Annotated in this window: 52 protein-coding genes (1 of these 52 cut by a window edge); 27 read left to right on the forward strand and 25 right to left on the reverse strand. The window is 65.9% G+C overall.

Annotation, left to right across the window (positions count from 1 at the left end; all coding sequences use genetic code 11):
* Positions 1 to 194: 194 nt before the first annotated feature.
* The gene (locus tag ACFODV_RS09905; protein ID WP_379758386.1) at positions 195 to 1,064 is read right to left on the reverse strand and encodes a LysR family transcriptional regulator ArgP; all 870 of its coding nucleotides are present in this window, start codon (positions 1,062 to 1,064) and stop codon (positions 195 to 197) included.
* Between the two features lie 130 nt (positions 1,065 to 1,194).
* Between ACFODV_RS09905 and ACFODV_RS09910 the strand changes: the two genes are divergently transcribed.
* From ACFODV_RS09910 to ACFODV_RS09950, 9 genes are all read left to right on the forward strand, one after another.
* Positions 1,195 to 1,812 carry a LysE/ArgO family amino acid transporter gene (locus tag ACFODV_RS09910; protein WP_379758389.1) on the forward strand — a complete coding sequence of 206 codons (618 nt, stop codon included), beginning with the start codon at positions 1,195 to 1,197 and terminating at the stop codon, positions 1,810 to 1,812.
* 63 nt (positions 1,813 to 1,875) lie between these two features.
* A complete protein-coding gene (locus tag ACFODV_RS09915; protein WP_379758391.1) occupies positions 1,876 to 2,040 on the forward strand; it encodes a hypothetical protein in 165 nt (54 codons plus the stop codon).
* Between the two features lie 127 nt (positions 2,041 to 2,167).
* Complete coding sequence (gene rnk, locus ACFODV_RS09920) at positions 2,168 to 2,581, forward strand: nucleoside diphosphate kinase regulator (RefSeq protein ID WP_379758394.1); 414 nt, start codon at positions 2,168 to 2,170, stop codon at positions 2,579 to 2,581.
* Positions 2,582 to 2,597: 16 nt separating this feature from the next.
* Complete coding sequence (locus tag ACFODV_RS09925) at positions 2,598 to 3,215, forward strand: LysE family translocator (protein WP_379758397.1); 618 nt, start codon at positions 2,598 to 2,600, stop codon at positions 3,213 to 3,215.
* A gap of 96 nt (positions 3,216 to 3,311) precedes the next feature.
* Complete coding sequence (locus ACFODV_RS09930; protein ID WP_379758400.1) at positions 3,312 to 3,857, forward strand: NUDIX hydrolase; 546 nt, start codon at positions 3,312 to 3,314, stop codon at positions 3,855 to 3,857.
* Positions 3,854 to 4,780, forward strand: a complete 927-nt coding sequence (locus ACFODV_RS09935) for an AAA family ATPase (RefSeq protein ID WP_379758403.1) — start codon at positions 3,854 to 3,856, stop codon at positions 4,778 to 4,780. The genes ACFODV_RS09930 and ACFODV_RS09935 overlap by 4 nt, the downstream gene beginning before the upstream one ends.
* A gap of 14 nt (positions 4,781 to 4,794) precedes the next feature.
* Positions 4,795 to 5,709: a DUF58 domain-containing protein gene (locus ACFODV_RS09940; RefSeq protein WP_379758406.1), complete on the forward strand. Its 915-nt coding sequence runs from the start codon at positions 4,795 to 4,797 to the stop codon at positions 5,707 to 5,709.
* Positions 5,706 to 7,862: a transglutaminase TgpA family protein gene (locus ACFODV_RS09945; protein ID WP_379758409.1), complete on the forward strand. Its 2,157-nt coding sequence runs from the start codon at positions 5,706 to 5,708 to the stop codon at positions 7,860 to 7,862. The genes ACFODV_RS09940 and ACFODV_RS09945 overlap by 4 nt, the downstream gene beginning before the upstream one ends.
* A 26-nt stretch (positions 7,863 to 7,888) precedes the next feature.
* Positions 7,889 to 8,374, forward strand: coding sequence for a glutathione peroxidase (locus ACFODV_RS09950; protein ID WP_379758412.1), 486 nt, complete (start codon positions 7,889 to 7,891; stop codon positions 8,372 to 8,374).
* Positions 8,375 to 8,411: 37 nt separating this feature from the next.
* Here ACFODV_RS09950 and ACFODV_RS09955 read toward each other — a convergent pair whose 3' ends face one another.
* Positions 8,412 to 8,804, reverse strand: a complete 393-nt coding sequence (locus ACFODV_RS09955; RefSeq protein WP_379758415.1) for a DUF7079 family protein — start codon at positions 8,802 to 8,804, stop codon at positions 8,412 to 8,414.
* Between the two features lie 170 nt (positions 8,805 to 8,974).
* Here ACFODV_RS09955 and fabV point away from each other — a divergent pair, with 170 nt between their 5' ends.
* The 4 genes from fabV (at position 8,975) to ACFODV_RS09975 (ending at position 12,454) form a co-directional block, all read left to right on the forward strand.
* Positions 8,975 to 10,186: an enoyl-ACP reductase FabV gene (gene fabV, locus ACFODV_RS09960; protein ID WP_379758418.1), complete on the forward strand. Its 1,212-nt coding sequence runs from the start codon at positions 8,975 to 8,977 to the stop codon at positions 10,184 to 10,186.
* Positions 10,187 to 10,287: 101 nt separating this feature from the next.
* On the forward strand, positions 10,288 to 10,500 hold the full coding sequence (locus ACFODV_RS09965) for a hypothetical protein (RefSeq protein WP_379758421.1): 213 nt from the start codon (positions 10,288 to 10,290) through the stop codon (positions 10,498 to 10,500).
* Positions 10,501 to 10,595: 95 nt separating this feature from the next.
* Positions 10,596 to 11,558, forward strand: a complete 963-nt coding sequence (locus ACFODV_RS09970; protein WP_379758424.1) for a GlxA family transcriptional regulator — start codon at positions 10,596 to 10,598, stop codon at positions 11,556 to 11,558.
* Positions 11,558 to 12,454, forward strand: a complete 897-nt coding sequence (locus tag ACFODV_RS09975; protein ID WP_379758427.1) for a DMT family transporter — start codon at positions 11,558 to 11,560, stop codon at positions 12,452 to 12,454. The genes ACFODV_RS09970 and ACFODV_RS09975 overlap by 1 nt, the downstream gene beginning before the upstream one ends.
* 21 nt (positions 12,455 to 12,475) lie before the next feature.
* Here ACFODV_RS09975 and ACFODV_RS09980 read toward each other — a convergent pair whose 3' ends face one another.
* Complete coding sequence (locus ACFODV_RS09980; protein WP_379758430.1) at positions 12,476 to 13,093, reverse strand: class I SAM-dependent methyltransferase; 618 nt, start codon at positions 13,091 to 13,093, stop codon at positions 12,476 to 12,478.
* A gap of 155 nt (positions 13,094 to 13,248) precedes the next feature.
* Between ACFODV_RS09980 and ACFODV_RS09985 the strand changes: the two genes are divergently transcribed.
* From ACFODV_RS09985 to astB, 5 genes are read left to right on the forward strand one after another with little or no spacing between them, the layout of a single operon-like run.
* Positions 13,249 to 14,463 carry an aspartate aminotransferase family protein gene (locus tag ACFODV_RS09985; RefSeq protein WP_379758433.1) on the forward strand — a complete coding sequence of 405 codons (1,215 nt, stop codon included), beginning with the start codon at positions 13,249 to 13,251 and terminating at the stop codon, positions 14,461 to 14,463.
* A gap of 41 nt (positions 14,464 to 14,504) precedes the next feature.
* Complete coding sequence (locus ACFODV_RS09990) at positions 14,505 to 15,593, forward strand: arginine N-succinyltransferase (protein ID WP_379758435.1); 1,089 nt, start codon at positions 14,505 to 14,507, stop codon at positions 15,591 to 15,593.
* A complete protein-coding gene (gene astA / locus ACFODV_RS09995) occupies positions 15,593 to 16,642 on the forward strand; it encodes an arginine N-succinyltransferase (RefSeq protein ID WP_379758438.1) in 1,050 nt (349 codons plus the stop codon). Before ACFODV_RS09990 ends, astA begins: the two co-directional genes overlap by 1 nt.
* A complete protein-coding gene (gene astD, locus ACFODV_RS10000) occupies positions 16,642 to 18,111 on the forward strand; it encodes a succinylglutamate-semialdehyde dehydrogenase (RefSeq protein WP_379758441.1) in 1,470 nt (489 codons plus the stop codon). Before astA ends, astD begins: the two co-directional genes overlap by 1 nt.
* Before the next feature lie 8 nt (positions 18,112 to 18,119).
* A complete protein-coding gene (astB, locus tag ACFODV_RS10005) occupies positions 18,120 to 19,490 on the forward strand; it encodes an N-succinylarginine dihydrolase (protein WP_379758712.1) in 1,371 nt (456 codons plus the stop codon).
* A gap of 104 nt (positions 19,491 to 19,594) precedes the next feature.
* On the opposite strand, the gene ACFODV_RS10010 is transcribed toward astB, so the two are convergent.
* Positions 19,595 to 20,644 carry an SPFH domain-containing protein gene (locus ACFODV_RS10010; protein ID WP_379758444.1) on the reverse strand — a complete coding sequence of 350 codons (1,050 nt, stop codon included), beginning with the start codon at positions 20,642 to 20,644 and terminating at the stop codon, positions 19,595 to 19,597.
* Between the two features lie 6 nt (positions 20,645 to 20,650).
* Entirely contained in the window at positions 20,651 to 21,145 is a 495-nt protein-coding gene (locus tag ACFODV_RS10015) for a nodulation efficiency, NfeD-like protein (protein WP_379758447.1), read from the reverse strand.
* 218 nt (positions 21,146 to 21,363) lie between these two features.
* Here ACFODV_RS10015 and ACFODV_RS10020 point away from each other — a divergent pair, with 218 nt between their 5' ends.
* Positions 21,364 to 22,101 (forward strand): trimeric intracellular cation channel family protein, encoded by a 738-nt coding sequence (locus ACFODV_RS10020; RefSeq protein WP_379758450.1) that lies wholly within the window; start codon positions 21,364 to 21,366, stop codon positions 22,099 to 22,101.
* 269 nt (positions 22,102 to 22,370) lie between these two features.
* Here the strand turns inward: ACFODV_RS10020 and ACFODV_RS10025 are convergent, their stop codons facing one another.
* The 6 genes from ACFODV_RS10025 to ACFODV_RS10050 form a co-directional block, all read right to left on the reverse strand.
* Positions 22,371 to 23,174, reverse strand: coding sequence for a PEP-CTERM/exosortase system-associated acyltransferase (locus ACFODV_RS10025; RefSeq protein ID WP_379758453.1), 804 nt, complete (start codon positions 23,172 to 23,174; stop codon positions 22,371 to 22,373).
* 70 nt (positions 23,175 to 23,244) lie between these two features.
* Positions 23,245 to 26,082, reverse strand: a complete 2,838-nt coding sequence (locus ACFODV_RS10030) for a bifunctional diguanylate cyclase/phosphodiesterase (protein ID WP_379758457.1) — start codon at positions 26,080 to 26,082, stop codon at positions 23,245 to 23,247.
* A gap of 17 nt (positions 26,083 to 26,099) precedes the next feature.
* Positions 26,100 to 27,320 (reverse strand): hypothetical protein, encoded by a 1,221-nt coding sequence (locus tag ACFODV_RS10035; protein WP_379758460.1) that lies wholly within the window; start codon positions 27,318 to 27,320, stop codon positions 26,100 to 26,102.
* On the reverse strand, positions 27,289 to 27,723 hold the full coding sequence (locus tag ACFODV_RS10040; RefSeq protein ID WP_379758463.1) for a hypothetical protein: 435 nt from the start codon (positions 27,721 to 27,723) through the stop codon (positions 27,289 to 27,291). The genes ACFODV_RS10035 and ACFODV_RS10040 overlap by 32 nt, the downstream gene beginning before the upstream one ends.
* Positions 27,724 to 28,060: 337 nt before the next feature.
* Positions 28,061 to 29,545 (reverse strand): sodium:proton antiporter NhaD, encoded by a 1,485-nt coding sequence (gene nhaD / locus ACFODV_RS10045; RefSeq protein WP_379758466.1) that lies wholly within the window; start codon positions 29,543 to 29,545, stop codon positions 28,061 to 28,063.
* Between the two features lie 191 nt (positions 29,546 to 29,736).
* Positions 29,737 to 33,168, reverse strand: a complete 3,432-nt coding sequence (locus tag ACFODV_RS10050; RefSeq protein WP_379758469.1) for a hypothetical protein — start codon at positions 33,166 to 33,168, stop codon at positions 29,737 to 29,739.
* 141 nt (positions 33,169 to 33,309) lie between these two features.
* Between ACFODV_RS10050 and ACFODV_RS10055 the strand changes: the two genes are divergently transcribed.
* Both ACFODV_RS10055 and ACFODV_RS10060 read left to right on the forward strand, forming a co-directional pair.
* Complete coding sequence (locus ACFODV_RS10055; RefSeq protein WP_379758472.1) at positions 33,310 to 34,017, forward strand: DUF3581 family protein; 708 nt, start codon at positions 33,310 to 33,312, stop codon at positions 34,015 to 34,017.
* A 45-nt stretch (positions 34,018 to 34,062) separates the two neighbouring features.
* A complete protein-coding gene (locus tag ACFODV_RS10060) occupies positions 34,063 to 35,751 on the forward strand; it encodes a formate--tetrahydrofolate ligase (RefSeq protein ID WP_379758475.1) in 1,689 nt (562 codons plus the stop codon).
* A gap of 38 nt (positions 35,752 to 35,789) precedes the next feature.
* Here the strand turns inward: ACFODV_RS10060 and ACFODV_RS10065 are convergent, their stop codons facing one another.
* The gene (locus ACFODV_RS10065; protein WP_379758478.1) at positions 35,790 to 36,686 is read right to left on the reverse strand and encodes a universal stress protein; all 897 of its coding nucleotides are present in this window, start codon (positions 36,684 to 36,686) and stop codon (positions 35,790 to 35,792) included.
* A gap of 100 nt (positions 36,687 to 36,786) precedes the next feature.
* The gene (gene chrA, locus ACFODV_RS10070) at positions 36,787 to 38,064 is read right to left on the reverse strand and encodes a chromate efflux transporter (RefSeq protein ID WP_379758481.1); all 1,278 of its coding nucleotides are present in this window, start codon (positions 38,062 to 38,064) and stop codon (positions 36,787 to 36,789) included.
* Positions 38,065 to 38,127: 63 nt separating this feature from the next.
* Between chrA and ACFODV_RS10075 the strand changes: the two genes are divergently transcribed.
* A complete protein-coding gene (locus tag ACFODV_RS10075) occupies positions 38,128 to 39,096 on the forward strand; it encodes a magnesium transporter CorA family protein (protein ID WP_379758484.1) in 969 nt (322 codons plus the stop codon).
* Between the two features lie 90 nt (positions 39,097 to 39,186).
* Positions 39,187 to 40,419 (forward strand): DUF3422 domain-containing protein, encoded by a 1,233-nt coding sequence (locus tag ACFODV_RS10080; RefSeq protein ID WP_379758487.1) that lies wholly within the window; start codon positions 39,187 to 39,189, stop codon positions 40,417 to 40,419.
* A gap of 6 nt (positions 40,420 to 40,425) precedes the next feature.
* Here ACFODV_RS10080 and ACFODV_RS10085 read toward each other — a convergent pair whose 3' ends face one another.
* The 5 genes from ACFODV_RS10085 to ACFODV_RS10105 are packed head-to-tail and all read right to left on the reverse strand — an operon-like array spanning position 40,426 to position 46,850.
* The gene (locus ACFODV_RS10085; protein WP_379758490.1) at positions 40,426 to 42,045 is read right to left on the reverse strand and encodes a GH3 family domain-containing protein; all 1,620 of its coding nucleotides are present in this window, start codon (positions 42,043 to 42,045) and stop codon (positions 40,426 to 40,428) included.
* The gene (locus tag ACFODV_RS10090; RefSeq protein WP_379758493.1) at positions 42,042 to 42,908 is read right to left on the reverse strand and encodes a hypothetical protein; all 867 of its coding nucleotides are present in this window, start codon (positions 42,906 to 42,908) and stop codon (positions 42,042 to 42,044) included. The genes ACFODV_RS10085 and ACFODV_RS10090 overlap by 4 nt, the downstream gene beginning before the upstream one ends.
* Positions 42,905 to 44,032, reverse strand: a complete 1,128-nt coding sequence (locus ACFODV_RS10095) for a hypothetical protein (protein ID WP_379758496.1) — start codon at positions 44,030 to 44,032, stop codon at positions 42,905 to 42,907. Before ACFODV_RS10095 ends, ACFODV_RS10090 begins: the two co-directional genes overlap by 4 nt.
* The gene (locus ACFODV_RS10100; protein ID WP_379758498.1) at positions 44,029 to 45,402 is read right to left on the reverse strand and encodes a B12-binding domain-containing radical SAM protein; all 1,374 of its coding nucleotides are present in this window, start codon (positions 45,400 to 45,402) and stop codon (positions 44,029 to 44,031) included. The genes ACFODV_RS10095 and ACFODV_RS10100 overlap by 4 nt, the downstream gene beginning before the upstream one ends.
* Complete coding sequence (locus tag ACFODV_RS10105; RefSeq protein ID WP_379758502.1) at positions 45,399 to 46,850, reverse strand: B12-binding domain-containing radical SAM protein; 1,452 nt, start codon at positions 46,848 to 46,850, stop codon at positions 45,399 to 45,401. Before ACFODV_RS10105 ends, ACFODV_RS10100 begins: the two co-directional genes overlap by 4 nt.
* Positions 46,851 to 47,073: 223 nt before the next feature.
* Between ACFODV_RS10105 and ACFODV_RS10110 the strand changes: the two genes are divergently transcribed.
* On the forward strand, positions 47,074 to 48,387 hold the full coding sequence (locus ACFODV_RS10110; RefSeq protein ID WP_379758505.1) for an acyltransferase family protein: 1,314 nt from the start codon (positions 47,074 to 47,076) through the stop codon (positions 48,385 to 48,387).
* Here ACFODV_RS10110 and ACFODV_RS10115 read toward each other — a convergent pair.
* The 3 genes from ACFODV_RS10115 to ACFODV_RS10125 form a co-directional block, all read right to left on the reverse strand.
* Positions 48,375 to 48,593: a DUF1289 domain-containing protein gene (locus ACFODV_RS10115; RefSeq protein WP_379758508.1), complete on the reverse strand. Its 219-nt coding sequence runs from the start codon at positions 48,591 to 48,593 to the stop codon at positions 48,375 to 48,377. The genes ACFODV_RS10110 and ACFODV_RS10115 overlap by 13 nt on opposite strands.
* On the reverse strand, positions 48,590 to 49,003 hold the full coding sequence (gene arfB, locus ACFODV_RS10120; protein ID WP_379758511.1) for an alternative ribosome rescue aminoacyl-tRNA hydrolase ArfB: 414 nt from the start codon (positions 49,001 to 49,003) through the stop codon (positions 48,590 to 48,592). The genes ACFODV_RS10115 and arfB overlap by 4 nt, the downstream gene beginning before the upstream one ends.
* Before the next feature lie 165 nt (positions 49,004 to 49,168).
* A complete protein-coding gene (locus ACFODV_RS10125; RefSeq protein ID WP_290783945.1) occupies positions 49,169 to 49,375 on the reverse strand; it encodes a cold-shock protein in 207 nt (68 codons plus the stop codon).
* 264 nt (positions 49,376 to 49,639) lie between these two features.
* Between ACFODV_RS10125 and ACFODV_RS10130 the strand changes: the two genes are divergently transcribed.
* Both ACFODV_RS10130 and nfsA read left to right on the forward strand, forming a co-directional pair.
* Positions 49,640 to 50,662, forward strand: coding sequence for a C45 family autoproteolytic acyltransferase/hydolase (locus tag ACFODV_RS10130; RefSeq protein WP_379758514.1), 1,023 nt, complete (start codon positions 49,640 to 49,642; stop codon positions 50,660 to 50,662).
* Between the two features lie 85 nt (positions 50,663 to 50,747).
* Positions 50,748 to 51,479, forward strand: coding sequence for an oxygen-insensitive NADPH nitroreductase (nfsA, locus tag ACFODV_RS10135; protein ID WP_379758517.1), 732 nt, complete (start codon positions 50,748 to 50,750; stop codon positions 51,477 to 51,479).
* Between the two features lie 28 nt (positions 51,480 to 51,507).
* On the opposite strand, the gene ACFODV_RS10140 is transcribed toward nfsA, so the two are convergent.
* On the reverse strand, positions 51,508 to 52,275 hold the full coding sequence (locus ACFODV_RS10140; RefSeq protein ID WP_379758520.1) for a DUF1499 domain-containing protein: 768 nt from the start codon (positions 52,273 to 52,275) through the stop codon (positions 51,508 to 51,510).
* Positions 52,276 to 52,451: 176 nt separating this feature from the next.
* Between ACFODV_RS10140 and ACFODV_RS10145 the strand changes: the two genes are divergently transcribed.
* The gene (locus ACFODV_RS10145; protein WP_379758523.1) at positions 52,452 to 53,015 is read left to right on the forward strand and encodes a nucleoside deaminase; all 564 of its coding nucleotides are present in this window, start codon (positions 52,452 to 52,454) and stop codon (positions 53,013 to 53,015) included.
* Between the two features lie 13 nt (positions 53,016 to 53,028).
* On the opposite strand, the gene ACFODV_RS10150 is transcribed toward ACFODV_RS10145, so the two are convergent.
* The 3 genes in view from ACFODV_RS10150 to ACFODV_RS10160 are tightly spaced (at most 56 nt apart) and all read right to left on the reverse strand, a layout consistent with a single transcriptional unit that may run on beyond the window.
* Entirely contained in the window at positions 53,029 to 53,880 is an 852-nt protein-coding gene (locus ACFODV_RS10150) for a sirohydrochlorin chelatase (protein ID WP_379758526.1), read from the reverse strand.
* 56 nt (positions 53,881 to 53,936) lie between these two features.
* Complete coding sequence (locus ACFODV_RS10155) at positions 53,937 to 55,241, reverse strand: MFS transporter (RefSeq protein WP_379758529.1); 1,305 nt, start codon at positions 55,239 to 55,241, stop codon at positions 53,937 to 53,939.
* On the reverse strand, positions 55,238 to 55,255 hold the 3' portion of the coding sequence (locus ACFODV_RS10160) for a TetR/AcrR family transcriptional regulator (RefSeq protein WP_379758532.1). 549 nt of this gene lie beyond the right edge of the window; 18 of the gene's 567 nt are visible here — the last part of the coding sequence; its start codon lies beyond the right edge, outside the window; its stop codon occupies positions 55,238 to 55,240. Before ACFODV_RS10160 ends, ACFODV_RS10155 begins: the two co-directional genes overlap by 4 nt.

Below are 55,255 nucleotides of genomic sequence, written 5' to 3' on the forward strand. Positions count from 1 at the left end.
TGGAATAAGTCCTCCTGATTGGGACACCTACTACCATAGGCCCTTTTTTGTTGCATTGCAGCAAAGAATAGTTTATGCAGCTATGCTCATGTGGCCGGGCGCATCGATCTGAGGGTAAGGTGGTTCAGAGATGTCGGGATATCAGTGGCTTGCCAGCGTGGTCGCCAGGACTGCGTAGCAAACCGTACGCAAAATCACTGCAGCTGCACCTTTTGCAGCGCCGCCGTCAGGTGTTCGACCAACTCGCCGCTGTGCCGCCAGAAATGCCAGTAGAGCGGTACCTCCAGCACCTGGCCAGGGACGATACTGACCAGTTCGCCCCCGTTCACCCACTCTTCGACCTGCATGAGCGGCATCATGCCGTAGCCCATGCCGGCGCGTGCCAGTCTCACGAAGCCCTCCGAAGAGGGGCAGAGATGATATGGGAAGGCGCCGCGATAGCCGCGCTGGGCCAGGAAACGGTGCTGCAGCTGGTCGTGGGGGCCGTAAACGATGGCAGGCGCGTGGCGGAACGCCTCGGGTGTTGGCCCCGCTGGCAGATGGTGCTTGCGGTAGGCCGGTGTGGCCAGCGGATGGTAGGTCATGGTGCCCAGCGCCACACAGCGGGCTCCGGCGATGGGCTGGGGGCTGGCGCACAGGCAGGCGGCCACGTCTCCATTGCGCATGCGCTTAAGGCCCACATCCTGATCCTCCACCACCAGGTCGATCAGCAGGCCCTCTTCCTGGCAAAGCTGGCCTACCGCTTCGGCCCACCAGGTGGCCAGGCTGTCGGCATTCACTGCGATGCGCAGCCGCGGCGAGGTGCTGTCCAGGGTGGGCAGCGCCCGGCGCAGGTCGCGCTCCAGCAGTTGCACTTGCTGGAAATGATTGAGTAGTGGCCTGCCCGCGAGGGTTGGCTCAAGCGCCGGCGCGCGCACGAGTACCGGTTGGCCCAGGCGTACTTCCAGCGCCTTGATGCGCTGGGATATCGCCGACTGGGAGAGCCCCAGACTGACGCCGGCGCGTTCGAAGCCGCCGCACTCGACCACCGTGGCCAGCGCCTCGAGAAGCTTGTAGTCCAGCATGTTGCCTCGCGTGCTGAATGGTTATGCCCTGATCATAAGAAAAACTGATAGGGCATTAACAGGATGATTTTTGCAAATGCTCGGGGCCGGGTAATCTGGCGGCCATACGACACCGATGTGGGGGGGCAAGATGCTGGAGAGCTACCTGACGGGGCTGCTGGTGTGCGGAGGAATCATCGTCGCCATCGGAGCGCAGAATGCCTATGTGCTGGGGCTGGCGACGCGGCGCCAGTACCACTGGTGGTCGGCGGGACTGTGCATGAGCGCCGACCTCGCGCTGCTGACGCTGGGAATGTTCGGGGTCAGTGCCCTGCTGCTGGCGATGCCGGCGACGCTGGAGGCGATGCGCTGGGCGGGGGTGGCCTTCCTGAGCTGGCTGGCTTTCCACGCGCTGCGCCGGGCACTGACCGGGCAGAGGGGGCTGGGCCTGGCCGGCGGCGAGGTGCGGGGGCTGCGCCAGGTAGTGCTGGCTACCCTGGCGGTAACCCTCCTCAACCCGCAGGTCTACCTGGATACGCTGTTGCTGATCCCCGCGGTGGGGGCGCAGCAGTCCAGCGAGGCAATCTTCCTGGCCGGGGCAGGCACGGCATCGGTGCTGTGGTTCAGCCTGCTGGCATGGGGGGGAGCGGCACTGTCGCCCTGGCTGTCCCGGCCGCTGGCATGGCGGCTGATTGACGGGACCATCGGGATCATGATGGCCGCCATCGCCTTGAAGCTCGCCATGGGACAGGGGCTGCCAGGCGCCTGAGCGGTTGCAGGCCCCGACCGTTGGACCCATGCTGGAGCCATTGTCGATTGCCAGGAGGGTGCTATGGGTGTGAAGAGCTTTGCCGGGGGAGTCATCGGCCTGGGAGTGGTGCTTGGGGTCACTGGCTGGCGAGCGTGGAACCCGGTGGCCTTCGTGGGGTTAGCCCTGGTGGTCGTGGGAGTGGTGGTGCTGGCCACTCGGCATCGCGGCCCGAGCACGGGGGACTGACAAGCCCCGTCATTGGGCTTATGATGAATTTATTCGACAGTCCTTCCTCCTTCGGGGGTGGAGGGCTGTTTTTATTGGATGGCCGCCAAGGCTTTCTCTCTGCGTTGACGGGCTATCAGGAGGTCGCATGACATATCGCCCCCCCATTATCATCAATCGCCTCGATGCCGAGCGCCTGCAGCGTCTGATCGACACGGCTGGCGACAAGGATCGTTTCGTGTCCGACGCTCTCGAGGAGGAACTCGAGCGCGGTGAGGTCATCGATCCCGAAGAGATTCCAGAGGACGTGGTCAGCATGAACAGCCGGGTCCAGTTCACCGACTTGACCCGCAGCCGCCAGATGATCCGCACCCTGGTCTATCCCCATGCCCTGGCCACCACCGAGGATGGCATCTCGGTCATGGCGCCGGTGGGGGCGGGGCTGATCGGCCTGCGCATCGGCGACACCATCGACTGGCCACTGCCGGACGGCCACGAGGTCAAGCTGCGCGTCGATGCCATCTTCTGGCAGCCGGAACGCGAGAAGCAGTTCCACCGCTGAGAGGGTGTTTTTCATTATGCCGTTTTCACTCTGGCTATCCCTGGTGGCAGTCTGCGCCATGGGCGCGATGTCGCCGGGGCCCAGCCTGGCCCTGGTGCTGCGCCATACGCTGGGAGGGGGGCGCGCTCCCGGGGTGGTGGCCGGGCTCTCCCATGCGCTCGGCGTGGGCCTTTATGCGTTGCTGACCGTGTGGGGGCTCGGCGCACTGATCGTGCGTCTGCCGGTGCTGTTCCAGATGATCACCTGGGCCGGCGCAGCCTATCTGGCCTGGCTCGGCATCAAGGCCCTGCTTGCCGGTCGGGCCGGTCCACTGGTGGCGGGGGCGGTAGTGACCACCCGGCGCCAGGCGGCCCGGGAGGGCATGCTGGTGGCGCTGGGCAACCCCAAACTGATCCTGTTCTTCATCGCTCTGCTCAGCCAATTCGTCACTCCTGACATGAGCCTGGCCGCCAAGGCGGTGATTGTGCTCACGGCGATGATCATCGACGGCGGCTGGTACGTGCTGGTGGCGTTGGGGCTCTCCCACTCTCGTGTGCTCCCCTGGCTGCAAGCGCGTTCCCACTGGATCAATCGTATTACCGGGGTGCTGCTGCTGGCCCTGGCGCTGCGAGTGGCGGCCGGGCCGCTGGCATAGGCAGCGTTGGAGGCTAGCCGGCAAGCGGTGGGGCGGTCGACGTGACGCCGCGGCGCCGACTGGGTAGGCTTGGGGCATTTCCCCGGGGAGATGCCCATGACCGACGCCCTTCGCGACGAGCCGCTGCCGACGCCGCACGTCGCCCGCGAGCGTATCCAACTGGTGGATGCCCGCAACCGTCCCTGCGGCAGCGCCTGGCGCGCCGCCATGCGGCGTTTTCGCTTCTGGCATCGAGCCACCTACATTGTGGTGCACAACGCCCGCGGCGAGATCTGCGTGCAGCGCCGCACCCAGACCAAGGAGGTCTTCCCCGGCGGGCTCGATCTGGCCGCCGGCGGCGTGGTGGGAGCCGGTGAGGCGGAACACCTGGCGGCGCGACGCGAGCTGGCTGAGGAACTCGGCATCCGCGGCGTGCCACTGCGCCCCGCCGGGGAGTTCGTCCACGCCGAGGGGGGAAATCACATCTTCGGGAGCCTGTTTCTGGTCGAATACAGCGGCCCGCTGGCGCTGCAGGCGGAGGAGGTGGCTGAGGTGTTCTGGTGCACGCCCGCAGACGCCCTCGAGCTTCCCGGGGTCACCCCGGACACCCGCCAGGCGCTGCAGGCGTTGCTCGATGCAGGCCTGCTGGAGGCCACATCATGAACAGACCGGCACGGCTCAACGAGCTTGAGGCGGTGGTGGCGGCCCTGGAGGGGGTGGTGCTGGGCAAGACCCGAGAGGTGCGCCTGGCGCTCTGCTGCCTGCTTTGCCGCGGCCACCTGCTGATCGAGGACCTCCCGGGGCTGGGCAAGACCACCCTGGCCCAGTCGCTGGCACGTGTCACCGGACTCGACATGCAGCGTCTGCAGTTCACCAGCGACCTGTTGCCCGCTGACGTGCTCGGGGTTTCGGTGTTCGACCCTCGTGAGGCGCGCTTCACCTTCCACCCAGGCCCCATCTTTCACGGCCTGGTCTTGGCCGATGAGATCAATCGTGCTACCCCCAAGACCCAAAGTGCCTTGCTCGAGGCCATGGAGGAAGGGCGGGTGACCGTGGAAGGGGAGACCCGCCCGCTGCCGGATCCCTTTTTCGTGATCGCCACCCAGAACCCCCAGGAGCAGGCCGGCACCTTCCCTCTGCCGGAATCCCAGCTCGATCGCTTCCTGATGCGCCTCTCGCTGGGCTATCCGGACCGTGGCGCTGAGCGAGAGATTTTGCGTGGCCGCGCCGGACGGGTGCGCCTCCAGGCTCTGCCGGTGCTGCTGGATGCCGAGCGGCTGCTCGCCTGGCAGGCACGCCTGGACAACATCCACGTGGCCGATGCGCTGCTCGATTATGTCCAGGCGCTGGTGGCCGCCAGCCGCGACCACCCCGAGCTGGCCTGGGGGCTCTCGACTCGTGGCGCGCTTGCGCTGCTGCAGGCCGCTCGCGGCTGGGCGCTGCTCGAGGGGCGCGACCATGTGCTGCCCGAGGACGTCCAGGCCGTATGGGGGCCGGTGGCGGGCCACCGTTTGAGCAACGGTCGGCGCGAGGAGGGCGACGCCCTGGCGCGCCACCTGCTGGCCCGTGTGCCGGTGGCAGCCTGAAAATGAGACACGCCGTGCTGAGCGAGCGCTGGTGGCGGCGCGTGGCGATCCGCCCCGGCGCCGCGCTGCCCCAGCGGCGGCTATTCCTGCTGCCGACCCGCTTCGGGATGGGCTGGGCGCTGCTTTTCCTCTTGCTGTTGATGTTCGGCATCAACTATCAGAACACCCTTGCCTATGTGATGGCGTTCTGGCTGTTCGGCCTGGGCGTGGTGGCCCTGCTGCGTGCCTGGCGCAACTTGCTCGGGGTTACCCTCACCCTGCGTTTGCCCCACGAGGTGTTCGCGGGCGGCGAGGCGCGCCTGGGCGTGGCGCTGTCTGGGGGGCGGCCGCGCACGGCGCTTGAACTCCACGCCGGGGACGCTTTGGCGCGTATCGACCTGCCTGAGGGACTAGGCGAGGCCATCCTGGCCTTGCCGGCCCCGGTGCGTGGCGAGCAGCCCCTGCCGCTGCTTCGCCTGGAGACCCGCTGGCCGCTGGGGCTGGTGCGTGCTCTGGCCTGGCTCGAGAGCGATGAGCGGTTCCTGGTCTATCCACAGCCCCTGGACGATGTAGAGCCCGAGCATCGCCGCGTCGGCGAAGGCCTGGAGGCCACCGACTTCGCCGGACTTCGCCGCGCCCAGCCCGGCGATAGCCCAGCCCGGCTGGCTTGGAAACAATGGAGCCGTACCGGGGTGTTGGCCGCCAAGGCTTTCAGTCTGCCGCCCCGGCAGCAGCTGTGGCTCGACTACGACGCCTGCCGGGGCGACCCCGAACGGCGGCTCTCTCTTCTCTGTGCCCGGGTGCTGGCCCATCACCTGGCCGGCGACCGTTATGGCCTGCGCCTGCCCGGCGTGACGCTGTCCCAGGGCGAGGGCCCCCACCAACGCCGCCAGGCTCTGGAGGCACTGGCACGCTTTTCCCCCTCGGGCGAAAAGGGAGCGGGACGATGAGGCGCAAGACAATCGGCCGCGTCGGCGGCGAGGCGGTGCTGGCCGACGTCAGGACCCTCAGCGGCGCCATGCTGCGCCAGCTGTTTCTAGGCCAGTGTCTAGTGCTGGCCCTGCATCTAGCCTGGATGCCGACCTGGCTCGCGGCCATCGCCCTGCTGGTGGCCGGCTATCGCTATTTGCAGCTACGCCGGCGTCAGAGGCGTGCCGGGGTGCTGCTGCGCCTGGCCGGAGTAGGGGCGTTAACCGGCGGCCTGTGGCTCCACTACGGCACCCTGGGGCAGATGGAATCGATGATCGGCCTGCTGCTCGGCGTTTACCTGCTCAAGCTGCTCGAGACCCATACCCGCCGCGACGGTCGGGTGGTGGTGGCGATCGGGTTAGTCGCCACCACCGTGGCCTTCCTGCATGACCAGGGCATCCCGATGGCCGCTGGAGGGCTGGTGGTGCTGGCCTGGCTGGTCCACTCGCTGGTGTGGCTCTCCGGTGGCGATGCGCGCCGGGCCTGGCGGGAAAGTGCCTGGCTGCTGATCTTCTCGGCGCCGCTGATGCTAATGCTGTTCGCGGTCTTTCCGCGTCTGGGGCCGTTGTGGAACCTGCCCCAGGCCGATCGCGCCTCCACCGGGCTCACCGACGAGATCGCCCCGGGCGACATCGCCCAGCTTTCTCGCAGCGATGCTCGCGCCTTTCGGGCGAGCTTCGATGGCCTCGAACCGGCCCCGGCGGAGCGCTACTGGCGGGTATACACCCTCTCCGACTTCGACGGCGAGCGCTGGCGGCGGACGAACCCCGAGCGCCTGGCCGCCACCCTGGATCGTCCACTGGGCGAGTTTGTTGTTGAAGGCCGCCGCTCGCCCTGGCTCGATGAGGCGCCGCGCTTCGAGGCGGAGCTGCTGCTCGAGCCGGACAGCCGACCATGGCGCCCCTCGCTGGGCGCGGCGCTGGCCACCGATGAGCCCCAGCGTTTCCTGGCCGACGGCACCCTGGAGGGCACTTCGCCGCTGGCCTCGCGCAGCCTGCTGCGCACCAGCAGCACCGGCCGGGCGCCGGCGAATCCGGACCCGGCCGGCTCCGCCTGGCACGCCATGCTGCCCGCGGAGGGCAATCCCCGCACCCGCGAATTGGCCGAGCGACTGTGGCGCGAGAGCGGCGGTGAGCCGCGGGCCTTTCTGGGGGCCGTCCTGGCGCGCTTCGGCGAGGCGCCGTTCCGCTACACCCTGTCGCCGCCGCGACTGACCTCCGCCGATCGGGTCGACGAGTTTCTCTTCGAGAGCCGAGCCGGCTACTGCACCCACTTCGCTTCGTCGCTGGCGGTGTTGTCCCGAGCGGTGGGCTTGCCGTCTCGCGTGGTGGCGGGCTTTCTGGGTGGAGAACGCCATCCCGATGGCCATTTCACCATCCGCGACTACGATGCCCACGCCTGGGTCGAGGTGTGGCTCGACGGCGCCTGGCAGCGCATCGACCCCACCGCGGCGATCGCGCCGGAGCGCATCGAGGAGGGCCCCCAGGCCGTCAGCGATGGCCGTGAGGCTTTCCTGGCCGATGCCCCCTTCTCGGCGCTGCGCATGCGCGAGGTGGGCTGGGTCAACCGCCTGCGGCTGGACTGGGAACGTATGGAGTACCGTTGGCAGCGCGGCGTGATCGGCTACCAGCGCGAGGCACGCAACGACTTGATGGCCAGAGTGACCGCTCGGCTCTATGCCCTGTGGGACTGGCTGGTGGAGCTGGCCCCCGGACGCGGCGTGCTGGGCGGCGTGCTGGGGCTGCTGATGGCGGCGGGCACCGCTGCAGGAGTTGCCGCGCTGGTGCGTCTAGCCTGGCGGCGGCATTGTGAAGCGCGCGATGAGGCGCTGCGCATTCGACGCCTCCAGCATTGGCTCGCCCGCCGGGGCCTGGGGCAGTTGCCCGGGGAATCCCCCTCGGCCCACCTGCGGCGGGCGGCTGATGAGGCGGGCGATGCTGGACCGGCACTGCGCGCTTGCGCCCACCACCTGGAGCGGCTGCGCTATGCCGCCATGGAGCAGAAGGAACGGCGTGAGCGAAGCCGCCAGCTGGCGCGGCGGGTGGCCGAGGTGCGAAGCCGTCTGCGGCGCCGACTGCGGCGGCTTCCCCGGCGCAAGGGGGGTGGCGCAGGCGCAGGCGGCGTGGCATCGTAAAGGTTATCGACCATGAAGGGGCGCGCATGTCTATCCACGACCACCAGTGCCGTACCGCCCAGGGCGAGCCCTTCAACTTCGGCGCGCTGCGTGGCCAGGTGCTGCTCATCGTCAACGTCGCCAGTCGCTGTGGCTTCACGCCGCAGCTGAAGGATCTCGAGCGGCTCTACCGCCGCTATCGCGACCGGGGTTTCGCGGTGATCGGTTTTCCCTGTAACCAGTTTGCCCATCAGTCGCCGGAATCCGCCCTGGATTTCTGCACCCTCAGCGCTCGGGAGTATCAGGTCAGCTATCCGCTGATGGAGAAGGTGAAGGTCAACGGCACCGGCGCCCACCCGTTATTTGTGGAACTCCGCAAGGAGGCTCCCGGCGTGCTGGGCACCACGGTGATCAAGTGGAATTTTACCAAGTTTCTGGTAGGCAGGGACGGCCGGGTGATCCGTCGATTTTCCCCACGCGACGGCGAGGATGTGCTGCGCGAGGCGCTGGAGCTAGCCCTGGACGAGAAGTAGAGCGTGCGGGTGTCAGCCTGACGTCCGGGGAGTCGGGTCATCCATGCGGTACTTCCCCTCTTTCTACCATCAGCCGGGCCATGAGCTCATTCCAGCGATGCCGTGTCATCATGGTGGTCAGGCCAGAGAACAGCATCCAGCTATTGCGGCGCCACCCCTTGAGCCGGAGGTTGTGGGCCACCAGCTGCTTCATCAGCTTGTAGTCGTCGAAGTGGCGCCATTCGCCGACCATCGACATCTGCTGGCGCCCCAGCACCGGTGCCAGCTCGAGGCGGAAGATCCACTCCAGTTCCTTCAGCGTCAGGTCATGACGCTCGATCACCTCGATCATGTGCGCGTAGTCGCGCTCGCCGGGTTCACGCTCCAGCCACAGCGGTGCCAGCGCCAGCCACAGTTCGCCGCGTTCATCGACCAGGGCCTGTGCATTCATCGGGGTTCTCCTCTTGGCGTCGCGCTCGAGGTGCATCCTGCCCCAGTCACGCAGCGGGCTCAAGAGCGGACAGCGCAGGGTGCGGCCGCTAGAATAAGTCGACTGCCATTCCATCACAGCGAGCCGGCGGCATGATGCCGGCTCTACAATGACCAACAGCGAGGTCCCACGTGATTATCAAGCCCAAGGTACGCGGTTTCATCTGCACCACCACCCACCCCGTCGGCTGCGAGAAGAATGTGCTCGAGCAGATCGAGGCGACCCGCGCTCGCGGCCTGGACAAGCGCCAGGGGCCGAAGAAGGTGCTGGTGATCGGCGCCTCCAGCGGCTACGGCCTGGCGGCGCGCGTCACCGCGGCCTTCGGCTACGGTGCCGATACCCTGGGCGTGTTCTTCGAAAAGCCAGGCAGCGAGAAGAAGCCCGGCACTGCTGGCTGGTACAACAGCGCCGCCTTCGACAGGTTCGCCAAGCAGGAAGGGCTCTACAGCAAGTCGATCAACGGCGACGCCTTCTCCCACGAGGCGCGCGAGACGGCCATCGAGCTGATCCAGCAGGACCTGGGCCAGATCGACCTGGTGGTCTATTCGCTGGCCTCGCCGGTTCGCAAGCTGCCCGACAGCGGTGAACTCAAGCGTTCCAGCCTCAAGCCGATTGGGGAGACCTACCGTGCCACCGCCATCGACACCAACAAGGACGCCATCATCGAGGCCGAGGTCGAGCCTGCCACCGAGCAGGAGATCGAGGACACTCGTGCGGTGATGGGCGGTGAGGACTGGGAACTGTGGATCGACGCTCTGGATCGCGCCGGCGTGCTGGCCCCAGGTGCGCGCAGCGTGGCCTTCAGCTATATCGGCACCGAGATCACCTGGCCGATCTACTGGCACGGTGCCCTGGGCAAGGCCAAGGAGGACCTGGACCGCGCCGCAGGCGAGATCGATAAGCGTCTCTCGGCTTCCGGTGGCGGCGCCAATGTGGCGGTGCTCAAGTCGGTGGTCACCCAGGCCAGCGCGGCCATCCCGGTGATGCCGCTCTACATCGCCATGGTCTACAAGGTGATGAAGGAAAAGGGGCTTCACGAGGGCACCATCGACCAGCTTAATCGCCTGTTCGGCGAGATTCTTTACTCGGCCGAGGGACGGGGGGACGAGATGGCGACCGACGAGGCCGGCCGTCTGCGCCTGGACGATTGGGAGCTGCGCGACGATGTACAGCAGGCCTGCAAGGAGCTGTGGCCGCGCGTGACCACCGAGAACCTTTTCGAGATCACCGACTATGCTGGTTACAAGCACGAGTTCCTGAAGCTGTTCGGTTTCGAGCGGGATGACGTCGACTACGAGGCCGATGTGAACCCGGACGTGGAATTCGATGTCGTGACACTGTGAATGGCGTCATGACGCCATGAACGACAGATCACCAGGAGCGCGCGAGTTCGGGCACCAGAACGGGTTCGTGGCGCGGTGACTTTCCCGAATCTGGAGAACCCATGGACACTAAAGAGAGCAAGACGCCGGAAGAAGAGCTCGAGCATCTCAAGGAAGTGAGCCAGCCGGAAGACTTTGACCAGCCGGAGCCGGACGCCGAACAGCCTGAAGCGAAGCGTTCTCCCGGTGGACTGCAACGTGTGTTGCCCATCGTGATCGTAGTGATTGGCTTGATAGTGGCCGCGATGCTGATCTACAGCGGTAGCGCTCAGTAGGAGCCAGCTTGATCTCGATCCCTTCCCGGCCGGGCCTTAGCGCCCGGCCCCCGGCTTGGGTAAGATGAGGGCCCTGTCCCGAGTCGGCCCCATCAATGCCTCAACCTCCGTCATCCCTGCCACCGTTGTCGCCTTTTCGGCGTGTCGGCGTGCTGGTGCTGCCCGGTTTCTCGCTGCTGGCCGAGGCATGTGCCACTGAACCTCTGACGGTAGCCGGTCAACTCGTTGCAGCTCCCCTCTACCACCTCATTATTCTGAGTCAGTCGGCCCGGCCGGTCGCCAGCACTTCCGGGCAGGGGTTGGTGACCGAGTGCGCCTTGGCCCAGGCCCCCGACGACCTGGACATGCTGCTGGTGTTTGCCACCGGTGCTCAGGCGGCCGACGAGGACCTGCAGTGGCGTCTGGCCGAGTTGGCGACCCCCGGCCGGCTGATCGTAGGGGTCGGCGGTGGGGCAGAACTGCTGGCTCGCGCGGGCCTGTTGGACGGCTTTCGGGCCACGGTGCCCTGGTCTTGCCTCGAGGAGGTGCGCCGGGCTCATCCTCGCATTCGGCTCTCTTACCAGCCGTTCGAGATCGACCGCGAGCGCCTGACCTGCGGCGGTGGCACCGCGGCCCTGGACATGATGATGACACTCATCGGCCGCCAGCACGGCAGCGTCCTGGCCGAGAGAGTCTCTGCCCACTTCGTGCTGGAACGGGTGCATATGGGTAAGGAGCCACCTCGGGCAGGCTTGCCGGGGGGGGCTCCCGAGAGCCTGTCGGAGGCGCTGGCGCTGATGGAGGCCAATATCGAGGAGCCGTTGACCACCGCCGAACTGGCCGAGCATCTGGGCATCTCGCGGCGTCAGCTGGAGCGGCTGTTCAAGAAGCACCTACGGGCGGTGCCCAGCCGCTTCTACCTTGACCTGCGCCTGCAGCGGGCCCGGCGCCTGCTGCGGGAAAGCGAGCGGCCGGCGGGGGAGGTGGCGCTGATGACCGGCTTCTCCTCGGCGGCGCACTTCTCCACGGCCTACCGTAACCACTTTGGCCTGACCCCGAGAGAGGAGCGACTGAGTTGATGTCCCTGCGCGCCCTGAGGCCCCATCTCTTCCTGCTGCTGGTGGTGGCGATCTTTTCCGGCAACATTCTGGTGGGCAAGGCGCTGGCCGAGCTGCCTCCCTTCACCGTGTCGCTGGGGCGAGTGGCCATCGCGCTGGCGATCATGCTGCCGCTGGGATGGTACCAGGCGCGCCAGGGTTGGCCGCTGTTCCGCCGCCACTGGCGGCCGCTGCTGGGGCTGGCGCTCACCGGCGTGGCCTTCTTCAACGCCCTGATCTACGCCTCGTTGAGCTATACCTCGGCCACCAACGTGGCCATTCTCGAGAGCCTGATCCCGGTCGTGACGCTGCTGCTCAGCGTGCTCTTCCTCGGGGAGCGCTTCCGCCTCCTGCAGTGGGCCGGCGTGGCGCTCTCCCTGGCCGGCGCCGTGGCGGTGATTCTGGCCGGCCAGGCGTCGGAGGTGCTGGCCGGGGGCATCAATCCCGGCGATCTGATCATGCTGGTGGCGGTGCTGGTGTGGGTGGGGTATTCGTTCCTGGTCAGGGAGCACATGGCGCGCTTTCCCCGCTATGGCAGCCTGCTAGTAATGTTGGCCATCGCTAACCTGGCGCTGGCCCCCATCGCCCTGCTGGAGGGTGCCTGGCAGGTGGTGCCCGGGCTGACGGCGCGACAGTGGACCGGGCTCGCCTACCTGGGCATCTTCCCCTCGGTGGTGGCGCTGCTGCTCTACAATAGCGCTCTGGCCGAGATCGGGCCTACCCGAGCGGCGGTCTATCTAAACCTGCTTCCGGTGTTCACCATGCTGGGTGCCTGGTGGCTGCTGGGGGATCACATCCTGACGGTACAGGTGGTCGCCAGCCTGGTAGTGATCGTCGGTGTCTGGTTCACCATCGCGCCGGCCCGACGTACCCGCTGACTGACCCGGGGTTTCCGAGGGTTAAATCGGCCGGGCCATCAGGGCACGAAACAGCCTGCCCATCATCACCGGGGTGTCCTGTTCGATGGTGAAGCCGGCACCCTCCAGCAGTGGACGGGCCTGGCGGGTGATGTCGGTGGCGATGGCGCTCGTCAGGGCGTTCAGGGTGCGGCGGGTGACGCTCGCGGGGTAGTCGTCAGCCTGGAACTTGTCCATCACGCAGAGCTGACCGTCGTCACCCAGGACCCGACGGGCCTCGGCGATGCCTCGCGCAGGGTCTGGCATCACGGCCAGGATCAGGTGCATCACCACCACATCGAAGTGGTCGTCGGGGTAGGCCAGCGCTTCGGCGTCCATCTCCGCCACCTGTACGTCCATGCCCAGCGCCTCAGCGCGGCGTTGGGCGCGGCGCACCATGGCCGGGCTGAGGTCGGTGGCGTGGATCTCCACGTCGCGTGGCAGCCAGGGCAGGTCCAGGCCGGTGCCGGCGCCCACCAGCAGCACGCGCATCCCGGGGTGCCAGGTCACCTGGTCAAGGGCGATGCGCCGCGGTCGGCGGAAGGCGCGTTCGGCCACCGCGTCATAGAGCGGCGCATAGAGGCTGTAGCGCAGGCGGTTCCAGGCGGTGGTGTTGAACATGGGCGACTCCATGGAAGCATCGACGTCAGCCTAGCCTTTTTGACAACTCCCTGTCCCATCGATGAAAGCGGTCGCCGGGGGGAATCCCTATACTTGGTAGCATATCTGTTACGGATCTCCCCTTTCCGCAAAGCACTTCGTAAAGGACAAGCGACATGAGCCAGACCCCGACCCGCGCCGACTTCGACCGCTACATGGTGCCCAATTACGCTCCCCAGCAGGCGATTCCGGTGCGCGGCGAAGGTAGCCGCCTGTGGGACCAGGGCGGTCGGGAATACATCGATTTTGCCGGTGGCATCGCGGTCAACGGCCTGGGCCACTGTCATCCGGTGCTGGTGGAGGCGCTTACCGAGCAGGCAGGCAGACTCTGGCACGTCTCCAACGTCTTCACCAACGAACCGGCCCTGGCGCTGGCCCGCAGCCTGGTGGAGCGCACCTTCGCCGACAAGGTATTCCTTTGCTCCTCGGGCGCCGAGGCCAACGAGGCGGCGTTGAAGCTCGCCCGCCGCTGGGCCCATGACAGCGCCGGCGAGCACAAGAGCCGTATCGTTTCCTTCACCCAGTCGTTTCACGGCCGCACCTTCTTTACCGTCAGCGTGGGCGGTCAGCCCAAGTACGCCCAGGGTTTTGGTCCGGTGCCGGGGGGCATCGTCCACGGCGAATACAACAACCTCGACAGCGTCCGCAACCTGATCGACGACGACACCTGTGCGGTAGTGGTGGAGCCGATGCAGGGCGAGGGCGGCGTGCTGCCGGGGGACCCCGAGTTCCTGGCCGGGCTGCGCGCGCTGTGCGACGCCCACGACGCCCTGCTGATCTTCGACGAGGTGCAGACCGGCGTCGGCCGCACCGGGACCCTCTACGCCTATCAGCAGCTCGGCGTGACCCCTGACATCCTGACCAGCGCCAAGTCGCTGGGCGGCGGCTTCCCGGTAGGTGCCATGCTCACCACCGACCGCGTCGCCCCGGCCATGGCCACCGGCACCCACGGCTCCACCTACGGCGGCAATCCGCTGGGTGCGGCGGTGGCGCTGGCGGCGGTGGAGTTCATCGATACCCCGGAGGTGCTTGACGGCGTCAAGCACCGACATGCGCTGTTCCGCAAGCATCTGGAAGCGATCAACGAGAAGCACGGGGTCTTCTCGGAGATCCGTGGCATGGGTCTGCTGATCGGCGCGGTGATGGCCCCGGCCTATGAAGGAAGAGCCGCCGAGATCCTGCCGCTGGCCATCGAGGAGGGTCTGATGGCGCTGGTGGCCGGGCCCAACGTGTTACGCATGGCGCCCTCGCTGGTGATACCCGAGGCGGATATCGCCGAGGGCATGGCACGTCTGGAGAGGGCGGTGGCGCGGCTGGTGGGTGGTCAGTGAGCCGGCCAACCGGCGCCCTGCTACCTGACGGAGATCCCGCTATGCTGCTCGTTCGCCCCGCGCTGCCCACTGACCTGCCCGCGCTGGAGCGCCTTGCCTCTGATGCTGTGCCGCGGCTGACCAATCTGCCGGCCCACCGCGATCGCCTGGAAGAGCGCATTGCCCGCTCCCGCCAGGCCTTCACCGCCGAGGTGGCCTTCCCCGGCGACGAGCACTATACCTTCGTGCTGGAGGATCTGGAGCGCGGCGAGGCGGTGGGTACCGCCACCATTCGCGCCCAGGCCGGCGCCCAGGACGCCTACTACACCTATCGGCAGGAGACTCTGATCCACGCCTCCCAGCAGCTCAACGTGCGCCGGGAGGTGCAGACGCTGGCGCTCTCCCACGAGGTCTCGGAGGCGAGCCTGCTGTGTGCCTACTCGCTGGAGCCCCGCTATCGGGGCACCAGCGCCGAGAGCCTGCTGCGCCGTGCGCGGCTGATGTTCATCGCCCAGTACCCGGAGCGCTTCGCCGGCATCCTGGCCATGGCCTTTCCGGGCTTCCTGGACGGGGCCGGCGAGTCGCCGTTCTGGAACAGCGTGGGGCGCCACTTCTTCATGCGCGACTACCAGGAGATCAACGCCCTGGCCGGCATCCGTTCGAAGAGCTTCATCGCCGAGGTGATGCCGCAGTTTCCGCTCTACCTGCCGCTGCTCACCCCCCAGGCCCGCGCCGCCATCGGTCGCGAGCATCCCGACCACGAGGTGGCGCTGGCCGAGATGCTGGCCGAAGGCTTTCTGCGCTCGCGCCACGTGGACATCTTCGATGCCGGCCCGGTGATCAAGGCCGAGCGTGAGCGGCTGCAGAGCTTCCGCCGAGCCGCCTGGCACCCGGTGCGCATCCGCCCGGCCCACGCTCTGCCGGACGCCGAGCCGGCCATGGTGGCCAATCAGCGCCTCGAGGACTTCTGCTGCGTGGTGGCGCGCTATGCCCTGTCGCCCACCGGCCAGCTGATGCTTTCGCCGGAGCACGCCGAGCGGCTGGGCGTGGGGGAGGGGCGCGCGGTGCTGGCCGCGCCGCTCGCGCTTCCCGGCATGGCCGAGGGCAGCGTCGAGGAGCGCGACCCGGGCTATGACGAGGGAGAGCTGTGATGCGCATTCGACCGATCGCCGAGAGTGACCTGGACGAGCTGCAGGCGCTCTCCCGGGAGACCGGCGTAGGCTTTACCTCGCTGCCCGACAATCGAGAGTTCCTGGCCGGCAAGATCGCCGCCGCGGTGAGTGCCTTCGAGGAGCGCGTGCCGGCAGACCGGCGCAACTACTTCTTCGTGCTCGAGGATGAGACCAGCGGCCACTTGGCTGGCTGCTGCGCCATCGAGGGAGAGGTGGGGCGCGAGGTGCCCTTCTACCACTATCGGGTGGGCACCCTGGCCCACTCCTCGGTACAGCTCGACCTGCATCGCACCATCGACAGCCTGTTCCTGTGTTCCGATCACACCGGCGATGCCGAGGTGGCTTCGCTGTTCCTGCGTCCGGAATACCGCGGTGGCGACCGGCATCATGAGCGAAACGGGGCGCTGCTCTCCATGATGCGCTGGCTGTTCATGGCGGAGTTCCGCGACCGTTTCCCCGACAAGGTGCTGGCGGAGATGCGCGGCGTCTTCGATGAACACGGCAGGAGCCCCTTCTGGTACTGCCTGGGCAGCCACTTCTTTCCGCTGGACTTCAGCGACGCTGATCGGCTCACGGGGTTGGGACAGAAAAGTTTTATTGGCGAGCTGATGCCCAAGTATCCGATCTACACGCCTTTCCTCTCTGAGGAAGCGCGGGAATGCATCGGTCAAGTTCATGAGCAGACCCGACCGGCGCTGGCCATGCTAAAGAAGGAGGGGCTGCGCTGGGAGGGATATATCGACATCTTCGACGGCGGCCCTACCGTGGAGGCCTACATCGACGACGTTCGTAGCGTTCGCCTCTCCCGGCGCTGTCGGGCCGAGGTCGACCCAACAGCGTCGGGAGAGGCGGGCTCGCGACCGCGCTGGCTCGCCGCCACCACCGGAATGGCCGAGTTCCGCGCCGCCTGGGTGAAGAGCCCGCCCGATGAGTCGGGTGTGATCAGGCTCTCCCCTGACGAGGCGGCGCGGCTCGAGGTGGAAACCGGCGCCGACCTGCGCATTCTGGATACCGAGGAGGAAGGCTGATGAAGGCGACACGACAGCTGCTGCTGGGCGGCATCTGGCAGATTGGTGAGGGAAAGATCTTCGCCAAGCACGACCCGGTCTCCCGCGATCACCTCTGGGAGGGCCATGCCGCCAGCCCGGGTCAGGTGGGTGCCGCCGTGGTGGCCGCCCGCGAAGCCTTTCCCGGCTGGGCCCGCACCCCGTTCGCCGAGCGCCAGGCGCTGTTGGAGCGCTTTCGCGAGGTGCTGGAGCACCACCGCGAAGACCTGGCGGCGGCGATCGCCCATGAGACCGGCAAGCCGCTATGGGAATCGCGCACGGAGGTGGGGTCGATGATCGGGAAGGTGGCGCTCTCCATCCGCGCCTACCAGGAGCGCACCGGCCAGCGGGAGCGAGACCTGGGCGACGCCCGGGCTGTGCTTCGCCACCGTCCCCACGGCGTGATGGCGGTCTTTGGCCCTTACAACTTCCCCGGCCACCTGCCCAACGGCCATATGGTGCCGGCGCTGCTGGCCGGCAACTGCGTGGTCTTCAAGCCGAGCGAGCAGACGCCGCTGACCGCCGATCTCATCCTGCAGTGCTGGATGGAGGCGGGGCTGCCCGCCGGGGTGATCAACATGGTGCAGGGGGCGGCAAACGTCGGCCAGGCGCTCGCCGCCGATCCGGGCATCGATGGCCTGCTGTTCACCGGTAGCGCCAGGGTGGGCGGGCTGCTGCATCAACAGTTCGCCGGCCAGTTCGACAAGATCCTGGCCCTCGAGCTGGGCGGCAACAACCCGCTGGTGGTGAAGGACGTGCCCGACCAGGACGCCGCGGTGCTGACCATCCTGCAGTCGGCCTTCCTTTCCGGCGGCCAGCGCTGTACCTGCGCCCGGCGCCTGATCGTACCCGAGGGGCCGGTGGGGGATCATCTTCTCGACGCGCTCTCCGATGCCATCTCGCGGCTGCACGTGGCCGGCCCTTTCAGCGAACCCGCGCCCTTCTACGGCGGTCTGGTTAGCGTGGCGGTCGCCGATGGACTGCTCGAGGTCCAGGCGGCGCTTGAAGAGCTCGGCGGGACGGTGCTTGCTCGAATGGAGCGCCTGAAGGAGGGCACCAGTCTGCTCTCGCCGGGGCTGATCGATGTGACGGGCCTGGCCCTGCCCGACGAGGAGCACTTCGGTCCCCTGCTCAAGGTGCAGCGCTACCGCGACTGGGACGAGGCGATCCGGCTGGCCAATGACACCCGCTATGGCCTCGCCGCCGGGCTGATCGGCGGCGAGCGCACCGACTGGGATGACTTTCTGCTGCGTATCCGTGCGGGCATCGTCAATTGGAACCGCCAGACCACCGGCGCCTCCGGCGACGCACCCTTCGGTGGCGTCGGGCAGAGCGGCAATCACCGCCCCAGCGCTTTCTACGCGGCGGACTACTGCGCCTATCCGGTGGCTTCCATGGAGAGTGAGGATCTGCACCTGCCCGACCAGCTGCCGCCCGGGGTAAGCCTGTGAGCCGACATATGGGCGAGGCGACCCCCCTTGCGGACTACCGCGAGGTGAATTTCGACGGCCTGGTGGGACCGACCCACAACTACGCCGGACTGGCGATGGGCAACGTGGCGTCGATGCGCCATGGCGGCCTGGTGGCCAATCCTCGGGAAGGCGCCCTGCAGGGGCTGGCCAAGATGAAGGCGCTGATGGACGCCGGCTACCTCCAGGGGGTGCTGCCCCCCCAGCAGCGCCCGGACCTCGGCGCACTGCGCGCGCTGGGCTTCGCCGGCAGCGACGAGCGAGTGCTGGCGCGGGCCGCCGGCGAGGCGCCGCAGATCCTGCGGGCGGTCTGCTCCGCCTCGAGCATGTGGACCGCCAACGCCGCCACGGTGACGCCGAGCCCGGACGCCCCGGATGGCCGGTTGCACGTGACCCCGGCCAACCTGCAATCGAGTTTCCATCGCTTCCTGGAGCCGGCCACCACCGGCCGGGTGCTGCAGGCGATCTTCCGCGATGACGCGTACTTCGCCCACCACCCTGCGCTGCCGGCGACGCCGGCCTTCTCCGACGAAGGGGCGGCCAACCATACTCGGCTGTGTGGCGAGCACGGTGAGTCCGGCGTGCATCTCTTCGTCTACGGCCGCGAGGCGTTTGGCTGGGGCAGCGAGAGCTCGCCCGCTCCCCAGCGCTTCCCGGCCCGTCAGACCCTGGAGGCGAGCCAGGCGGTGGCCCGCCAGCACGGCCTGGCCGACCATCAGGTGGTCTTCGCCCAGCAGCATCCCGACGCCATCGATGCCGGGGTCTTCCACAATGACGTGATCGCGGTGGGCAACGGTCCGGTGCTGCTCTACCACGAGATGGCCTTCCTCGACGAGCAGGGCACCCTGGAGGCGCTGCGCGAGCGGATGAGCGCGCCGCTGATCCCGGTGCGCGTGCCCGTCGAGGCGGTGAGTCTCGCGGACGCGGTAGGCTCCTATCTCTTCAATTCCCAACTGCTTTCCAACCCGGACGGGTCCATGACCCTGGTGGTGCCCGGGGAGTGTCGGGAGAACGAGGCGGTGTGGCGTTGCCTGCATGACCACCTGCTGGCCGGGGCCAACCCCATCGGCGAGGTGGTGGTCAAGGACGTCAAGCAGAGCATGCGCAACGGCGGCGGCCCCGCCTGCCTTCGCCTGCGGGTGGTGCTCTCGGCCAAGGAGCGCACCGCCCTGGACGGAAGGGTGCTGCTGGATGACGCCCTGCACGGTGAACTGGTCGCCTGGGTGGAGCGCCATTACCGCGACCGTCTGGCGCCCGAGGAGCTTGCCGATCCGGCTCTGGTCCGGGAGACCCTCACCGCCCTGGACGAGCTCTCCTCGCTGCTGCGTATCGGCTCGGTGTATCCGTTTCAGCTGGGGTAACGTATCTCAAGGTGTAAACGACACCGGCCCGCCAGATGGCGGGCCGGTGTCGTTGCGGGCCAGGGTCTTGCATGGCATCGACCCTGGCCGATGCCATGGCAGGCTCAGCCGCCGCTGGCCGCACCACCCACCACGCCGCCGCGCAGGCCGCTGCGGTTGCCGCTGGTCTTCAGGTGGCTGGCCACGGCGTCTTCCGGTGAGCCGGCCATCTCGCGGAACATGCCCATGGAGCCGAGCAGGGCGGAGGACTCGTAGGGCACGAAGACCCGCTCGCCGTCCTTGGCCATGGTCGGCAGCACCTTGATGTAGCTCTGGCCGAGCAGGTAGCCCACCACGGTGCGCTTGTTCTCCTCGCTGTCGCCTATCGCGTTTAGCACCAGCTTGATCGACTCCTGCTCGCCCTGGGCGCGCAGGATGGCCGACTCCTTGTCACCCTGGGCGTTGAGGATCGATGATTCGCGCTGGCCCTGGGCCATGGCGATGGCAGCGGACTTCTCGCCCTCGGCCTCGGTGACCGTGGCGCGACGCTTGCGCTCGGCGGCCATCTGCAGGCGCATGGCGGACTCCACTTCCTCGGGCATGGCGATGTCCTGGACCTCCACCCGCGAGATCTTGACCCCCCACTTGGAAGCGGCCTCTTCCATGGCGGACTGGATCTCGTTGTTGACCTCGGCCCGGGACTCGAACAGCTTGTCGAGTTCCATCTTGCCGACCACCGAGCGCAGGGTGGTCTTGGCCAGCACCTCCACCGCCTGGCTCATGTTCTCGACTTCATAGACGGCGCGCTTCGGGTCGATGATCTGGTAGTAGAGCGCGCCGTTGATATTCACCGTGACGTTGTCGGTGGTCACGACCGGCTGGCCGGGGAAGTCCATCACCGTTTCGCGACGATCGATCCGCGTCTCATGGCTGGTGATGGCGTGGTACTCCTCGCCCATCTTGCGATAGCGAATCATGGCAATGGCGCGGGGCTGGTCGATGAAGGGGACAATGATGTTGATACCGCTCTCCAGCAGCCGATTGAACGACCCCAGGCGCTCGATCACCATCACTTCCGACTGGCGGACGACCACCAGCCCCTTGGCGATGATCATGATACCGATGACGACGATGATCAGGGCGATGATTAGCCCCGGGCTGACGGGAAGATCCATGCGGAATTACTCCGGGTGGTGGTTGGCGCTCGAATCCGGCGCCGGGTGTGCAAGGCGAACGATGGCGGTGGTGCCATCGAAGGTCTGAAAGATGACGGAAGTGCCAGCTGGCAGTTCTGTCTTGCCGCCTCCTTTATCGGAGTCGGCGACGCGCAGGCGATAGAAGTCGCCATTGATCTTGACGCCGCTGGCGCCGTCGAAATCGCGCTTGAGGGTCGTATAGGTGTGGCCTCTCTCAACCCCGGTACCGGTGGTGCCATAGGCCACCCCGCGGGGGGAAAACCACGGGCGGATCACCCATATCGCCAGCGGTACCAGCGCGCCGGAGAAAACCCCCATGCCTATGAGCTGCCAGGAAAGTGACAGACCCAGGCCAGCCAGGGCCGCGGTCAGCAGAGCAGCGCCGGCGAGTGCCATGAGCACCAGGCCACCGGTGGCGAGTTCCGCAAGGCCCAGCAGCAGGGCGATAATCAGCCAGATGACGGCGGGGTTCCAGTCCATGGGGGGTTCCGTGGCTCGGGGCAGAAGGTAGCTCGCAGAAGAATAAGGCAGAGCCGAGGCAAGAGTGCCTTGAGGGTACTCGGTTACCGCGCTTCGGGCTACGATTGCCTTGGCCAGGGCAGGACAGGGAGGCTACGGTTTTGCTGGCGAGTCAACGAGGTTTGATCGAGGTATGCTGTGCGCCTATTTACCAATGATCTGGCAGGAGGCAAGCAACGGTGAGCGGTCTGATCTATTGGCTGGACATGGCGGGGGTGATTGTCTTCGCGCTGTCAGGCGTGATCCTGGCCTGTCGCTCGCGCATGGACCCCTTCGGCATGCTGGTGCTGGCAGCGGTGACCGGCATCGGTGGCGGGACCCTGCGTGACCTGGTGCTCGGCGTTCGGCCCGTCTTCTGGGTCACTGATCCCACTTACCTTTGGGTGATCCTGGCGACCGTGGGACTCTCGATTATCAGCTTTCATTATATTCACCGTCTCAACCGAGGGTTCCTGCCGGTGGCCGATGCCTTCGGGCTGGCGCTGTTCACAGTGATCGGAACCCACAAAGCGTTGCTGCTCGACGCACCGGGAGTCGTCGCGGTGCTGATGGGGGTCCTCACGGGGGTGGCCGGCGGCATGATCCGGGACCTCCTGGCGCACCGGGTGCCCATGGTGCTTCGTCAGGAGATCTATGCCACGGCGGCCATCGCCGGAGGCATTACCTATGTGGTGCTGGATGCTCTGTCCTCCCCCGGCACTCTAACCGTTGCCCTGGCGCTGCTGGTGACACTGAGCCTGCGCCTGGGCGCTATCTACTGGAAATGGGCGCTGCCCATCTTTGCCTGGGTGAACATCATGCCTCCTCCGTCATCTGATGAGGCAGGCGGTGAAGGTGCGGCGTTCCCTGTCGCCCCTCGGCCCAAAGTGCGGGTCAAGATGATCCGGCCAGAGCAGTCGAGGCGCCCACCCAAATAAGCCCTGAAGCGGGCAGAACACCTCCATCAGAGCTTGCTATTCGTGCTGGCTCGGCAGGAAGATCATCCGCTGGAGTTTCGGATTCTCGATGGCCTGGTCGAGGCGGTGAACCCGGACAACGGCATCACACCCTCGCCCTAGGTGTTAGCACTGACCTAGTGTGAGGTGGCCACCGAAATGTGCTGGCCGTCATGGTACTGCGCCGGAAGGAGACGCTGACTCTCGGGCCGGTTCTTTCCATTGGCGGGTTGTAAGCTTGAAGCCATGAGTCAAGCAGACTGTGTGTTCCTAGTATCTGTGGTGATAGTTTCATCAATTTGCAGAGAGAGTTCGCTTTGAATCTTGGCGTATAGTTGGATCAGATCCTGATGAATCTCTTTCTCTGCCTTGCTATGGTCTATGTAGAAGGCGTTCCGCTTGCCATGATAGTTGATAGTTTTGCTTACTTTGGAAAAATGAAAGCCGGAAAGAGAAAGTGCTCTAGGAAGTCTAGGTTCCATCATCGCAAATACATGTCGCTTTTCCGTTAGACCTACAATTGTGTAGGTGCAAAGGAACAGGCCTATCAATATGATGGAGAATGTCTTTATTTCATAAGAAGTAAAATTATGGTTAGCGAGTGCTGGATTTTCACCCTTTTTTTCCCGAAATTCTCTGGCAATTGCGAGTCGTGAGACTTCGCAAATTTGGTCTTTTGGCAAAAATTTGGGGCGAAGAGTTGTGTGATCTAGACAGTCTTCGCCATGTAATTCAATAGGGAGAAGATAACCTTTTTCCTGATCTTTTTTGCTGGGGATGATGAGTCTTAGGCAGCCGGCGATGACCCCTGTTCTTTTATGACGGATAAGGCAGTGAATTGCCTTATGGTCATGCTCGTCAAACTCCAGCATTTGCTCTTCGTCTTCATGCATTTCATAGCCAAGTTCCTTTATGAAGACGTCATGTCTGAGGGCGAAAGCCTGTCGCTTTTGCTCCTCATTTGATGCAATTATAAATGCAAAGTCTTCGCCAAATTGGCGGAGGAGGTCCTTTCTTTCCAGTGCCGCTGGCTCGACCTCGGGAATGGCTTTCATTTCCATACATCCTTATGTAAGGTACTGCAAATTTCCAGTGTCAGCTTTGGCTCCGATGTTGGCCAAACGCTCATGAAGAACCGTTTTTATTTGTGTTTTCGGTTATCTTCTTAATCGGTACGGGCATGCCAAAATGATAGCCTTGTCCGTAAGCAATTCCATAGGATTGCAGTAGGGGGGCCAGCGCCTCCTGGTCGACAAATTCGGCAATGGCTTGCTTGCCGAATCCGGCGGCGATATCGGCAATCGCCCTGACGATCACGCGACTTTCAGCGCTAACTGACAGGTTGCGGATAAAACTGCCGTCGATCTTGATGTAGTCAACCGGCAGTTGGCCCAGGTAGTGGAAGCTGCTGAAGCCGACCCCGAAGTCGTCCAGGGCCGTGCGGCAGCCAAGGTCGCGGAGTGTCTGCAGCACGCCCCGGGCCGTGGAAAAGTCGGTTACGGCGGCGGTTTCGGTGATCTCCAGGATCAGACGCTCGGGGTCGGCGCCGCTGGCGGCAAGCTCCTCGGTGAGATATTGCTTGAGCTCTTCGTCATGCAGGGACTGCCCGGAGAGGTTTACCGCCAGGCTAATCCCTTGTTCCTGGAGCCGGCTAAGGGCTTGAAGGCTGTGGCGAAGGACCCAGCGATCCACAGCGATGATCTGCCCGCTGCGCTCGGCTACCGGGATAAATGCCGCTGGCGAGATCAGGCCGCCTTGCTCGTCGCGCATGCGTATCAGCACCTCGTAGTGGCGCACGTCGCGGTCTTCCAGGCGGACGATGGGCTGCACCATCAGCTCGAAGGCGTCTTCCTCCAGGGCACGGTGAACGCGTTCCTCCCAGAAAACCCGCTGCTGCAGCTCTTCGCGTGCACCCTGCGCCGTGGAGAGCAAGTGCCAGCGCTGGGTACCTGACGCCTTGGCCTTGTACATGGCCATATCGGCGCTGGCCATCAGGTCGATGGGATTGTCGGCATGCTCCGGGAACAGGGCGATGCCGGTGCTGGCCGATATCCGATGGTGCCTTTCCTCGACCATGAATCTGGTGCCCTCGAGGATCTGATTGATCTGCTGGGCGATGCGTACGGCGAGATCGGCGTCTGCCTCTTTGAGCAGCAGGGCGAACTCGTCGCCACCGAGCCTGGCGAGAATGCCGCGGTGACCGAGCTCCTCGCTGAGCACGTTCGCCACAAGGCGCAACAGGCGGTCGCCCGCCTGGTGGCCGCTGAGTTCGTTGACGTCCTTGAACTGGTCCAGGTCCATCAGCAGCATGGCCCCGCTCAGACCATGCTGGAGTGCTCCGCTGAGAGACTCCTGGAAATAGCGGCGGTTGTAGAGCCCAGTCAGGGGGTCACGCTCGGCCAGCCAGGTAAGGCGCGTCTCGGCGGCCTTGCGTTCGGTGATGTCCAGGCCGACCGATATCCTTCCGGGTGCCGTTCCGTTTCCGCCAGGGAGCGGGGCGTGGTACCAGGCGATGGTGTGCTGCTGGCCATCGGCGGTGACCAGAGGCCGTTCCTCCATGTTCAGCGTGGCACTTGGCCTTCCTCTCGACGCTTGCCCCGGCGGGAAGACATCCTCGAACAGGCGGTTCACCAGTGTCTCCTCTCTGGTGCTCATGACCGTCAGAGCGTAGTCGTTGACCAGTCCGATGCGCCCACTGGCATCCTGGGTGACGATGAAGACCCTGGCGGTATCCAGCAGGCTGCCAATGAAGTCGCGCTCCCTGGCCAGGTCCTGGACCCGTTCGGCAAGCTGCTCGCCCCGGGCGGAGACTTCCTCTTCCAGGGTCTCGAGCTGGTCGGCCAGCGCCAGAGTGGTGCCCTGAAGCACGTCAATCTCGTCAGCGAGGATGCGCCGGGGACGAGGTATGGAGGCCCTGGCTTCGTTGAATCCTCCTTGTGCCAGGGCAGGCAGCGCGCTGGCGATCCGCCGCAGACGCGCCATGGGGCTGAGCAGGATTGCCAGCAACAGCAGTTCTGCCACCAGCCATCCCCCGACACCCACGGCGACAAGCACTCGGGTGTCACGGGCGATGGCCTTGATCTGTGAAGTGATGTCCGTGGCGATCAGGAAGTAGCCGGTGCTGCGGCGGTCTTCATCTTCGTCCATGCGCACCGCGCTGAGCTCGATATTCTTTCCTCGATATCCCAGGCGTAACGTCTGGCGCTCCAATTCACGGACCGAAACCAGGGAGGCGGTACTCTTCAGAATCGGCAGATAAGTCTCCTGGCGGGTCATGGCGATAAGCTGCCCCCTCCAGGCGGGAATCGCGCGCTCCTCGGGGAGTTCCTTGTCGGCCGGGCTGCCTACCACCAGCAGGGCCACGTCACTCTCTGAGACTTGCTGGGCCTGGCGAGTGACGTCGGCGAGTGAGCGAGACAGAATCACTGCGCCGACGCTCCTTCCGTCGACAAGCACCGGTACGGCCGCATACTGCCGGCAGTCGCTTGAGCAGCGCAGGGCGGTGAGGGGCACCTCTTCGCCAAGGACACGGCGCACCCACTCCTGGATCGGTCGCTCGTTATGGGACTGCCCTTCGCCCCAGCTAGCAAGCTGATTACCCGCAGTATTGTAAACGAGTATCTCGTCGATTCCGGCCTCCAGCTGCAGCGTGGGCCACTGGGTCTCGAGGGAGTCGACCAGCAGATCTGGCTGGCTGGCCTGGAGCGCATCGCCGAGGCCCTGTCCCGACGCCACCAAGGAGGCCAGTTGGCGAAGTCCCTCCTCTGAGCGATCCAGGGCCAGGCGGATCTCGCGTACTTGGCGTTCGCCGTGCTCGGTGCGGCTCGTCTCGAACTGGCGGGTCAGGTTGGCATGAACCAGCCACGCGAATAGCGCCACCAGCAGCACCAGCAGGAGGCTACTGAGGGCGATGACTCGCCAGGTGAGGCTAAGGCGACAGGGCCTTCGGAGGGTCGAGCGCATGGGGAGCCTCGGGCCGGTCAGAAGCGCAGCGAGAGCTGGAACAGCAGCATGTTCCAGCGGCGGCTTGTATCGGCCGGGTCCGGGTTGTCCTGGGTTGGAAGCCAGCCGGTACCATCAATGTGGTGATATTCAGCGGCAAGCATCAACCTCGACATCGGGGTCCATTGAACACCAAGTGTTATATCGTCAGCATATTGGCTATGCGCAGGCCTTCCAGTCTGGGCCTCGAATTTTTTTCCTGACCGATCACTCCTGTTATTCGAAAGACTGTCGTAACGTGTAAACCATTGCCACTCATCATTGATCCGACGACTGTACTGGAGGTACCAGCTTTCGCCAGTGGTTTCAAAATTTCTGAAAGCATCAAAGTTATCAAGCGATAATTTTCGAACTGCATATTCGCCTGTCAGGCTCCAATTTTCGGCATTGTACTGAAGTGAAACTATCCAAGGACGAAATTTGAATCGGCCATCATCAAGTGACTCGATGGGTGATGAATATTTTGCCTCAGCGCTTGCAGTGCTAAGTGCAGCAATGAAGCGGCCGCCATCATGCTCGTAGCGTATCTGGCCTATAGCGGAAGATTGAGAGTCCAGTGAGCCAGGAAGAGCCTCAAGCCCTAATGTTCTCTCAACGTCATCGCCGACCTGGGCTTTTCCGGCGCCGACCTGCGTTCTGAGAATGCCCTTTGGTAACCGCTCTTCTAGGTAAATACTTATGCCATCGCCCGCAAGACCCAACGATCTTGTCCTGTCAAAGTAGATCGACTGGGGCAGCAGGATGCTAGGGCGGGTAAAGGCCACATCGCGGGTTTGGTTGTAGAATCCGAAGGGGTTCTTGAAACGGCCGAGCTGAGCGCCCAGGGTGCGCTGCTGATTAGAGACCATCTGGTAGTCGACGACGCCGTAGTCAAGTTCAGGTTTGGCGTCACTGCCATCTCCGCCGGCGCGCCGGCTGAGCACCTGGGCGGCGATTAGCACGTCCTGGTGGGGGCGGATGGAGGCGTTGGCGCCGATCTCGGTGTATTTAAGACTGCCGCTGCCGCTGCCGCTGCTGCTAGGGCCGAAGAAGTCATTGCGATCGGTGATCACCAGCGCCTGGCTGAGAAAGCCATGCATCTGCAGGGTATCCAGCATGCTGCTGTCTGCCGCCGCCGAGTTTGTGCCGCCCAACAGCAGGGCAGCCAGCACGAGACAGACGCGAGGCTCACTCCGTTGAAACGACTTGGACACGATCATCCAGATACTCCCTTTCTAGATAGCCCAGGGCACCGGGGGTGTTGGCGATGCGCTCGCGCATTTCGGCCTGGGAGAAGACTCGCATAGGGGCCTGGCCGGTACCGGAGAACACCATGCGGTCCCATGCCAGCTGAAGCTGGTGCGGATAGACGGAAAGACGTTCCTTGACGAAATGGCCATGAACGGGGTCGTCATTGTTAAGCACAAAAACCCTGACCGCTTGGCCATCCGGCCAGGTGCGCTGCCGCATGGCAAATATGGCCCGGGTGGTGTCTCGGGTCAGGCGGGTGGTGCGGACCTCCGGGTGCGCCACCAGCAGCACCTGGCTCTCGTCAGCCGCCGCCATGGGGGGCCACGCCAGCGCCAGCAGGGCTGACAGCAGGCCGTACCTCAGCCATGCCACCGGCAAGCCTCATCTCGTCTGGACAGACAGCGTAGTGTCACCGGTGAGGGTGACGGGATGTAGGACAGCATCGGCGTATCAGTTCCCTTCAGGTGATTCGCTTCAGCCACGGGCTCCGTCTTGTGCGGGGCTCCGGGCGCTTACCTTCACTCCTGCATACCACATGGCCGGCTGTTTTTAGTTTTTGCATCCGCCGCGTTCATTCGCGAGGCTACCTTGTACTGGCCTATTCAACTCAAGCTACATCATTGGAAGGCAATGTAAAGCGGGACCCTCAACGGAGGAAAAGGCCCGGCGGCGATTGCCGCCGGGATGGGACTCACTTGGAGAGGGTGAATCAGTTGAAGACGGTAAAACTGTGGGCGTTGAGCCACAGGTGGGTGGCTACGCTGGCGGCGTAGCCGATAGCGATAACCGGCGCCCAGCGTAGGTGGCCCATGAAGGTGTAGTTGCCGCGTGCCTGCCCCATGAGCGCCACGCCGGCGGCGGAGCCGATGGACAGCAGGCTGCCGCCGACGCCGGCGGTCAGGGTGATCAGCAGCCAGTGCCCGTGGGACATCTCCGGCTGCATGGTCAGCACCGCGAACATCACCGGGATGTTGTCCACCACCGCCGAGATCAGGCCGAGGGCGATATTGGCCCAGGTGGCTCCCCAGCCGGTGTAGAGCGCCTCCGAGAGCAGTCCCAGGTAGCCCATGAAGCCAAGCCCGCCGACGCACATGACCACGCCGTAGAAAAATAGCAGGGTGTCCCACTCGGCGCGGGCCACGCGATTGAAGACATCGAACGGTACCACGCTGCCCAGCTGGGCCAGCTTCTTGTCATCCCCACGCCGGCTGTAGCGGGTGCGCTTCTTTTCCAGTGAGTGGGGCAGGGTGCGGCGCAGGTAGTAGCCAAAGAACTGCAGATAGCCGAGCCCCGTCATCATGCCCAGCACAGGCGGCAGGTTCAGCAGAGTGTGGCAGGCCACGGCGGTAGCCACGGTGAGCAGGAACAGCGCGATGATTCGCCGTGCCCCACGCTTCAGCCAGACGTCTTCCTGCACGCTGTCGGGCTTGCGGTTCTTGATGAAGGCGCTCATCACGACGGCCGGAATCAGGTAGTTGACCAGCGAAGGCACCAGCAGATCGAAGAACTCATAGAATTTCACCATGCCTGACTGCCACACCATCAGGGTGGTGATGTCCCCGAAGGGGCTGAAGGCACCGCCGGCGTTGGCGGCCACCACGATGTTGACACAGCAGAGGTTGATGAAGCGCTTGTCGCCTTCGGCGACCTTGGTCACCACGGCGCACATCAGTAGGGCGGTGGTCAGGTTGTCGGCGATGGGCGATATCAGAAAGGCCAGCACGCCGGTGATCCAGAATAGCTGGCGGTAGCTGAAGCCCTTGCGCACCATCCAGGAGCGCAGTGCGTCGAACACTCGGCGCTCCTCCATGGCGTTGATATAGGTCATCGCCACCAGCAGGAATAGCATCAGCTCGGTGAACTCGAGCAGGGTCTCGCGAAAGGCGTGCTCGGCCTCGTTCGGCATGCCCGACTGCACGTAGACCCAGCCGATCAGCGCCCAGATGATGCCGGCGGCGACCAGCACCGGCTTGGACTTGCGCATGTGCAGCTTCTCCTCGCCCATGACGAGGACATAGGCGAGGACGAAGATACTCACGGCTAGTACGCCGACAAGAGAGCCGGTCATGTCCAGTGTGCCGGTTACCGCATGGGCGGTGGGGCTGAACAGCAGAGAGAGAAATGCGAGTACGAGAAAACTCGGCCACCGGATGAGGCGCCGGGGCCGCAGGGCGGTTCTGTCGTTTATCAGCATGGCTGCAGTGTCCCAAGGAAGGGGTTGCGGAGGAGAGTCAGTAAGCGCGCGCATCTTAACATGCCATGGTGCAGTGCAATATGGGGCCAGGCCCCGTCGCAGAGCCGTTTTGCATGCTTTTTTTGCATGCTAACGATCTGCTTCGGGACCTTGGTTCATACAGCGACCGATACGACCCGAATGGCGTTGGATCAGCGTGGAGTCAGAGCTTCCCGGAACGAATCCGGCGTCGTTTCCACCAGGGGTTCATCCGTTTCCTGACTGGCATTCTCGAACCAGCGGCGCGGCTGCAGGAAGCGCAGCGTTCGCTCGCCGTCCTGGAGCGCTACCCCAACGGCCAGGCGCCCCAGCCTGGCGAAAAGCTGGCCGTCCAGACGCTCCTCGCGAAACGCCAGATCGGCCAACAGCGACAGCGGGCCGCCTTCCAGCCGAGCCTCCTCCAGGCGGATGCCGTCGGCCTCCATGGTCAATCGCGCCTCGCCGCGTATGTCGCGCACGGTGAGCAGTCGGCCCAGCCAGTCTCGTTCCCGGGCACCGGCCAGGAAAAGCCTCGCCAGCAAGCCACTGTCTCGCATGGTCAGCCCCAGGCGAGCATTCACCTCCAGCGGCTCCGCCCAGGTGAGCCGGCCTTCCTCCAGCACCAGGCGAGCCCACCAGCCGGCCTCGCCCTGGCCGTCGGCATCACGGCGGGTGATGTTGTCCAGGCGCAACAGCGAGCCGGAGGCATCGAAGCGCCGGTCGGCCAGATCGCCCTCGCGCAGGCGCGCCTCCAGACGCATGTCTCCCGTCAGCCGCTGGCCGACCAGACGCAGTTCGGTGCCAAAGGCCTGCAGCACCAGATCCCCGCGGGCGCCCAGGCCCTCCAGTTCCAGCGTCGCCTCGAGGCTGGCACGCCCGCCGAGCAGCTCGACTCCGGCGTTTTCTGGCAGGTAGGCGTTGTAGAGGGCCAGGTCCGGCACTTCGACGATGGGCAACATCACCCGGGTAGTGAAGGTGTCAACCTCGACCTGCTCCGGGTCCATTGAGAAGAAGGATGTGGACGTCACCAGGGACAGGTGGCGTCCGCTCAGCCAGGTGCGCTCTTCCTCCGCCTCGCGGCGCAGGGCGAATCGCGGCAGCGAGAGCGAAAGCCGGGCACCGGGGCTGGTCGCCTCACCCTCGAGCCGTGCGTCGAGTTCGCCGCGCCCCTGCGCCTGATAGTCGAGGAAGCCCACCGCGAGGTCATCGGCATCCACCCGCAGGTGACTCGGCGCCAGCAATTGCTCGCCGCCCAGGTGAAGGTCGGCCTCGAGCCGCCCGCGGCCACGCAGGGTGAGCCCATGCTCCCGGGGGAGAAAGGCGTCCAGGAAACCCAGGCGGTCGACCATGCCCTCCAGTACCAGTCGCCCCTGGCGGGTGTCGGGCTCATTCAGATGAGCGAAGCGTGCCACACGGGCTACCAGCACGCTGCCCAATTGCTGTTCGGCCTCGGCGTTGCCCGCCGCCGCTGCGGACAGCGACAGACGGCTGCCGGAGAGGTCGATGGCGCTGCCGTCCAAAGCGGCTTCGTTCAGCGTCAGGTCGAGGGTCATCTCGCCGGAGACCGCCTCGCCGAGCAGTTGGCCGCTGATCTCGCGACCTGCCAGCCGGAGTTCACCGCGCACGCGCTCGTCCTCGAACACCAGGCGGCCTCTACTGCTGGCCCGGCCGCCGGCCAGAGTGAACGGAGCGCCCTCGGGCAGGTAGAGGGCCAGCGCGGCCACATCGGCCAGCTTGGCCCCCTCCCAGTCGAGCGTCGCCCGCTGAGGCAGTGGCGATTCGCCCGCCTCCGGCGGGTGGCCCTCGGCTTCCAGAATCAGGCGGGCGCCCTCCAACAGTTTGGCACCGTCACGGTGGCGGCTCATTCTGGCCTCCTCCAGGCGGGCATCCAGCCGCAGCGGCAGAGAATCGTCGTCGTGCCACTCGGCGGCGAAGGTGCCTCTGCCCTCGGCGCGGACATGGGGCAGGCTCACTCCCAGCGCGTCGCTGATCACGGCCAAACGGCTGCCAGCGTCGATTCGTCCATTGACCAGTCGCGCCCTGGCCCTTAGCTCGCCGCCCCCGGTTAAGCCAATGCCGCGGCCCTCGAACAGGCCTGCCAGGAAGGGATTCAGGAATCCCAGCCTGTCCAGGCGCCCGGAGAGAGCCAGTTCGCCGTCCAAGGGTGGTTGGGGGTGGTCACGCAGTGCGTCCAGTGCCACCCGGGAGGTTGCCTGGGCGGCCTCGAGGGTCAGGTCTAGCATCAGCGCATCGGCGCTCTCGTCGCCGGTGACGTCAAGCCTCAAGCGGGTGCCGGAGAGATCCAGGCGGCGAGCCTCGGGGTCCAGCAGGGCCAATGCCAGATCAAGACGCAGGTCACCGCTGAGCGGCTGCTCCTGTAGGGTCACGGCGACCGTTTCGCCGGCCAGGGTAAAGGCACCGGAGAGCTTGCCGTTGCGGTAGGTCAGTCGGCCGTCCAGGGCGGCACGTCCGCCATCGAGCGTCAACGGAGTTTGCTCCGGCAGGAAGCGCCCCAGAGCGCGAACATCGGGCACCGTGGCCGCTTGCCAGCTCAGTTCGGCATGATCGGGCGGTGCTGGGATGGCGGCAAGGTCCGTCGGGAACGGCGCATCGAGATCGAAGCGTTGGCCCGTCAGCAGCGGCGTCGGGTCCTTGCCAAGATGCATGGCGAGGTTCTCCAGGGCCACCGTCAGCCGGCCGGCGGGCGCGTCGTCGGGTTCGATGCCCTGCCCATCGACGCGTGCCACCACGCTGCCGGCTCCCTGCAGTCGATAGGTCTCACCGGGTATCACCCAGGTTGGGGCGGTGTCATCCTCCTCGCTGCCTGCCAGCAGGGCGGCTTCGTCCAGAGTGACGCCGAGTTCAGGGGAGACGAGGACCAGGCGGCTGCCCGGGGCCAGTTTGCCCTGGGATATACTCAGCTCGCCCTCGAGGCTGCCGCGACCGGCCAGGCCAAGCCAACCCAGTTCTGCCAGGTAGGGGTTGAAGAGGTCCCAGGCATCCGCCCGGGCCGTCAGGGCAAGTTCGCCGGAGAGAAAGCGCAGTGCCGCCTGGCCGGGATGGGCTGCGGGGTCGAAGGAAGCCGTGCTCAGGTCGGCGGTCAGGGCGATATCTTCGGCCAGCCGCTGCCCGTCGCGGGTCAACGTGGCCTGCTCCAGGGCCAGGGTAAGGCGCTCTACCCCCAGTTCGTCACGGGCGAGGTCGAGGCCCGACAGCGTGAGCCGCCCTTCTCCGCTGAGTCGGTGGCCGTCGATGTCCAGCCGGCGCAGGCCGCTGGCCGTGAGCTCCGGGATTGACAGGCGCCGGGTCAGCAAGGCGGGCAGGGTGAGCTCCAGACGGGCGGTGTCCACCTCCAGGGCCAGCGGCAGGGAATCATCCTCACGCTCGATGACCAGAGACTCCACCGCCAGGCTGTTCCAGCCAGGGCGGGACCCCTCCCAGCGGATCGACAGCCCCTCCTGGCTGGAGAGCCTGGCCTGCAGCCAGGCGCTGTCCAGTAGGGTTGGCAGGGCCAGGGCCGCACCAATCAGAGCCAGCACAGCGAGGCCGGCCGACCCGCCCAACCACCGCCACCTTCCGCCCCTTGGCGCTCGATATTCGCCCATCTTGTTGTCGCTCCTTCTGCCCTCCAGCCCATGGTAGCGCCTAACGAGGCTTCGTTGGCGAGGGTTTTATGGCATCATCTGCCCTCCGGCAGCCGCCGGCAGGATCTGGATCGACAACGACGCAGGGCAGGCACAGCACGCATGTTTCTCGATGAATTCTATTCGCCGGCAGGAGGCCGAGTCTGCATCTCCGCCGAGCAGGCAAGTCGCTTCGCCAAGGGAATTGCAGGCGACTACAACCCCATCCACAATCCTGAAGCGCGTCGTTTCTGCGTGCCGGGAGACCTGCTGTTTGCCCTGGTGCTGGCACGCTTCGGGCTTTCTCAGAGAATGGATTTTCGCTTCCTGAACATGGTGGGTGACGGCACCCCGCTATGTTTCCAGGAGCATGAGGATGGGCTTGTTCGCGTCTGCGACGAGAACGGAAAATGCTACCTCGAAGTGGAGCGCAGCGGTGAGACGACCCGCGACGAGGTCGTGGTAGAGGCCTTTACCCGCTGCTACGTGGCCTTCTCTGGCAAGAACTTCCCCCATTACCTCAAGCCGCTGATGGAAGAAAAGGGGGTCATGTTCAATCCCCGACGCCCTCTGGTGATCTACGACAGCATGGGCTTTTCCCTCGACCGACTCGATGGCCTGCTACCGGAGCTGGCGCTGGATCGCTCCTCCCTGGCGGTGAACGGCAAGCGCGGTGATTGCCTGTTGGAATTTCGCATCCAGTCCGGTGGCGCGACCGTCGGAACTGGCTCCAAGAAGCTGGTGGTCAGCGGCCTGTGCGACTATGACCCGATCGCCATGGACGAAATCGTCACCGAATTCTATCGCCTCAAGGCCGCCTACGAGGCCTGACGCACCGGCAAACGCTGCCGGCAGTGCCGGCCCGGAGGAGTCCCCATGTCCCGAAAGGTGGACGGCAACGAGGGCGCCGCCGCGCCGGCGACGGATCTGGAAATCGCCCGCCGGGCCCCACTCGAGCCGATCTTGTCGTTGGCCGAGGCGCGCCTGGGGATCGCCGCCGAGGATCTGGTTCCCTTCGGCCACTACCGCGCCAAACTCTCGCTGCCGCTGCTTCAACGCTTGAAGGACCGCCCCCGCGGTCGTCTGGTGCTGGTCTCCGCCATTACCCCTACCCCCGCCGGCGAGGGCAAGACGACCGCCTGCGTGGGGCTGGTGGACGCCCTATCTTGCCTCGGAGTCTCTGCTCTCGCCTGCCTGCGTGAACCGTCGCTGGGACCAGTATTCGGCATGAAGGGAGGCGCCGCCGGTGGTGGGCGCGCCCAGGTGGTGCCCATGGAGTCCATCAATCTGCACTTCAACGGCGACTTCCACGCCGTGACTTCGGCCCACAACCTCCTGGCCGCGCTGATCGACAACCATTTGTACTGGGGTAACGCCCTGGAGATCGACCCCGAGCGGGTGATGTGGCCCCGGGTGCTCGACCTCAACGATCGCAGCCTGCGTCGCGTTCATACCGGTCAGGGCGAGCGCAACTTCGAGATCACCGCCGCCTCAGAGATCATGGCAATTCTGTGCCTGGCTGAGGACCTCGCCGATCTGGAACGCCGCCTCGGCCGCATCGTGGTGGCCTGGCGACACGACGATACCCCGGTGACCGTGGCTGATCTTGGCGCAGTGGGTGCCCTGGCTGTGCTGCTGCGTGATGCCATGGCGCCTAATCTGGTGCAGACCCTCGAGCACACCCCGGTGCTGATTCACGGCGGCCCCTTCGCCAATATCGCCCACGGCTGCAGCTCGCTGGTGGCCACCCGGGCGGCCCTGGCCCTTGGCGAGGTGGTGGTCACCGAGGCCGGCTTCGGCGCCGATCAGGGCCTGGAAAAGTTCATCGATATCAAATCGCGTCAATCCGGTATCTTCCCGGATGCCGCGGTGATCGTGGTTACCCTGCGCGCTCTTCGCTTTCACGGCGGGGCGACCCGCGAGACCATGCAGCACCCGGATCTCGCGGCCCTTACCGCCGGCCTCGATAACCTGGTCCGGCAGGTGGCCGTGGCCCGGGCCTTCGGCCTGGAGCCGGTGGTGGCTCTCAACGCCTTTCCCGACGACAGCGACGACGAGCAGGCGCGGCTGTTGGCCTGCTGCAGCCAACTCGGCGTGGCTATGGCGAACTGCGACCACTGGGCCCGGGGCGGGGAGGGCGCCCTGACCCTGGCCCGCCTGATACAGCAACGGCTGGCGGCAGGCGTCGCCGACGTGGCGCCTCTGTATCCCGATGGCGCCTCGGTCGAGGAGGCGCTGGAGACGATAGCCACCCGGCTCTATGGGGCCAGCGGCGTCGAGCTCTCGCCTGAGGCCAGGGAGATGCTGCAGCGCCTCGAGCGGGCCGGCTACGGGCAGTTGCCGGTGTGCATCGCTCGCACCCAGTACAGTTTCTCCGACGATCCGGCCGACGGTGGCCTGATCAAGGGGCATTGGCTGCGGGTCCGGGAGCTGCGGCTATCGGCCGGCGCCGGCTTCTTGGTAGCGGTGTGTGGCAAGCTGATGACATTGCCCGGGCTGCCGCGTGAGCCGGCAGCGCTGGGCATGGGACTGGATAATGAGGGCGACATCACCGGCCTCGCCTGAGGCGAGGCCGGCAGGGAAGGCCGGCAGGGAAGGAATAGTCAGACCACCACGGTGACCGGGCAGGGCGCCAGATCGATGACGCGATGGCTGACGCTGCCGAGCAGCGACTCGCGCCATTTACCCAGCCCGCGCCGGCCCATGACGATCATCGGCCGCTCTGCCAGGTGGTGGCGGGCGCGTGAGACGATGGCCTCGGCGAAGCGCTCCTCGCTGAGCAGAACCTCTTCCACGCCCTTCGGAATCTCGCCAAGGGCCTCTCTTCCCAGGCGAAAGACCCGCTCGGCCTGACTCTCTTCGTCATCATCAATGCCGTTGGCCTGGCCGCCGGGCTGGCAGAACACCAGTTCCACCGGCACTCCGGCACTGCGCGCCAGCTCGCCGGCCAGTCCTGCCGCCTGGTTGGAGTGAGCCGAGCCATCTACCGGCAGCAGCACCTGACCGATGCCTGAGGCCTCCTGCAGGCTCGCATCGTCGTGGACAATGGTCACCGGGCAGCGCGCACGGTGGACTACCTCGTTGCTGACGCTACCCTGCATGAACTTGCCCAACTCGCTCAGGTGACGCGCGCCGAGCACCAGCAGGCAAGCGGGCTGACTGCGGACATGGGCGATGATGGCCCGCTCCGGGTGACGGATGAAGGTGCTGTCCTCCAGCACTACCTCGCTAGGAGCCGGTGTGAGCTCAGGATCGATCGCCCTGCGGGCCTTGGCAAAGGCCGCCTCGGCGATCTCGAGGCGCACCGCCCGGTCATGGTCGGCCTCGGCCTGGCGGTTGGCGGGAATATCGCACAGCTCCGCCGCGTTGAGCGGCATCACGTGAAGCAGCTGCAGCGGGACGTCCAGTAATTTGGCCAGCAGGCTGGCGTGACGGGCCGCGGCAGCGGCCGTTGGTGAACCGTCCACGGGGACGATGATCCGAGAGACCTGCTCACTCATCGATACCTTCTCCCTTGATGACTGTCGTTGCCCCGGGGGGCGAAACTGAGACTAGATTAGCAGCCTCCGCCGTCCGGCGTCGCCTCCCCTCGGGTTGCCTTCAGGCGCCGCCGAGTCCCAGCGCCATGCCGCCCAGGCCGCACACCAGCACGGTGACCCAGGGGGGTAGCTTCCACACTGCCAGCAGGGCGAAGCCCACCAGCGCCAGGGCAAACTCCGCCGGGCCGAGAATGGCGCCGGTCCATACCGGGTGGTAGAGCGCCGCGCCGAGCAGGCCCACCACGGCGGCATTGGCGCCGCGCAAGCCAGCCTGGATGCCGGGTCGGGAGCGCAGGGCGTTCCAGAAAGGCAGGGCGGCCAGCAGCAACAGCAGCCCCGGCATGAAGATCGCCACCAGCGCCAGCAGCGCGAAGCCCACGCCGCCTCCCGTGCCGACCATGCCCAGGTAGGCGGCGAAGGTGAACAGTGGTCCAGGCACCGCCTGGGTCGCACCGTAGCCGGCCAGGAAGTCCTCTGCGGCGACGCGCCCGCTTTGCACCATTTCGGCCTCGAGCAGCGGCAGCACCACGTGGCCGCCACCGAACACCAGGGCGCCGGCACGGTAGAAGGCGTCGACCAGGCCGATGCCGGAACCCGCCCCGGCCATTACCAGCAGCGGCAGTCCGCCCAGAAGGGCCACGAAGGCGGCCAGGCAGACCAGTCCCACCCGGCGCGTCACCGGCAGGTGCAGGGCGTCGCCGCCAGCGCTGGGGCCACCCCGGCAGGCCCAGAGCCCCGCCAGGCCGCCGAGCAGGATGGCCGAGACCTGACCTATCGCGCCGTCCACGCCGACCACCAGCAGCACCGCGCCCACGGCGATGGTCGCGCGGATTCGGTCCGGGCACAGGTTTCTGGCCATGCCCCACACCGCATGGGCGACGATGGCCACCGCCACAATCTTCAGCCCCTGGATCAGGCCGCTGCTCAGGGGCCCTTCGACGCTTGCTGCGCCCAGGGCGAAGAGCACCAGCAGCAGCGCCGAGGGCAGGGTAAAGGCGCACCAGGCCGCCAGGGCGCCTACCGGCCCGGCTCGCATCAGGCCCAGGGCGAAGCCCACCTGGCTGCTGGCCGGCCCCGGCAGGAACTGACACAGCGCGACCAGATCCGCGTAGGCGCGCTCGTCCAGCCAGCCCCGGCGCGCCACGAACTCGGTGCGAAAGTAGCCCAGATGGGCGATGGGGCCGCCGAAGGAGGTCATCCCGAGCATCAGGAAGGCGCGAAATACCTCGGCAATGCGGCCTCTGGAAGAATCGTTGATGGGAGGCTCCTCGGAGTCGAAATCGGAACGGAATTGGACGGGATGGCATCGGCGATGGCGTTGGGCAGCCTCGGCGGGCATGCCTTAGAGTGCCTGTCATGAGACGCTAACGCTCCAAGCCTGCCACGCAAGGATGACCGACGCATGATACGCACGCTGATGGTGAACGCCGAGGGGGAGGCCATGGCCGGGGGCGAGGAACTGATCGCCCGCTGGCAGGCGTTACCCGACAGTCGCCTTTGGATCGATCTGCAGGGCGAGACAGTGGCTGGGGAGCGCGAGCTTCTCGAGAGCTTTGGCTGCCACCCCATGGCCATCGACGACGCCCATCGTGAGCGCCACCCGCCCAAGATCGAGGAGTTCGAAGGACACACCCTGATTCTCTACCGAGGGATCTCCTCCTTCGATGCCGACCTCAACTACGTGCCTCAGCAGGTGGCGATGTTCCTCGGCGAGGGCTTCCTGATCACCCTGCATCCGGGCCTGGCACAGAGCATCGACCGCCTGTTCGCCCAGGAAGGAGCCGGCCTGCTGGGCCGCTCCCCGGAGCATGTCGCGCTCAAGATAATGTACTACTCCGCCGGCTACTACCTGGACAGCCTGCTGGAGTTCGAGAATGCGCTCAGTGATCTCGAGGATGCGCTGATGGAGAACGGCAGTGATGCCCTGATGCGCCAGGTTATCGGCTATCGTTCGCGGCTGGTAAAGATGCGGCGGGTGTTCAACTATCATGTGGGTATTACTCAGGAACTCACCGCCTATGACTATTCACACCTGCCACGCAACGAGAGCGAGACGCTGCACGCCATCAACGATGTCCACGAGCGCTTCGAGCGTCTGCTCACCCTGACCCAGATGTACTACGACATCTGCGGCGACCTGGTGGACGGCCATATCTCGCTCTCCTCACATCAGTTGAACATCACCATGCGCATCCTCACGGTCATCACCGCCATTTTCGTGCCGCTGACCTTCATCGCCGGCCTCTATGGCATGAACTTCGCGCATATGCCTGAACTGGAATATCGTTATGGCTACTTTGTGGTGTTGGGCCTGATGATGAGTATCGGTGTGGGGCTGGTCTGGCTATTTCGCCGCAAGGGGTGGTTCTAGAACATTCTGGCGAGGCATGTTGCCGCAGACCATTGGCCTCTGCTCTGCCGGGCCTTAGCCTCGAGATACTCCTATCCATGAGCCCTTGCCATGCATCCCCAGCGCGCCCGACTGCACAACGAGCTGCATGCCCGGCCTTCGATTTACTTCGAAGAGCCGGCGCACCTGCACCACTACGCCTTTCTCGACGCTGACGGTATCGCCGCGGACATTCTTCACCGCGTCGCCGAGGTGACCGGCAGGACCCCGGATATCGAGGCGGCCCAGGAGATCCTCGAACTCGGCGACCAGACGCTCAAGTGGGAACGACACACCGAGTTCTTCACCCTGACCCTGCTGGTGCCAAGGCCAGCCCGGGGTGAGTCCTGGCCCCCTCCGCCGCCGCTGTTGGCAGAGGTCGCCGCTCAACACAGCCGGGCGCTGATCAGTGCCAGCCTGATATTGGTAGAAGCCGAGACATCCTGGGAGGGCGATCCGGAAGCCTACGGATTGCGCGACCCTGCCGGCTCCAGCGTAGGCGACGATGACGCCACCGTCTGGAGCGACTTCCGGCTCACGGCGGCAGGCGTCAATCGGCTGCTGCTGGTCAACCGCGGCCTCAACGCCTTTCGCCTGGGGCGCATGACCCGGCGCCTGCTGGAGATCGAAACCTACCGCATGATGGCGTCGCTGGCTCTGCCGCTGGCCAAGGAGATGAGCCTCGAGCTGCGCGACCACGAACTCGAGCTCGGCGAGCTTTCGGAGCGCAATACCGAGAGCGATGCGGCCAACGCTAAACCGCTGCTGGCGGCGATCTCCTCGCTCTCCGCGCGGCTCGAGCGGTCCGGCGCCCGCTCGCGGCAGCGCTTCAACGCCACCGAGGCCTACGCGCGCATCGTTTACACCCGCATCGATGAGCTGCGCGAAAGCCGGGTCGGCGACAGCCCACGGCTGGGGACCTTCATCCTGCGCCGCTTCCGGCCCACGGTGCACTTCTGCGCGGCGATTCATCAGCGCCAGAAGAGCCTGGCCGAGAGCGTGGCGCGGCTCAACGACCTGTTGCGGACTCGAGCCCAGGTGGAGATCGAGGAGCAGAACTCCGAGATCCTGCAGAGTCTCAACGAGCGTACCAGCAGCCAGCTGAAGATCCAGAAGGCGGTGGAGGGGCTGTCGATCATCGTGATCAGCTACTACCTGTTCAGCCTCTTCAAACTTGGCCTGCAGAGCCTCGATGCCCTGGGAATGCCCATCGTGCCGGCGGTGGCCGCCGTCATCCTCGCGCCGTTGGGCCTGGGTATCATCGGCGTGCTGGCCTGGCGCATCTGGCGGGTCAAACAGCACTGAGCCGTGTCAGGCGCCGCGGCGCTTCCCTCCCAGACGGCGGCGCCAGCCCTCCCGGGCGTCCAGCGCCGTTGGCTTGATGTCGCCCAGGCCACCGCGATGGACGGGGGCGGAAAGGTAGGCCCGCTGGGCATCCCTCACCGGCTCGATCGCCACCGGCGCCAGCTGGCCTAGCCAGCGGGCATGGGCGTAGTGGGGGTTCTCGCCGAGGCGTGCCTCGAGCCGTTCGGCGAGTGCGTCCGGGATCCGATCGATCTCCAGGAAAAGCACATAGCCCGGCCTGCCTCTGCTATCGCGCTCCGGGGCGAGCATGGCGAACGCCACCTCGAGCCCCGCCAGCAGGGCCTCGAGGGCGGCCCCGACAAAGGCGTCGCTTAGCTTCTCGCCGCAGAGGTCGCTGATGCCGCCGGCGCGCCCTATGAAGCGTAGGGTCGGTGTGCCGCCGAGTCGGCCCGTCACCTCGACCTGGTCGCCCAGATCGTAGCGATAGAGGCCGCCTGCGGTGGTGACCAGCAGCCGGTAGCGCTCCCCTTCCTGCACCTCATGGGCCCAGCGGCTCCTGCCTGTTTCGTCGACAAACTCGAAGACGTGGGCGGTCACCGCCAGCGGGTAGCGGCCCGCAAAGGGCAGGCTGATCATCGCCTCGGTGGCCAGCAGCCCCTTGGCCTGAAAACGCACGCCGGGCAGGCGCGTCGCCAGGGCGCGGGCGGGCTCCGCGGCACGGGCGTCTTGCCAGCAGCTCACCAGACGCAGTGCGGGCCACAGCCGGGTGGCATCAAGGAAGTCGAGGTCCGCGAGCTCTCGAGCGCGTATCGGCTGCGGTGTGAGTCGCCTGCCCAGAGCGGTGACGAGGTCCGCGGGCACCTCGCCCGGTGGGGTGAAGGTGCCGGCTTCGAGGTCCGCCAGCAGCCGTTCGCGGTAGCCGGGCAGGGCGTCGAGCAGCAGGGTCAGGAAGGCGGGGTGCCAGACCGAGATCAGGCGCAGCTCCCGGGCACGCAGCAGGAACAGCAGGGTGGCATAGCGGAAGGCCTCGCGGGTCTCCAGGCGCCGCACCTCGTCGGGCACCGCCAGGGTGGCGTCCACCAGCGGTGCCAGCCAGCGGCCCAGATAGGCGCTGTCCCGGTCGGTGCCGACCGGCACGGCGCTTCCTGGTACCTCCGAGGACCTCGGACCCGCCGGGGAGATCGACCAGTAGGCTGGCCCGCCCATCAGCGCCGGGTCCTGGTCGAGCAGGTCGTGGGTCCAGGCGCCAATGGCGCGGCCAAACTGGCGCTGCAGGCCGCGGGTCCAGGGAACCAGTCTAGCCGGACCGGTAGTGCCGCTGGTGGGCACCAGTCGCGTCACTGGATCACGGGTCAGCACTCCTTGCTCACCGGCCCTTACCGCCTCGATCCATTCCCCGAGGGCGTCCGTAGACTGGATAGGGACTCGCTCGCGGAAGGTGTCCAGGCTGCGGATGGCGGTGAAGCCGTGGAGCCTTCCGAAGCGGGTTTTTGCGTTGCGCTCCAGCAGCTGCCGGAGCAGCGCCCGCTGGATCGTCTCGGGGTCGGCCAGGGCCTGGCGCAGGCGACGGGCGTGTCGCTGTCCGTCCAGCCGCCATAGTCGGTGGAGAAGGGCGCAGCGGTTCATTCACCGGTCTCGGGGCGAGACGCGGCGTCAGGGTCTGGGCGTGTGCCCGAATGACGTATGCCGGGGTTGCCCAGGGCGCGCAGGATGCGCTGTCCAGCCCGGGTCAGGTTGTCTTCATCGAGCTCGGTCAGGCAGGCCAGCTCATCGCCTTCCTCGTGGCCCGGGTTGCGCGCAGCGAAGAAGGCGATGTGGGGATCCCGCATCCGCTCGGCAGGGATGCCTGCCAGGTGGGGACGCAGTCGCTGGGGGTGGGGAAAGCGCACGAGACCGCTGGCCGGGTCGAAGGCCTCGCCGTAGCGGTGGCGTGCCAGGGCGGCCAGGCGTGGCGCCAGCGCGGAGGCCCCCTCGCCCGGATGGCGGGGGTGGAAGTCGCGCCAGAACAGCGGCAGGAAGCGGTAGGTGCGAAAGCCCGAGACCAGCAGCAGCCAGTAGAAGGGGCGGTCGCAGCCAACGTGCTCGCGCAGGGCCAGTACCGCCGCGAGCCAGGCGCGCATCAGCGCCGTACCTCCCCAAGCCCGCGGGTCGATAATGGTGTCGCCGCTGGAGAGCAGATGGCAGGAGATGGGCGCCTCCAGGGTCTCCAGACGCAGGCTGGTGAAGCCCATCAGCGCCCCCGCGGCGTCTTGGAGCAGGATCACCCACTGCTTTTCCGCCAGATCGAGGGCAAACTGCGCCGGGGTGACGCCGGCGAAGTGCCGGTCCAGCAGGGTAAGCATCGCGGCCCGCTCGGCGATGGTCAGCTGCGCTCTCGGTAGCAGCCGGCCCCGGACCGTGGGCGGTGCAGACCCGGCAGAGGCGCTGTCGACGTCCGGCGTCATGGGGTGCTTGTTCACGGGGTGCTTGTTCACGGGGTGCTTGGTCATAGCGCACTGGACTCCAGGTCCAGGTCGCCTTCCCGCAGGGCTTCCAACTCCAGGGTGGGAATCGGCGACCAGGCAACCGCATAGAGCCGGGTGAGATAGTGGCGCCCCGGCAGGGTGTGCCGCAGCCAGGCGCCCAGGGGGTCGCGCTCGGCGTGGCCCACCAGCAGCAGGTCGAGCCCAAGCCCCGACGCGCGGTGGGCGGCGGCGCGCAGCAGAGCGATCGCCGCGGGTTCCTCGCCCGGGGCATGGGCCAGGTCAACCACCTGGCCGCATCGCAGCGGCCCGCCTACCCTGGGCAGCCGCGGGGTGCCTGTCATTCTTCGGGCCAGGTTGAGCGCCGGGCGCAGCCTGGTCAGCCGGCCGGTGTAGCCGCGAACCACCAGCTGGCGCCAGGGTGTGGCGTCGAGCACGGCGAGCCCGGCCAGCAGCCGCCCCCGGCGCCGTGCTACCAACCGCAGCACACGCCATTCCGCCGGGCCGGCCAGGGCCAGGCTGGCCCGCAGGCGGCGCGCCAGGCGCCAGGCGAGAATCTCCTGCCAGGCCGTCTCATCGGCCTCGCGAAGTTCGATCCCCTGGGGTTCGGACAGGGCGCGGCCGGTGGCCAGCGCATGAACCCGATAGTCGCCGATGGGATGGTAGCGAGGCTGGCCCGGCAAGCCGCGCTCCAGCAGTCGTCGTGCCGATCGGTTGTCGAGGGTGATGCTGGTGAGGTCGAAGGAGCCCTCTTCCTCCAGGCGGGTGGCGCCCAGCCGCTGCCAGGCTCGTTGGGCGGCCCGGGGCGGCAGCCGATGCTCTTGCTTCAGGCGAATCTGGCTCAGGTAGCCCAGCGGGCCGACGTCCCCGCATTGCCAGGCGGACTGAACCAGGCGACTTCCCATGCCGATCAGCTCACCGTTTTCTGCACCCTCCACCAGCAGGGTGTCGTGGCGCAGGCTCTCACGGCCCAGGGAGGCGAAGTAGTCGGGTTCGCGCTCCAGGGTTAGGCGTATGTCGCCGCCCAGCGCGCGCTGGCGCAGCAGTCGACGGATGGCAGCATCGTCGCCGGATACGGCCAGGCGCACTCGCAGGGGCTCAGCCTCTGCCGCCTGAGCGGGGGCAGCGGGTCGGGGGGCGGCGAGGCTCATGAGGCCGCCTCCAGCAGTTCTCCCCGGAAGGTTTCATCCCCCAGGGGCAGGCCGTTGCGCCCCTCGATGTCCCACTGGTGCATGGCGTTGATGGCCACGAAGTTGGCCAGCATATAGGGGGTGGCGCGATTCACTCGGTGAGTGGCGCGGCGCAGGATACTGGGCCAGGCGTAGAAGCGGCGCCGCGCCTGCACGCAGTGGGCCTCGAGTTCGTCGGCGCTCATGCCCGCGGGGTGAAACGGCACCATGTTGTAGCGATATCGCTCGTCCAGCCACCAGGTGTCGAAGCGCAGCCGCCCGGCGTCACGCAGCCGCTGTTCCAGCGGCGTGCCGGGGAAGGGGGTAATGTGGTTGAAGGCGGCGATGTAGAGTCCCTCCTCCTGGGCGAAGCGGATGGTGGTGTCGATGGTTTCCGCCGTATCGGCGTCGTAGCCGAAGATGAAAGTGCCGTAGATGCGGATGCCGTGGCGGCGGAAGTTGGCCAGCGCCTCCACCGGGCCGCCATGCATCAGGTTGAAGCGCTTGTTCATCTCAGCGAGCCCCTCGGGATTGAGGGACTCGAAGCCCACCAGCACTCCCTGGCAGCCGCTGCGGTGCATCAGGTCCAGCGCTTCCTCGTCGAAGGCCACATTGATGCTGGCCTGGCTCACCCAGCGCAGCTTCAGCGGAATCAGCGCGCGCATCAGGTCCTTGGCGGCCTTGAGGTTGGAGACCAGGTTGTCGTCGATGAAGAACACCATCTGTCCGCGGCGGCGCACCTGACGGAGCTCCTCCAGCACGCGATCGATGGGTCGGTGAGATTGGGAGGCGCCGAAAAAAGCGGTAATGGCGCAGAAGTCGCATTTGAAGCGGCAGCCCCGGGCGAACTCCACCAGTCGGATGCCCAGATAGCGCTTGCCGGCAAAGATCGAGCGGTCCGGCGTCACCGTCAGGGCCGGGCGCCCCTCGCCGCGATAGACCTTCTGCGGCCGGCCGTGGCGATAGTCATCGATCACCTCGGGCAAGGTGCGCTCGGCCTCACCGATGACGATGGACTCGCAGTAGCGCGAGACCTCGTCGGGACAGAGGGTGGCATGGAAGCCGCCCATCACCACCGGCACTCCGCGGCGCCGGTACTCGCTGGCGATCTGGTAGGCGCGCCGGGCGGTGTAGGTTTCCACGCTGATCGCCACCAGGTCGGTGGGGGCGTCGAAGGGGATCGACTCCAGGCGATCGTCGAAGAAGCGTTTTTCGACGTCCGGCGGGGTCAGGGCGGCCACCATGGCCGCCGGAATCGGCTCCATCTGCCAGGTGCGAATATAGCGCTTCATCCCCACGCGGCGGCCCACGCAGGGGTGGATGATGGTCAGTCGGAAGGGGCGCCGGCTCATGCCTGCTCCTTGTCGGCCGCATCGCTGCCGGCCGGTTCGCGATGTAGCAGTCGCCACGGCGATGGGGCCTCGAACAGCCAGTCGCAGGTATAAAAGCGGTGCAGGTTATGGGCATAGCGCCGGTAGCCGAGGTTGGTCAGCGCCGCCACGTGCCAGGGGGCGGCAGTGCGGCGCAGCCGCCGGGCGATGCCGGACCAGGAATAGGCCTGCTTCCAGGCTGCCTCGGTGCCTTTTTGTAGCGCCTCCACGCTCATCCGCGCCGGCTGGAATACCACGTGCTGACCGTCGTACTGCTCCCAGTGTCGATGCAGCAGCCGACCCTCGCGTTCTAACCGCTTGAACAAGGGGGTGCCCGGGAAGGGAGTGACGATGGCGAAGCGGGGCAGATCGATGCCCGCTTCCACGGCGAAGCGCGCGGTCTTCTCGAAGACATCGGGCTCGTCCTGGTCGAGCCCGAAGACGAAGCAGCCCTGCAGGGCGATGCGCCGCTCGTGCAGCCGCTCTACCACGGTGGCGTAGTCCTCGGGGCGGTTGAAGCCCTTGTGCGACGCCTTGAGGCTCACCGGCGAGATTGACTCCAGCCCCATCAACAGCCCGCGGCAGCCGCTCTCGGCGGCAAGATCCAGCAGCGGCAGGTCGTCGGCGAGCAGCGTCGTGGCCAGGCCGTACCATTGGATCCCAAGTGGCTTGAGGGCGATGAAGAGCCTCCGGGCGTAGTGCCGGTCGGCGATGATATTGAGATCGACGAAGATCGCCTTGCGCGTCTTCATGCGCTTTAGGTCTTCGACGATCGCCTCCGGGGGTTTTTGCAGCGGCTTGCGACCCCAGGCGCTGGGTACCACGCAGAAGTCGCAGGTGTGGATGCAGCCGCGAGTGGCCTCGAAGACATGGGGCGTCAGGTAGCGCCAGCGCGGCAGCACCGTGCGGTCCGGCAGCGGCGATTCGGCCAGATCCAGGTCCGAGGCTTGGTCGTAACGCGGTGCCATGCGCCCGGCAACGAAGTCGTGCAGCAGCTGTGGCCAGCTGCGTTCTGCATAGCCCACCACGATGGCGTCGGCATGGGGCGCGGCGTCCTCGGGAGCCAGGGTCACGTGGGGGCCGCCCAGCACCACCGGGATACCACGGGCTCGGAAACGTGCGGCGAGGGCGTAGGCGCGGGTAGCGGTGCCAGTAATCACCGTCATGCCGACAAGATCCACGTCGAGGTCGGTGTCCACGTCCTGGATGCCCTCGTCGTAGCAGGTCACGGCGATATCGAGCTCCTCGGGCACCAGCGCGGCCAGTGTCGGCAGGGTCAGCGGCATGTAGCGCAGCGATTGGCCGAAGATGCCGCCGCGGTGGCGGTAGAGCGGCCCTTTGGGCGATATCAGGGCGACACTTAGTCGTCCTTGTTGCTCAGCGGGAGCGTCGGCCTTTGGCGTTGCATGGCCTGGTGGGGCATAGGACATCTGTCTGCCTCCCGAAGGGGATAAGCCGCAGGTGATATTGGCCAAGAGTGACCTGGCTCTGCCCGAGTCACCCTGTCAGCATAGTCATGCGAAGGGACGCTGACGAAAACAGTGTTCTGAAACGGTGTTTCTTAACTAGGCTAGTCGACTTGCCGGGTATTGCAAGCCACCCGAGGTGGCGCCCCAGAACAGGGTCGGCTCGCCGATTTCGCCAGGAGTAGGCATGCAGCAACCGAATGAGACCCGCACCGAGTCAGCGCCCAGGGACCGCTACCCCGATGCGCTAAGGGCCCTGGCGCTGCTGGTGGTGGTATTCGGTCACTGGCTCGCTACTCTGCCACGCCTCGACGAGGGGTTGATGGTGGACACCGATCATCTACTGGTGGTGTGGGAAGGCGCCGGGATGCTGACCTGGGTCGTTCAGGTGGTGCCGCTGTTCGTGTTCGTCTCGGCCGCGGTGAGCGCCACTGGGGTGCGCCGGCGATTGAACGATGGCCATCGTCAACTGCACTGGTGGGCAGGCCGCGCGCTGGCGCTGGCGCGGCCCACGGTGACCTACCTGGCGGTGCTGGTCGCGGTGGCGCTTCTCTCACGCTACACCGGCGGACGTTTCCTGGCGCCGCTCAACCACTCCTTGACCATCCATCTGTGGTTTCTGCTGATGCTACTGGGCGTGCAGGCGCTGCTGCCGCTGTCCGTGCGCGCCGACCGCCGCCTGGGGCTTCGCGCCGTGGGGCTGCTGGTGGGAGTCGCCGCGCTCATCGACATGCTGCGAGCGCAGCCGGGCTCCCTGTCCGACCTGCTGCGTCTGGGCGAGCTGGCCACCGACCACGCTACCGTGCTGGGCTGGGTGAACTTGATGGTGGTGTGGCTGTTGCCTCAGCAGCTTGGCATCGCCTGGCGGCATGGGCGCTTCGCTGGCACCGGTATGGGACTCATGCTGATCGCACTGGGCCTGGTGTGGCTGGGCGCCACGGTCAGCTCAGGCTATCCGCTGGCCATGGTGGACGGCGAGGTGGGCGGACGGAGCAACCTGCTGCCGCCAACGCTGGCGTTGATGGGGGTGATGTGGCTGCAGGTCGGCGCGGTACTGGCCTTCGAGTCAACGGCCCGGCGGCTGCTGGCCAGGCGCTCGATCAGTCGCGTGGTGACACTGCTCGGCGCGCTGGGCATGCCGCTCTACCTGTGGCACAAGTTCGCCGAACTGCCGGCCGCCTGGCTCGGTGAAAAGCTGGGGGCGCCCATCGATGCGGGAGTCCCCGGCGAGCCAGGCTTCTGGTGGGGGCGGCTGGTATGGATATTGCTCTGCGCGCTGATGGTCACCCCGGTGATGGCCGCAGTGGTGGCCTTCGAGATGCGCCGCCGTCAGGATGTGGTTTCTGCCACCGGTACCCGGGCAATTCTCGCCGGCGGGGTGGCGCTGTTTTCCGGCATCCTGGCCAGCATGGCGCTGGGGGCGATTCCCGGAGCGCTCATCGGTCTACTGGGCGTGGCGGCTGCTTCACGGCTCTTGCGGTTTCGCCCTCAGTCTTGCTGAGGCAAGGACTGCTGCTCGTCGGCCCATTTGGTCAGGGCGTCGAGCCGCTCCCAAACAACCTCCCGCTCGGCCGCGTCCATCCTTGACCAGCGGCCGATTTCGTCCAGGCTGCGATGGCAGCCCAGGCAGGTGTCGCCTTCCAACTGACACACCTTGATACACGGGGATTCGGGGCGCCTGGATACGACTCTTTCGTGCTGGATCATTCTATCACCTTCCCGCGCAGCGCTTTGGTCTTGCCCTTGCGGGTCTTGGCGTCGACTCGCTTGCGCTTGGCGGAGCGGGTCGGCTTGGTCGGTTTGCGTGCCCGGCGCTGCTTCACCGCCTCGCGGATCAGCTCGCGCAGCCGTTCCAAGGCGTCCTCGCGGTTATGCTCCTGGGTGCGAAAGCGCTGGGCCTTGATGATCACCACGCCATCCTGAGTGATGCGCTGGTCGCCCAGCGCCAGCAGCCGCTCCTTGTAGAAGGGCGGGAGGCTGGAACGGTTGATATCAAAGCGCAGGTGGATGGCGGAGGCCACCTTGTTGACGTTCTGGCCGCCGGCGCCCTGGGCGCGGATCGGATTGAGTTCGATCTCCCAGTCGCCCAGTTCCACGGAGTTTGAGATGCGCAGCATGGGGCTCCTGCTGATTTTTCTAGTGGCTAGTGGCTAGGGGTCAAGGGCAATACGCTAGGGGGAACTGGCCCGATCTGCCAGGGCGGGCATGCAACGCAACAGGGCCCGCATAAGCGGGCCCTGTTTTCGAACCCGGAGGTTCGAAGAATCATTTAACCGTTATGGTTAGCTGATTGCCTTGATGTTTGACGCCTGAAGGCCTTTCTTGCCCTGGGTCACGTCAAAAGAAACGCTTTGACCTTCCTGCAGGGACTTGAAGCCTTCTGACTGAATTTCGGAGAAGTGAGCAAAAACGTCATCACTGCCGTCAGAGGGTGAAATGAAGCCAAAACCTTTGGAATCGTTAAACCACTTGACTGTGCCGGTCGTCATAATATAAATCCTTTCGCGCTAAGCGCCGTACTATATTCCTGGTGTTACCCAGATGATGTAGCGGGTATAACAAGGAAAACAATATCAGGCTGCCGAAAAAATTCGATGCTTCTGAAACCGTGCTGCTTGCCAACCAACTGACGACACAGTGCCATGTATCCTTGCGCGGGTCAAAGCCTTTCACCTTTTATTTTCTAATGCCCCGGCTGTTCAACGGTGTTATGGGTACCCGCTGAAAGAGACAGACCATCAAAAGGAGCCAGCATGACGACCCTGGAAGACACGCCGAGTCGGCTCGGCTGGCTCGAGGCCGCCGGCAGCCACCGCGAGATCGGTCTGGCGCTGGGACGACAGGGCCGGCGCGCCGTGCACGAACGGCTGATGGCCACGCCTCTCTGGCAGGAAGTGACCGCTGCCCGCCATGTTCCCCTGGTGCGCCACCTGTTGGCCGCCACCACCGAGCGCTTCCCCTGGGTGGCCGAGGAGCTCACGGGGCTCGCCGAAGGACTTGGCCTGCCTCTCGAGACGGTGGCCGCCTGGAACTGCCGCGGCGATCTTCTGGCCAGCGTGCCGGACGGCTGTACCACTCTGGTGCTGCCCGCCAATGTTCCGCGGATCGCTCACAACGAGGACGGCCTGCCGTGCCTCGACGGTGCCTGCTTCCTGGCGCGGCTGCGCCCGGAAGGCCAGCAGGCGTTTCTTACCTTCTGTTACCCCGGCTCGCTGCCCGGTCACACCTTCAGCATTAATAGTGCCGGTCTGGTGGTTACCATCAACAACTTGCGCCTGGTGGGCTTTACCCCCGAACTGCCACGCATGGTGCTCAGCCGAGCCCTGCTGGCCCAGCCCGACCTCGATGCGGCGCTGGGGCTGCTGGAGGCGGCGCCGGTTGGCGGCGGTTTCCACTACACCTTGGCCCAGACCGGTCATGCCGAGGTGCTGAGCGTGGAGGTGGGCGGCGGCGGTTTCTCCAGCCGGGCGCTGACGGCGCCTGCCCTGCATGCCAACCACTGCCTGCATCTCGAAGCTCCCCAGGCGATCACTCACTCCTCGGCGGATCGGCAGCGCCGCGGCGAGGCGCTGATCGCTGCGGGTGAGCAAGACCCCTTGACCCTGCTGCGCGACACTGCCGGGCCGGGGCTGCCGATCTACCGTCGGGAGCCGGACGACCCCGACCAGGAGAATACCCTGGCCACGGCGCTCTTTTATCTCACCCCCGAGGGTGTGGCCTGGCAGGTCGCCGTGCCCGGCGAGGCTGGTATCCGGCGGGGGGTCGGTCTCGGGTAGGCGTGGTGCGCTGCTATTCAAGGATTGCCGATGTGATAGACAATCAGCGGACTGACGAATATTAACCCCACACCAGCGAGGCTGCATGAACCCCACCATCGAACTGCTCAAGTCCCATCGCTCCATCCGCAAGTTCACCGACCAGCCGGTCTCACGGGAACTGCTCGAGGAACTGATTCGCGCCGGCCAGGGCGCGGCTACCTCGAGCCATGTGCAGGCCTATACGGTCATTCACGTGAAGAATGCCGAGAACCGCGAGAAGATCGCCGAGCTTGCCGGCGGGCAGTCCTACGTGGCCACCTGTGGCACCTTCCTGATGTTCTGCGCCGACATGAAGCGTCCGACCGAGGCCGCCGAGCGCACCGGTGCCCGAGTGGTGCGTGGCATGACCGAGCAGCTGCTGGTGGCCAGCGTAGACACTGCCCTGATGGCGCAGAACGTCGCCGTCGCTGCGGAATCCGAAGGCCTGGGCATCTGCTACATCGGCGGGGTGCGCAACGATCCCCAGGCGGTCAGCGACCTGCTGGGCCTGCCGGACCACGTCTACCCGGTGTTCGGCATGTGTCTCGGCTACCCGGCCCACCAGCCGGACGTAAAGCCGCGCCTGCCGGTGGGGGCGATCCTCAAGGAGGACAGCTACAGCGATGACCGCAAGCAGGTAGAAGCCTTCGACGCCACCATGCATGCCTACTATCAGTCGAGGAAGGGCGGCAACAAGGAGAGCAACTGGTCGAGCAACCTGACGCCGCTGTTCGACACCAAGCTGCGCCCCCATATGCGTGAGTTTCTGGTCAAGCGTGGCTTCGAGATGAAGTGACAGGCCCCAGGGAAGCCTCGTGGCAGCGTCAGGTCCCGGTGCGGCGCTGCAGGGTGTCGAGAAAGCCCCGGATGCGAGCGGCGTTGGTGCCCAGATCGCTGCGTCCGATCCGCGAGGCGGAGCGCATGTCCACGCGCACACCGGCCTCGGTCTCGGTGAGGCGGACTGCCACATCGTCCTGGAAACCGAACCAGAAGGTGGTCGCGGTCGCCTCCAGCCCTGTTTCGGTCAGCGAGGCGATCTCCCAGCCCTGATCCAGGGCGGCGGTCTCCACGGCGCTTAGCACGCTGGTCAGCGGCAGGTCGACAAGCAGCGGCTGGATATCGGGATAGGCCTGGCGTTGCAGGTCGGCGAACTCCTCGGGGTAGCCCACGTCGTTGGGCGCCGCCTGTCGGGCCTCGGCCAGCGCCTCGAAGGCGGGGGGAACATCGAGGTCGGTGGTGATGTCGTGGATTGGCGGCACCGCCTGGGCGCGCTGCATCAGCTGCCAGGGCACCGCCATCATGGCCGCCACGACCACCAGCACCAGCCCGCCCGTCAGCGCCAGGCGCCAGCGGCGGCAGAGGCTGGCCACGATCAGGGTGAACAGTCCCAGAGCCGCGGCAGCAACGGCCAGATAGGCGCCCATGCGCAGCAGATCGAAGGCGGAGCCCAGGGTCAGCAGCTTGAGCCGATGGGCCGGCCCGGCCCCGCTCAACATCAGGGCCGCGGCGACCAGAAGCAACAGGGCGAGCCAGGCCAGCAGGGAAGGCCAGCGGCCGCCACGCTGGCGTTGTCTCGGGCGTAAAGCCGGCATGGCGACTCCTCCTCGTCGGGTGCGGTAATCTGGATGGCCCAGGGAGCCCTCAGCATACCCCAATGCCGACGTTCTGCGACTGGTGGGGGAGGTGGGCTGACGCCCCGGGCCGCCATGGGAATGGCGGCCCGGGGCGTCACTTAGAATGTCCAAGCGGAGGCCGAATGGAAACCTTGTTGAATGCAGACTCGAACGTGACCGGAGCGGCGCTTGCCGCCATCGCCCACATGCCTACCGCCAGCCTGCCGGTGCTGATGGACGACGGCTTCGCCCGCCGGCTGAGCGATGCCGACCTGATGCGCATCGCGGTGCTGCTGGCGCAGAAGAGCCTTGACGAGGGTGGCTGCCCCATCGGGGCGGTGATCATCGACAATGACACGCGGCGCATCGTTGGCAAGGGCCACAACACCCTGGTGCAGGAGAATCATCCCTACAACCACGGAGAGACCTCGGCCATGCGCGATGCCGGTCGCCTCGACTTCGGCCGGACGACGCTGTTTACCTCCCTGAGCCCCTGCCAGGTCTGCGCCACGCTGCTGTATATGCGCGGCGTCTCGCGGGTAGTGGTGGGCGATGTGACCAATGCCTCGGGGACCGAAACCCTGCTGCGCGAGAAGGGCGTGGGGGTCGAGATTCTCGAGGACCCGCGCGGCATCGAGCTCTACGCTCGTTTCCGCGCCGGAAATCCCGAGTTGGACCTCGAAGACTGGAAGGGGGTGAGCGCCTCACGCCAGCAGTGACAGCGCCCGGGGGTCACGCGGCGGGCAGTTCCAGCAGCAGCGGCGTTCCGGCCAGGCCCTGCGCCAGGCGGGTCGCGAGAATCTCCAGGATGGCGTCATGCTCGCCTGCCAGGCGTGTCGTGGTAACGCGCAGGCCGGGAGATTGCGCCATTGCCTGGTCGCAGATTTCCGCGATGTCGCCCCCTTCACCGGCGTGGCGTCCCGGGGAGAGAAACAGCATGGCGAGAATCACCTCGCTATTGGCCATGGCCTTTAATGACAGCAGGTCGACCAGCAGCGGCTCATTGAAGCGATAGGCGTCGCCATCGCGACGCTCCATGGAAGCGAAGGTGACGCAGCTGGCCTCCTCGCTCAGCAGCACGCTGAGCTGGCCGGCCAGGTAGTTGCGCACCGCCGTGACCTCGGGGATCGGGCTGCCGTGGTCCACCAGCACCACCTTCGGCTGCGACAGGCCCTCCATCCGCTCGCGTACGTTGTCGGCCAGCAGCCGTGCCAGGCGCAGGTCCACCACCGCCTGGCTCTCCACCAGCGGCAGTGCCACCTTCACGGAAACCTGCGGGAAATTCGCCTGGACTTCGGCCAGGCGCTCGGGCAGGTAGTGGGTCAATGCCTGGCTGGGCCCGAAGAAGAAGGGCAGGATCACCAGTTCGGTCATCCCCTGTGCCGCCAGCTGTTCGGCCAGGGGGCCAAGCGATACTGCCTTGCGCCCCTCGAGCTCCTCCGCGGGAATCTTGTAGGAGTGCAGCAGGGACGCGGCTTCGACCTCCTGGCCGGTGGCCTGGCCCAGGGCGTGGGCCAGGCGGCGCAGATTGAGCGTGGCCTGGGCACGCAGCGAGCCGTTATCGACGAGCAGGATCTTTCGCATGAAGGTCTCTTGGCTGGCGCAGAGCAAATTCTTGGTGACGGTAGCAGATCTTCTCCCTACACGGTCCTTTCTTCTTCCTCGACCGGTTCGATGGGATCGCCATTTTCGTCAAGCAACTGTTGATCATAGGCGGCCTGAAGGCCGGTATCTTCGAGGGAAGGCTGCTCTTCCGCGGTTTCTTCCGCTGTTTCTGTCCACTCTGCCCAGTAATCGATGTGACCCGGATAAATCGGCGACATCACTGCCAGCAGGATGCCGATCATCGCGAAGATGGCAAACGCATCGGCATACCCGAATCCGTCGACCAGTGCGCCGATGACCGGAGAGCCAACCGCCTGGCCGAGCGCAACCGCCATGAAGGGCAACACCGGTCCCATCGAGAGTCGACCCGGCAGCAGTCGGATGCCGGTCATGAGATACAGCCCCGTGAGACTCATATAGGCAAGGCCGAAGACGAGCGCTGAGAATATTGCCAGCGTTAACTGCCCCGGGCTGGCGGCAAGCAATACCAGGCTCGAAGACAGCATCATCAGCATCAAGGCCTGTGTAATAGGTGGATTATTGCGGTCGGCCAAGTCACTCACCATGGCGCCACCGAGCCCGGCGATACCGACCGCCAGCCACAGCCAGCCGGTGTGGCCAGCGGGCAGTGCGCCGAGGGTAACGGCCAGGTCGGGAGCGAAAAGCCAGTATGGCGCAGAGACAAAACCCATGGCGAAGGCGAACAGTGTGAGCCGTGCGAGACGCGACCACTGCAACCTGGTGATCGGGGGCGGAGGTGCGGCGTCAGCCGGCATGATCCGAGATACCGAGGGAATGAAGAACCAGGCGGCAACAATCCCGATGCCCGCCAGTACAGCGAACATCACATAGGTGAAACGCCAGGCATCGAACAGGAACACAACGGTAGGCACGGCGACGATGACACCGATGCTGGTACCCGCATTCATGATGGAGCTCACACGCCCATGCATCGTACGACTCACCAGTGCCTGCATGGCAGCGGTCAGAGCCGGCATCATCAAGCCGGTACAGATGCCGCAAATGAACACCCCCACACCGAGGGTCAGTGCATCCGAGGCCTGACTGATCAGTAACAGGCCGCCAGCACCGAAGCTACACGAGAGTACGGCCAAGTTGCGGGCGCCAAGACGATCAGCAGCGAGCGGAGCGACCAGCGTGGAGAGTATGAAACTGATAAAGGGCAGCGCCCCGATGACGCCGATCAGATATGACGTCAGATTCAGCTCGGCACTGATGGAGGGGACGAACAGGCCGAAAGCGAAGCGTGCGAGCCCGTAACTGATGGCAACCAGTGCGGCACCAAACAGGGCAAACCCGATGTTCGACAAGGTTTTCATTGAGTCTCGCTCCT

This window comes from Halomonas tibetensis (assembly GCF_042643535.1).
Taxonomy (GTDB): Bacteria; Pseudomonadota; Gammaproteobacteria; order Pseudomonadales; family Halomonadaceae; genus Halomonas; species Halomonas tibetensis.

What these genes read in the sequence shown, in the direction of transcription:
- ACFODV_RS09905 (WP_379758386.1), bottom strand. Translation starts at nt 1,064, where the DNA reads ATGCTGGACTACAAGCTTCTCGAGGCGCTGGCCACGGTGGTCGAGTGC.
- ACFODV_RS09910 (WP_379758389.1), top strand. Translation starts at nt 1,195, where the DNA reads ATGCTGGAGAGCTACCTGACGGGGCTGCTGGTGTGCGGAGGAATCATC.
- ACFODV_RS09915 (WP_379758391.1), top strand. Translation starts at nt 1,876, where the DNA reads ATGGGTGTGAAGAGCTTTGCCGGGGGAGTCATCGGCCTGGGAGTGGTG.
- rnk (WP_379758394.1), top strand. Translation starts at nt 2,168, where the DNA reads ATGACATATCGCCCCCCCATTATCATCAATCGCCTCGATGCCGAGCGC.
- ACFODV_RS09925 (WP_379758397.1), top strand. Translation starts at nt 2,598, where the DNA reads ATGCCGTTTTCACTCTGGCTATCCCTGGTGGCAGTCTGCGCCATGGGC.
- ACFODV_RS09930 (WP_379758400.1), top strand. Translation starts at nt 3,312, where the DNA reads ATGACCGACGCCCTTCGCGACGAGCCGCTGCCGACGCCGCACGTCGCC.
- ACFODV_RS09935 (WP_379758403.1), top strand. Translation starts at nt 3,854, where the DNA reads ATGAACAGACCGGCACGGCTCAACGAGCTTGAGGCGGTGGTGGCGGCC.
- ACFODV_RS09945 (WP_379758409.1), top strand. Translation starts at nt 5,706, where the DNA reads ATGAGGCGCAAGACAATCGGCCGCGTCGGCGGCGAGGCGGTGCTGGCC.
- ACFODV_RS09950 (WP_379758412.1), top strand. Translation starts at nt 7,889, where the DNA reads ATGTCTATCCACGACCACCAGTGCCGTACCGCCCAGGGCGAGCCCTTC.
- ACFODV_RS09955 (WP_379758415.1), bottom strand. Translation starts at nt 8,804, where the DNA reads ATGAATGCACAGGCCCTGGTCGATGAACGCGGCGAACTGTGGCTGGCG.
- ACFODV_RS09965 (WP_379758421.1), top strand. Translation starts at nt 10,288, where the DNA reads ATGGACACTAAAGAGAGCAAGACGCCGGAAGAAGAGCTCGAGCATCTC.
- ACFODV_RS09970 (WP_379758424.1), top strand. Translation starts at nt 10,596, where the DNA reads ATGCCTCAACCTCCGTCATCCCTGCCACCGTTGTCGCCTTTTCGGCGT.
- ACFODV_RS09975 (WP_379758427.1), top strand. Translation starts at nt 11,558, where the DNA reads ATGTCCCTGCGCGCCCTGAGGCCCCATCTCTTCCTGCTGCTGGTGGTG.
- ACFODV_RS09980 (WP_379758430.1), bottom strand. Translation starts at nt 13,093, where the DNA reads ATGTTCAACACCACCGCCTGGAACCGCCTGCGCTACAGCCTCTATGCG.
- ACFODV_RS09985 (WP_379758433.1), top strand. Translation starts at nt 13,249, where the DNA reads ATGAGCCAGACCCCGACCCGCGCCGACTTCGACCGCTACATGGTGCCC.
- ACFODV_RS09990 (WP_379758435.1), top strand. Translation starts at nt 14,505, where the DNA reads ATGCTGCTCGTTCGCCCCGCGCTGCCCACTGACCTGCCCGCGCTGGAG.
- astA (WP_379758438.1), top strand. Translation starts at nt 15,593, where the DNA reads ATGCGCATTCGACCGATCGCCGAGAGTGACCTGGACGAGCTGCAGGCG.
- astD (WP_379758441.1), top strand. Translation starts at nt 16,642, where the DNA reads ATGAAGGCGACACGACAGCTGCTGCTGGGCGGCATCTGGCAGATTGGT.
- astB (WP_379758712.1), top strand. Translation starts at nt 18,120, where the DNA reads ATGGGCGAGGCGACCCCCCTTGCGGACTACCGCGAGGTGAATTTCGAC.
- ACFODV_RS10010 (WP_379758444.1), bottom strand. Translation starts at nt 20,644, where the DNA reads ATGGATCTTCCCGTCAGCCCGGGGCTAATCATCGCCCTGATCATCGTC.
- ACFODV_RS10015 (WP_379758447.1), bottom strand. Translation starts at nt 21,145, where the DNA reads ATGGACTGGAACCCCGCCGTCATCTGGCTGATTATCGCCCTGCTGCTG.
- ACFODV_RS10025 (WP_379758453.1), bottom strand. Translation starts at nt 23,174, where the DNA reads ATGAAAGCCATTCCCGAGGTCGAGCCAGCGGCACTGGAAAGAAAGGAC.
- ACFODV_RS10030 (WP_379758457.1), bottom strand. Translation starts at nt 26,082, where the DNA reads ATGCGCTCGACCCTCCGAAGGCCCTGTCGCCTTAGCCTCACCTGGCGA.
- ACFODV_RS10035 (WP_379758460.1), bottom strand. Translation starts at nt 27,320, where the DNA reads ATGATCGTGTCCAAGTCGTTTCAACGGAGTGAGCCTCGCGTCTGTCTC.
- nhaD (WP_379758466.1), bottom strand. Translation starts at nt 29,545, where the DNA reads ATGCTGATAAACGACAGAACCGCCCTGCGGCCCCGGCGCCTCATCCGG.
- ACFODV_RS10050 (WP_379758469.1), bottom strand. Translation starts at nt 33,168, where the DNA reads ATGGGCGAATATCGAGCGCCAAGGGGCGGAAGGTGGCGGTGGTTGGGC.
- ACFODV_RS10055 (WP_379758472.1), top strand. Translation starts at nt 33,310, where the DNA reads ATGTTTCTCGATGAATTCTATTCGCCGGCAGGAGGCCGAGTCTGCATC.
- ACFODV_RS10060 (WP_379758475.1), top strand. Translation starts at nt 34,063, where the DNA reads ATGTCCCGAAAGGTGGACGGCAACGAGGGCGCCGCCGCGCCGGCGACG.
- ACFODV_RS10065 (WP_379758478.1), bottom strand. Translation starts at nt 36,686, where the DNA reads ATGAGTGAGCAGGTCTCTCGGATCATCGTCCCCGTGGACGGTTCACCA.
- chrA (WP_379758481.1), bottom strand. Translation starts at nt 38,064, where the DNA reads ATGCCCGCCGAGGCTGCCCAACGCCATCGCCGATGCCATCCCGTCCAA.
- ACFODV_RS10075 (WP_379758484.1), top strand. Translation starts at nt 38,128, where the DNA reads ATGATACGCACGCTGATGGTGAACGCCGAGGGGGAGGCCATGGCCGGG.
- ACFODV_RS10080 (WP_379758487.1), top strand. Translation starts at nt 39,187, where the DNA reads ATGCATCCCCAGCGCGCCCGACTGCACAACGAGCTGCATGCCCGGCCT.
- ACFODV_RS10085 (WP_379758490.1), bottom strand. Translation starts at nt 42,045, where the DNA reads ATGAACCGCTGCGCCCTTCTCCACCGACTATGGCGGCTGGACGGACAG.
- ACFODV_RS10090 (WP_379758493.1), bottom strand. Translation starts at nt 42,908, where the DNA reads ATGACCAAGCACCCCGTGAACAAGCACCCCGTGAACAAGCACCCCATG.
- ACFODV_RS10095 (WP_379758496.1), bottom strand. Translation starts at nt 44,032, where the DNA reads ATGAGCCTCGCCGCCCCCCGACCCGCTGCCCCCGCTCAGGCGGCAGAG.
- ACFODV_RS10100 (WP_379758498.1), bottom strand. Translation starts at nt 45,402, where the DNA reads ATGAGCCGGCGCCCCTTCCGACTGACCATCATCCACCCCTGCGTGGGC.
- ACFODV_RS10105 (WP_379758502.1), bottom strand. Translation starts at nt 46,850, where the DNA reads ATGTCCTATGCCCCACCAGGCCATGCAACGCCAAAGGCCGACGCTCCC.
- ACFODV_RS10110 (WP_379758505.1), top strand. Translation starts at nt 47,074, where the DNA reads ATGCAGCAACCGAATGAGACCCGCACCGAGTCAGCGCCCAGGGACCGC.
- ACFODV_RS10115 (WP_379758508.1), bottom strand. Translation starts at nt 48,593, where the DNA reads ATGATCCAGCACGAAAGAGTCGTATCCAGGCGCCCCGAATCCCCGTGT.
- arfB (WP_379758511.1), bottom strand. Translation starts at nt 49,003, where the DNA reads ATGCTGCGCATCTCAAACTCCGTGGAACTGGGCGACTGGGAGATCGAA.
- ACFODV_RS10125 (WP_290783945.1), bottom strand. Translation starts at nt 49,375, where the DNA reads ATGACGACCGGCACAGTCAAGTGGTTTAACGATTCCAAAGGTTTTGGC.
- ACFODV_RS10130 (WP_379758514.1), top strand. Translation starts at nt 49,640, where the DNA reads ATGACGACCCTGGAAGACACGCCGAGTCGGCTCGGCTGGCTCGAGGCC.
- nfsA (WP_379758517.1), top strand. Translation starts at nt 50,748, where the DNA reads ATGAACCCCACCATCGAACTGCTCAAGTCCCATCGCTCCATCCGCAAG.
- ACFODV_RS10140 (WP_379758520.1), bottom strand. Translation starts at nt 52,275, where the DNA reads ATGCCGGCTTTACGCCCGAGACAACGCCAGCGTGGCGGCCGCTGGCCT.
- ACFODV_RS10150 (WP_379758526.1), bottom strand. Translation starts at nt 53,880, where the DNA reads ATGCGAAAGATCCTGCTCGTCGATAACGGCTCGCTGCGTGCCCAGGCC.
- ACFODV_RS10155 (WP_379758529.1), bottom strand. Translation starts at nt 55,241, where the DNA reads ATGAAAACCTTGTCGAACATCGGGTTTGCCCTGTTTGGTGCCGCACTG.